Annotated in this window: 35 protein-coding genes (1 of these 35 cut by a window edge); 24 read left to right on the top strand and 11 right to left on the bottom strand. The window is 40.9% G+C overall.

Going from position 1 to position 40,656, the window contains the following annotated elements; all coding sequences use genetic code 11:
- The first annotated feature begins 192 nt into the window (after positions 1-192).
- Positions 193-573 (top strand): hypothetical protein, encoded by a 381-nt coding sequence (locus WHS63_RS03565; RefSeq protein ID WP_445203924.1) that lies wholly within the window; start codon positions 193-195, stop codon positions 571-573.
- Between the two features lie 50 nt (positions 574-623).
- Positions 624-1,331 carry a dipeptidase PepE gene (gene pepE, locus WHS63_RS03560; RefSeq protein ID WP_445203923.1) on the top strand — a complete coding sequence of 236 codons (708 nt, stop codon included), beginning with the start codon at positions 624-626 and terminating at the stop codon, positions 1,329-1,331.
- Between the two features lie 41 nt (positions 1,332-1,372).
- On the opposite strand, the gene WHS63_RS03555 is transcribed toward pepE, so the two are convergent.
- Positions 1,373-1,885: a UpxY family transcription antiterminator gene (locus WHS63_RS03555; protein WP_445203922.1), complete on the bottom strand. Its 513-nt coding sequence runs from the start codon at positions 1,883-1,885 to the stop codon at positions 1,373-1,375.
- A 318-nt stretch (positions 1,886-2,203) separates the two neighbouring features.
- Here WHS63_RS03555 and WHS63_RS03550 point away from each other — a divergent pair, with 318 nt between their 5' ends.
- The 8 genes from WHS63_RS03550 to WHS63_RS03515 all read left to right on the top strand — a co-directional run bounded on the left by WHS63_RS03550 (position 2,204) and on the right by WHS63_RS03515 (position 9,926).
- Positions 2,204-2,731, top strand: a complete 528-nt coding sequence (locus WHS63_RS03550; protein WP_445203921.1) for a hypothetical protein — start codon at positions 2,204-2,206, stop codon at positions 2,729-2,731.
- 34 nt (positions 2,732-2,765) lie between these two features.
- The gene (locus tag WHS63_RS03545; protein ID WP_445203920.1) at positions 2,766-3,515 is read left to right on the top strand and encodes a metallophosphoesterase; all 750 of its coding nucleotides are present in this window, start codon (positions 2,766-2,768) and stop codon (positions 3,513-3,515) included.
- Positions 3,516-3,683: 168 nt separating this feature from the next.
- A complete protein-coding gene (locus WHS63_RS03540; RefSeq protein ID WP_445203919.1) occupies positions 3,684-5,024 on the top strand; it encodes a TolC family protein in 1,341 nt (446 codons plus the stop codon).
- Between the two features lie 90 nt (positions 5,025-5,114).
- Positions 5,115-6,422 carry an efflux RND transporter periplasmic adaptor subunit gene (locus WHS63_RS03535; RefSeq protein ID WP_445203918.1) on the top strand — a complete coding sequence of 436 codons (1,308 nt, stop codon included), beginning with the start codon at positions 5,115-5,117 and terminating at the stop codon, positions 6,420-6,422.
- Between the two features lie 14 nt (positions 6,423-6,436).
- The gene (gene tsaB / locus WHS63_RS03530; protein WP_445203917.1) at positions 6,437-7,141 is read left to right on the top strand and encodes a tRNA (adenosine(37)-N6)-threonylcarbamoyltransferase complex dimerization subunit type 1 TsaB; all 705 of its coding nucleotides are present in this window, start codon (positions 6,437-6,439) and stop codon (positions 7,139-7,141) included.
- A complete protein-coding gene (locus WHS63_RS03525) occupies positions 7,047-7,916 on the top strand; it encodes a DUF3108 domain-containing protein (protein ID WP_445203916.1) in 870 nt (289 codons plus the stop codon). Before tsaB ends, WHS63_RS03525 begins: the two co-directional genes overlap by 95 nt.
- A gap of 122 nt (positions 7,917-8,038) precedes the next feature.
- Positions 8,039-8,605: an elongation factor P gene (gene efp, locus WHS63_RS03520; protein ID WP_445198195.1), complete on the top strand. Its 567-nt coding sequence runs from the start codon at positions 8,039-8,041 to the stop codon at positions 8,603-8,605.
- A 97-nt stretch (positions 8,606-8,702) separates the two neighbouring features.
- On the top strand, positions 8,703-9,926 hold the full coding sequence (locus tag WHS63_RS03515; protein WP_445203915.1) for a PP2C family protein-serine/threonine phosphatase: 1,224 nt from the start codon (positions 8,703-8,705) through the stop codon (positions 9,924-9,926).
- On the opposite strand, the gene WHS63_RS03510 is transcribed toward WHS63_RS03515, so the two are convergent.
- The 5 genes from WHS63_RS03510 to WHS63_RS03490 form a co-directional block, all read right to left on the bottom strand.
- Positions 9,860-11,356 (bottom strand): O-antigen ligase family protein, encoded by a 1,497-nt coding sequence (locus tag WHS63_RS03510; protein ID WP_445203914.1) that lies wholly within the window; start codon positions 11,354-11,356, stop codon positions 9,860-9,862. The two genes, WHS63_RS03515 and WHS63_RS03510, sit on opposite strands and share 67 nt — an antisense overlap.
- A gap of 37 nt (positions 11,357-11,393) precedes the next feature.
- Positions 11,394-12,398: a Wzz/FepE/Etk N-terminal domain-containing protein gene (locus WHS63_RS03505; RefSeq protein WP_445203913.1), complete on the bottom strand. Its 1,005-nt coding sequence runs from the start codon at positions 12,396-12,398 to the stop codon at positions 11,394-11,396.
- Between the two features lie 117 nt (positions 12,399-12,515).
- A complete protein-coding gene (gene tyrS, locus WHS63_RS03500) occupies positions 12,516-13,811 on the bottom strand; it encodes a tyrosine--tRNA ligase (protein WP_445203912.1) in 1,296 nt (431 codons plus the stop codon).
- A gap of 104 nt (positions 13,812-13,915) precedes the next feature.
- Positions 13,916-14,425, bottom strand: a complete 510-nt coding sequence (locus tag WHS63_RS03495; RefSeq protein WP_445198190.1) for a CvpA family protein — start codon at positions 14,423-14,425, stop codon at positions 13,916-13,918.
- Between the two features lie 10 nt (positions 14,426-14,435).
- Complete coding sequence (locus tag WHS63_RS03490; protein ID WP_369490860.1) at positions 14,436-14,735, bottom strand: ArsR/SmtB family transcription factor; 300 nt, start codon at positions 14,733-14,735, stop codon at positions 14,436-14,438.
- Positions 14,736-14,893: 158 nt separating this feature from the next.
- On the opposite strand from WHS63_RS03490, the gene WHS63_RS03485 reads away from it, so the two are divergent.
- Positions 14,894-15,856 (top strand): polyprenyl synthetase family protein, encoded by a 963-nt coding sequence (locus WHS63_RS03485; protein ID WP_445202462.1) that lies wholly within the window; start codon positions 14,894-14,896, stop codon positions 15,854-15,856.
- A gap of 2 nt (positions 15,857-15,858) precedes the next feature.
- On the opposite strand, the gene WHS63_RS03480 is transcribed toward WHS63_RS03485, so the two are convergent.
- The 4 genes from WHS63_RS03480 to WHS63_RS03465 all read right to left on the bottom strand — a co-directional run bounded on the left by WHS63_RS03480 (position 15,859) and on the right by WHS63_RS03465 (position 22,384).
- The gene (locus WHS63_RS03480; RefSeq protein WP_445203911.1) at positions 15,859-17,172 is read right to left on the bottom strand and encodes a deoxyguanosinetriphosphate triphosphohydrolase; all 1,314 of its coding nucleotides are present in this window, start codon (positions 17,170-17,172) and stop codon (positions 15,859-15,861) included.
- Positions 17,173-17,207: 35 nt separating this feature from the next.
- A complete protein-coding gene (locus tag WHS63_RS03475) occupies positions 17,208-19,988 on the bottom strand; it encodes a PAS domain-containing protein (protein WP_445203910.1) in 2,781 nt (926 codons plus the stop codon).
- A 45-nt stretch (positions 19,989-20,033) separates the two neighbouring features.
- Positions 20,034-20,873 (bottom strand): universal stress protein, encoded by an 840-nt coding sequence (locus WHS63_RS03470; protein WP_445203909.1) that lies wholly within the window; start codon positions 20,871-20,873, stop codon positions 20,034-20,036.
- Positions 20,874-20,968: 95 nt separating this feature from the next.
- Positions 20,969-22,384: an adenylate/guanylate cyclase domain-containing protein gene (locus WHS63_RS03465; RefSeq protein WP_445203908.1), complete on the bottom strand. Its 1,416-nt coding sequence runs from the start codon at positions 22,382-22,384 to the stop codon at positions 20,969-20,971.
- 214 nt (positions 22,385-22,598) lie between these two features.
- Between WHS63_RS03465 and WHS63_RS03460 the strand changes: the two genes are divergently transcribed.
- The 5 genes from WHS63_RS03460 (at position 22,599) to WHS63_RS03440 (ending at position 28,315) form a co-directional block, all read left to right on the top strand.
- A complete protein-coding gene (locus WHS63_RS03460) occupies positions 22,599-23,393 on the top strand; it encodes a universal stress protein (RefSeq protein ID WP_445203907.1) in 795 nt (264 codons plus the stop codon).
- Positions 23,394-23,400: 7 nt separating this feature from the next.
- Positions 23,401-23,994, top strand: a complete 594-nt coding sequence (locus tag WHS63_RS03455) for a non-canonical purine NTP diphosphatase (RefSeq protein WP_445203906.1) — start codon at positions 23,401-23,403, stop codon at positions 23,992-23,994.
- 64 nt (positions 23,995-24,058) lie between these two features.
- Positions 24,059-26,359 carry a type IX secretion system anionic LPS delivery protein PorZ gene (porZ, locus tag WHS63_RS03450; protein WP_445203905.1) on the top strand — a complete coding sequence of 767 codons (2,301 nt, stop codon included), beginning with the start codon at positions 24,059-24,061 and terminating at the stop codon, positions 26,357-26,359.
- A 4-nt stretch (positions 26,360-26,363) separates the two neighbouring features.
- Positions 26,364-27,092: a DNA repair protein RecO gene (gene recO, locus WHS63_RS03445; RefSeq protein WP_445203904.1), complete on the top strand. Its 729-nt coding sequence runs from the start codon at positions 26,364-26,366 to the stop codon at positions 27,090-27,092.
- 98 nt (positions 27,093-27,190) lie between these two features.
- Positions 27,191-28,315 carry an aminotransferase class I/II-fold pyridoxal phosphate-dependent enzyme gene (locus tag WHS63_RS03440; protein ID WP_445203903.1) on the top strand — a complete coding sequence of 375 codons (1,125 nt, stop codon included), beginning with the start codon at positions 27,191-27,193 and terminating at the stop codon, positions 28,313-28,315.
- A gap of 93 nt (positions 28,316-28,408) precedes the next feature.
- Here WHS63_RS03440 and WHS63_RS03435 read toward each other — a convergent pair whose 3' ends face one another.
- Positions 28,409-29,257: a cyanophycinase gene (locus WHS63_RS03435; RefSeq protein ID WP_445203902.1), complete on the bottom strand. Its 849-nt coding sequence runs from the start codon at positions 29,255-29,257 to the stop codon at positions 28,409-28,411.
- Between the two features lie 202 nt (positions 29,258-29,459).
- On the opposite strand from WHS63_RS03435, the gene WHS63_RS03430 reads away from it, so the two are divergent.
- The 8 genes from WHS63_RS03430 to WHS63_RS03395 all read left to right on the top strand — a co-directional run.
- Complete coding sequence (locus WHS63_RS03430) at positions 29,460-31,985, top strand: DUF5018 domain-containing protein (protein WP_445203901.1); 2,526 nt, start codon at positions 29,460-29,462, stop codon at positions 31,983-31,985.
- 143 nt (positions 31,986-32,128) lie between these two features.
- Positions 32,129-33,118 (top strand): FecR family protein, encoded by a 990-nt coding sequence (locus WHS63_RS03425; protein WP_445203900.1) that lies wholly within the window; start codon positions 32,129-32,131, stop codon positions 33,116-33,118.
- A 3-nt stretch (positions 33,119-33,121) separates the two neighbouring features.
- The gene (gene iadA / locus WHS63_RS03420) at positions 33,122-34,294 is read left to right on the top strand and encodes a beta-aspartyl-peptidase (protein ID WP_445203899.1); all 1,173 of its coding nucleotides are present in this window, start codon (positions 33,122-33,124) and stop codon (positions 34,292-34,294) included.
- Positions 34,266-34,847 carry an RNA polymerase sigma-70 factor gene (locus WHS63_RS03415; protein WP_445203898.1) on the top strand — a complete coding sequence of 194 codons (582 nt, stop codon included), beginning with the start codon at positions 34,266-34,268 and terminating at the stop codon, positions 34,845-34,847. The genes iadA and WHS63_RS03415 overlap by 29 nt, the downstream gene beginning before the upstream one ends.
- A gap of 67 nt (positions 34,848-34,914) precedes the next feature.
- Complete coding sequence (locus WHS63_RS03410) at positions 34,915-35,691, top strand: hypothetical protein (RefSeq protein WP_445203897.1); 777 nt, start codon at positions 34,915-34,917, stop codon at positions 35,689-35,691.
- A 10-nt stretch (positions 35,692-35,701) separates the two neighbouring features.
- Positions 35,702-37,684: a T9SS type A sorting domain-containing protein gene (locus WHS63_RS03405; RefSeq protein ID WP_445203896.1), complete on the top strand. Its 1,983-nt coding sequence runs from the start codon at positions 35,702-35,704 to the stop codon at positions 37,682-37,684.
- 10 nt (positions 37,685-37,694) lie between these two features.
- Positions 37,695-39,086: a YfcC family protein gene (locus WHS63_RS03400; RefSeq protein ID WP_445203895.1), complete on the top strand. Its 1,392-nt coding sequence runs from the start codon at positions 37,695-37,697 to the stop codon at positions 39,084-39,086.
- Between the two features lie 120 nt (positions 39,087-39,206).
- Positions 39,207-40,656: the 5' end (the start) of a SusC/RagA family TonB-linked outer membrane protein gene (locus WHS63_RS03395; protein ID WP_445203894.1), read on the top strand. The gene runs 1,736 nt beyond the window's last position; 1,450 of the gene's 3,186 nt are visible here — the first part of the coding sequence; the start codon lies at positions 39,207-39,209; its stop codon lies beyond the right edge, outside the window.

The raw sequence follows: 40,656 nt of genomic DNA, 5'->3' as shown, positions 1-40,656 counted from the left end.
TTAGAAAAATATCAACTGATTATCAGGCAGTATGGTGAACAAACAGGTGAAATTACGTTTTAGTCGGACAATAGTGATAAAAATTACACCTTCTGTTATTATGTAATTGCTGCCGAGCCTAATACCTGTTGCGATTTCATTAACTTCAATATATACAACATTGTTATTGAGTACATAAAAAATAATGGAGAATTGAACGAAGGTGTAATTGAACCATTAAATCTCTATCTAAAAGATGATCCAATTGTAAAGTCGTTAGGTAAAAATTCCATCAAACTTTATCCTTTTATTCTCTTTAAAAAGCAGATATTGACACTTTGCCCCGATAATATGGCATTTCGACAATTTGGTTCTTTTATCGTAAGCAGCACTTTAAATTGGTCGAACCTTCGATCCGAAGACATTGTGTACTTATTTGGAACATCGGATGATAAATCGGCCATGAATGAATTGCGCAAAGTGGTAAAAAGCATTGACCTGATGGAGTTTGCAGAGCAAAAGGATATAGCCCTCAATTTTATACAGTCCCTTGAGGTTAAGGAGGATGCTTTTATTGCTGCATTTAAGGTTTGATGGTATTAGTTTTTTTGTATTTTTACCACAAACAAAATGAATTCAAAATCATGGTTCGACTATTACTCATAAGCAACTCAACAAATGCAGGAGAGGCTTACCTGGAGCACCCCAAGAAGGAGATAGAAAAATTTTTAGGTAGCATTAAAAGGGTTCTTTTTATTCCCTGGGCCGCCGTTACGTTCAGCTACGATGAGTATGAGCAAAAGGTTCAGGAACGATTCAGTGAATTTGGGGTTGAGGTTGACTCAATACATCACCATCGGAATGCAAAGCTAGCGGTTCAGGAGGCCGAAGCAATAGTTGTAGGCGGAGGTAATACCTTTAAACTGCTAAAAACTATTCAGCAGACCGATATTATTGAAGCAGTAAGGAATAAAGTATTAAGTGGAACGCCCTACATTGGTTGGAGTGCAGGAGCAAATGTTGCCTGTCCTACCATTTGCACCACTAACGATATGCCAATTACGGAACCCGACAGTTTCAGCGCTTTCAGTTTGGTTCGGTTTCAAATAAACCCCCACTTCCTGGATGCTAACCCCGAGGGACATGCTGGCGAAACCCGTGAGCAAAGAATTATGGAGTTCGTTGAAATGGACCCACATGTATACGTTGTAGGACTCCGCGAGGGAACCATGATAAAGCTGGAAGATGTGCAGTTTAGCCTGATTGGCCCTAAACCTGCTCGAATTTTCAAGAAAGGACAACCACCCCGTGAGGTTTACCCTGGCGATGATTTAGATTTTCTTTTTGAGTAAAATTACTTTGATAGTGAAACAGGGTGCAAACCCTGTTTTTTTTATCTTTTCACTACCACATACTCAGTAGGCAGAGTAACCAGGAGCGAGTGGCTGATATGATCGATTCGGATAACCACCTTCTTTTTACCTGAATGTTCAACCATTTCGCCCTCAATTCCCTGAAGCGAGCCAAATCGGACCTCAACCCTTGTGCCTGGCTCAATTTGACCCTCAACCGCTTCAAGCTCAATATCCTGAACAAGCAGCTGCTTAATCTGATCAATTTGCCTGTCGGGGATAGGGACTGCTTTGCCTTCGAAAGTTATATACCGGACTACCCCTTGGGTATTTAATACATCATAGTAACGTTTCAAGTCAATACGGACAAATATGTATGAGCGGAAAAGGGGCTCATCTACCAATTTTTTTCTATCGCTCCACTGTTTTAGTTTTTTCTGTAAAGGGAGGAAAGTTTCAATCCCCTTTTCTACCAAACGGGCGTAAACCTTTTTCTCGTTTCGCGGCTTGGTGTAAACGGCATACCAACGCTCTAAATCCTTACTTTCCTTCATCTGGTTCTTCCTTTATTGTGCAAAGGTAATTGTTTTATGGCTTTTATTGAGATATAAAGTAAGTACTATCTGGTGTAATAAAAATAAAGCATTGGTTGATGGTTTAAGTGAAAGAAGTTATTTTTGTTTTCAAATCAAACCTAAACCAAATTTTATGAAACACCCATGTAAGGCTGCTTGCACAAACACAGATGAACAACCGAGCGTTTTTTGCGAGCTCGACGAAGTCAAACTATGGGTGTTCAATCCGCTCGATAAAGTTTGTTAAAAGTAAAAGAGTAACGAGTTAGCATTTAATAATATAAATATTTTGTACGGATGAAACGTTTCTTTTCATTTTACGCTGTGGTTGCTTTTCTGATTTATGTTTTAACCATTTTGGTGGTAAAGCTTATTATTAATGGATACCAGGAGTTTAGCGTATCCTTTTCTGGAATATTAATTGAGTCGGCTATAGCTGGGTTTGTTTTTGTCTTTCTCTTTTTTGGAGCACTATGGTTAAACCTATCTAAGACTCTAGGTTATATAGAATCCGACTCATTTGAAGAACCTGCGTACGGTCATAGATTAAGTGAGCAAATAGAAACCCCGATCAAAGAGTTTAGTGAGTTAAAGGAGCGATTTACAAGCAGCTATTCATTCGTTAACGTATCGGATGATAGGGCCGCCATAAAGTTTCATAACGGTATAACCTGGAAAAATTGGGGTGCAGGAGGAGTAGCATTTTTTAATGCCGAAAAAGGAAACATACGCATAGTATTGATTCCCTTCATGGGATACTCCATGCATGCCACCAAGCAATTGGAAAAAGAAATGAAACGGGTTAAGGAGGTGCTTATGGGTTGATTTTTATGCTTAAATTAGCATAAAATTAGTTTAGGTGATAATTCTTGTAATTTCCGATTTGCATATCGACACAGGTAAAAAGCTTGGCACCTTTGGGTGGAAGGCTAAAGCCTTTATGTCCACACTTGATAGGGTAATTGAGCATTATGGTGTTGAGAAGGTAATATTAAACGGCGATATATTTGACCTCTACAAGTATTCCTACACGGAGATTGCGGAGGTAAATGCTAAGATTATTGATTATTTCAAACGAAAAGGTTTTATACAACTCCGTGGCAACCACGACATTTGGGTCCCTCATACACATGATCATTTCCATATTAAGAATTCTGCAGGAAAAACCATACACATTGAGCACGGACACAAAGCCGATTTTTTGAATGGCACACGCTTTGGCCGATTTATTAGCGTTACCATGTACTCGTTTCTTAAGTGGCTAGTCCGTTTCCGTTGGGTTGAACGCAAATTTTATAGCGCGGTTGATTACTTTGATGATGTTAACAGAATACCCCGAAAGTACAATACTATCAAATACCTCATGTATGCCCTTAAGCTACTTAAAAAGTACGATATGGTTATACTTGGGCATACCCATAAGCTTGAATCGCATAAGGTTTACTACCTGAATAGTAAAAAAATATATTTAAACTGTGGTACGTGCTCACTTGGAAGATTTCAAGCGGTTGTAGTAGATACTGAAAGTTTTGATTTTGAAACAATAAAAATTCCTCGTAAAACGGAATTTGATGAGTCGCAATTGCCGATTTTTAAAAGGAAAAGGTAACCAAACGCTATATGAAGCTAGTAGCCAACCTTTTTTAACACTTCTTTTTTACTATGGTAGTTTATAAAGTCCTACTTTCGGGAAAGGAATTTTTTAAGTATTGATTTTTGTTTAAACTAATTCCGCAAATAAACGTCATAAGTATGGTTCTTAAATAACGTTTTAAGTATGAAAAAAACTATTCTCCCCATTTTCATTTTGTTAACCCTAACCTCGGTAGTTTTTTCTCAAGAACCGTGGACACTTGAGCGTTGCATAGAGTATGCACTGGCTAATAATATCCAGGTTAAGCAGCAGGAGCTAAACGTAAAGGTAAATGAAGTAAACCTTTTACAATCCAAAATGGATGCATTGCCAACAATTAATATCAATGGTAATCATTCCTATAGTTTTGGCTTGGTAACAAACTACCTCACCAATACTAAGGAAGCCTTGAATACTCAGGCAACCAGTTTTTCAGTTAGTACGGGTTTGCCCATCTATAATGGTTTTCAGCTAACAAACACCCGGAAGCAGAACCATTTCGACCTAAAGGCATCAGTTGCCGATGTTGAAAAGGTTAAGAATAACATTGCACTAACGATAGCTTCGCTTTACCTTCAAATCCTTTATCAGCAAGAGCTGGTTGAGATTGCTAAAAGACAGGTTGAACTTTCCACAATGCAGCTGGAAAGGACTAAAGTTTTGGTTTCAGCTGGTAGTTTGCCGGAAGGAAACCTTTACGAGGTAGAAGCGCTTGTGGCCTCGGATGAGCTACAGCTTGTAAATGCTCAAAACCAGCTTAACCTGTCCTACCTAAATCTAACCCAGCTGCTTGAGCTAAAAACAACCGAAGGATTTCAGATTGCAAAACCAGTAATACCTCAAATAGATAGCGTAAAGCTGGTATCAGAATCGCCCAGTCAGATATTTGGAGTTGCTGAGGGAATAATGCCTCAAATACAGAGCGCGAGGTATAAGTTACAAAGCTCAGAGCTTGGCCTAAAGATAGCCAAAGGTGGTTTACAACCCCGATTATCGTTAGGGGCAAATTACAATTCTGGCGCACAGTACCGGATTCAGGATAATTACGCATTTGACGGCGACCCATTTATAACTCAGATTAAAAATAATGCGAGCAAATCGGTAGGCTTAAGCTTAAGCATACCCATATTCAATGGTTTAAGCGCTCGTAACAGGGTAACTACCGCCAAAATTGGTCTTATGAATGCACAGCTTGCGCTGGAAAGCGAGCGAAATGCATTATACAAGGACATTCAACAGGCCTATGCCGATGCTATTGCAGCCGAAAAAAAATTGCACGCATCGCAAAAAAGCAAAGCCGCATCGGAGGAATCGTTCAGGTACACCCAGAACCGGTTTAACCTTGGACTAGTAACAGCTCTTGACTTTACATCGGCCAAAAACAAGCTAGCTCAAGCCGAAACCGATTTGCTACAGGCAAAGTATGAGCTGATTTTCAAAACCAAGATACTGGAATTTTACAAGGGATTGCCACTTAAGCTATAGCTAATAGTTTTGGTAAAGCACTGAAAGCAAGTTACTTGCTAAACAAAGAGAATGTTAAACTGAAGTTAATAAACCATAAATACTTAAATAATGAAAAAGGGACTCATTAAATACTTGCTTGGAGCAGTTGTCATCTTGATAGTATTTGCAGTTGTTGCCAAGAAAAAGGGTTGGATAGGTAAGCCTTTAACCACACCCGTTTATGTTGAGAAACCTGAGTACAGAACTATTACTGAAGCTATTACAGCCAATGGTAAGATTCAACCTGAGGTTGAAGTAAAAATCAGCTCAGAGGTTTCCGGCGAAATTATTGAATTACCAGTAAAAGAAGGGAACTGGGTTGAAAAGGGAACCCTGCTTTGCCGCATCAAACCCGATACATATATTTCATTAAAAGAAAGAGCAATTGCTGCTGTTAACTCTGCAAACGCAAGGTTAATTCAGGCTAAGGCCCAACTTGCCCAGTCGGAGTTATCGTTCAATAGAAGCAAACAGCTTTATGAACAAAAGGCAATATCGGAGTCGGAGTATGAAACTGCACGAACCAACTACGAGGTTGCACAAGCTGAGCTAAAAGCTGCCAATTATAGCGTTGAAAGCGCTCAGGCATCGTTGCGCGAAGCCGAGGAAAATCTTCGCAAAACAACCATCTACGCACCAATATCGGGAACAGTCTCAAAGCTGAACGTTGAGCTTGGCGAACGTGTGGTGGGTACTATACAAATGGCCGGTACGGAAATCATGCGGATTGCTAACCTAAACCGAATGGAGGCAAGGGTTAACGTTAACGAGAACGATATAGTAAAGGTAAAGATTGCCGATACTGCATTAATTGAGGTAGATGCCTACCTGGGTCGTAAATTCAAAGGAATAGTAACCCAGATAGCCAATACAGCTAATGTTCAGGGAATTACAACCGATCAGGTTACAAACTTCGAGGTGCGAATATTTATTCTTGAAAAATCATATAAGGATCTTCTCACCAATTCCCAAACCAGTCCTTTCCGTCCCGGAATGTCCACTACTGTTGAAATTCTTACAAACACCAAGGAAAATGTACTAACCATTCCGATACTTGCAGTAACAACCCGAATTGATACTGTAAAGAAAACTGGAGAATGGGAAAAGGTTGAAAATAACACACAACCCGTTGTTGAATCCAAAACAACCAAGGTTGAGAAGCCGAAGGAGATTGTTTTTATCACCAAAGGCGATACCGCTCGAATAGTTGAAGTAAAGACAGGCATTCAGGATAACCAATATATTGAGATTATTGAAGGGCTAAAGGGCGATGAGGAGGTAATTACCGCACCCTATAGCGCAATATCGCGTAAGCTTAAGGACAAGTCGTTAATCAGAAAAGTTAAAAACAAAGACGAACTTTTTAAAACCGAGTAGTCAGTTTTTTTAGAATGGCAAAAATACTGTGTGTTGAAACTGGAACATCTGTTTGTTCAGTTGCAATAGGCGATGAAAATGGAATACTTGGGGTCAGAGAGCTTTCTGACCCCAAGGCTCATTCAACCATGTTGCCAAGCCTTATCAACGATGTGTTAACCGATGCTGGCTTAACGCCAAGCCAAATTAGTGCGGTTGCTGTAAGCAAAGGCCCCGGATCGTATACCGGTTTAAGGATTGGTGTTTCAATGGCAAAGGGAATTTGCTATACATCGGGAATACCGCTTATTGGGGTTTGTAGCTTACAGGCAATGGCGGTAGGTTTATCTCTATCCCAACCCAATTTACCTGCTGATGCAATACTTTGCCCAATGATTGATGCTCGACGCATGGAAGTTTACAGCGCGCTCTATAATCCCCAAGGTGAGCCCGTTTCCGATGTAAGGGCAGTAGTTGTTGAAGAAAACACTTTTGCAGAATTCTTACAAAACCAAAAAATTATTTTCTTTGGAAATGGCTCAACCAAGTGCAAGGATGTAATTAAAAGTAAAAATGCTATTTTTATCGATGGTTTTGAGCCTTCGGCACGCTTTATGCTGCCTATAGCATTAAATGTATACAAAAATGAAGAATTTGAGAATACAGCATATTTTGAACCCTTCTACCTTAAGGATTTTGTGGCAACAACCCCTAAGAATAAGATTATTCCCAATTCTTAATGGTTTTGTATTAGTGTTCATTTCCATTTTGAATATGAATGCTCACGCCCAGAATGGAAAGAGTGCATTTATAGGTGGAGAAAAGTTAAAGTATCAGATTTACTATGGATTTATAAATGGAGGCGAGGCAACCTTGCAGGTAAATGAGCAAGTATTCAATGGTAAGCCAGCCTACCATCTATATTTAAACGGGCGGACAGTTGGAATAGCAAACACGCTCTACAACGTAAACGATACCTACGAAAGCTACACCGACCCAGCCACACATTGGCCATACTTTTCCATCCGAAACATTCATGAGGGTCGTTACAGGCATTACAGCACCCAAACCTGGGATCACTGGAGTCGCCCCGATTCGTCTATTGTTATAAGTTCAAAAACCGGCAAGGTGGTTGTGGTTAAGGGGTGCCAGGATATTCTTTCATCGGTATACTACCTTAGAAACAAGATGTTGACCATTCCACCCCTAAAGCAAGATCAAACCGTTACGGTTGATACCTATTTCACCGATGAGAAATACCCTCTTACCGTCCGTTTTAAAGGATATGAGACTATAAAAACCAAATTTGGCCTGGTAAAGTGCATGAAGTTCATGCCTGTTGTTATAACCGGTAGGGTTTTTAAAACCAAGGACGATATGACCATATGGTTTTCCAACGACTCAAACTTTATCCCAATCAGAATAAAGTTTGATATTTTTGTTGGTTCAGTTTACTGCGATTTAATAGAATACAAGAACCTGGCAAACGAATTTACTGCGCTAGAGAAGAAGTAACCCCCAATTTCATCAATTTTACACATCAACTATCTACCTAAAGTTTATGTTAACAGGTAGTTATTAATTTTTTTATTATTTCAATTTTACTATATTTGCAACCCATTGTAAAATAGAATTATATGGCAACTACAGCGGATTTTAAGAACGGACTGTTCATTTTATTCAACGGAAAAATTTACACCATCGTTCAATTTCAACATGTAAAACCCGGCAAAGGAGGAGCATTTGTTCGCACAAAGCTTAAGAGTCTTGAGAACGGAAAAGTAATTGAGAACACCTTTAATGCAGGGGTAAAAATTGATGTTGTAAGAGTTGAGCGCAGGCCTTATCAATTCCTATATAAGGACGAGTTGGGTTATCATTTCATGCATCAGGAAACCTTTGAGCAAATATCACTTGATGAGTACAAGATTGAGAACCCTGATTTACTCAAAGAGGGACAGTATGTTGAAATGATGGTTGAGGCCGATAATGAGAATATTCTTACCTGCGAACTGCCACCATTTGTAGAAATGGAGGTAACCTATACTGAGCCTGGGCTAAAAGGCGATACCGCCTCGTCAACAGCACTTAAACCTGCTACTGTTGAAACTGGTGCCGTAATTAATGTTCCCCTTTTTATAAACATTGGCGATAAAATTAAAATTGATACCCGTACAAGGGAATACTCGGAAAGGGTAAAGTAATTTCAAAATAATTTAGGCGGATATTGTTTTATTAGTAATTTTGTAGTAACTTATTCCTCTTTTGGAATAAGTTATTTTTTTAGGTTAAAACTATTTTATGTCGATAACTGCCTCGCAAAATAGGTTAAAACTAAGTACGTTTAAGCTAAACGCGCTCCTAGGTATGGCTCAGGCCATAAGCGCTGAGCTGAAAACCGAGGAGCTTATCGACAGGTTTAAGCGTATCCTAAACGATGATTTAGGAATCGACAGGATATTGCTTTACAAGATAGAGGAGGGCAAGTGGCAACTGCTACTTAATAGCAATTGCCCCGAAAGGGTTGTTGAGAATATAAATGTAGAGCGCGATTTACTCCCCTTTAACGAGATCACCTTTGTAGGAGTATCGGAAAATCCCATACTACTTGAGCTTGATGTAATAATACCGGTAATTCAGAATAATCAACCGGTGGGGTATGTGCTGATAGGCGATACCAATGAATACGAGAAAGGGGTAAGTGCAACCATCCGCCATTTGAACTTTGTTCAAACCCTATCAATCATCATTTTTGTTGCCATTGAGAACCTGCGTTTATTCCATAAAAGCTTGGAGCAGGAGGCAATGCGTAAGGAGCTGGAACTTGCATCGCGTATGCAGTCGATGCTTATTCCTTCGCCTGCCGATATGCCCAAATTCCATGGTGTTAGCATTGGATCTTACTATAGCCCACACTTTGAGGTAGGTGGCGATTACTATGATGTTATAGCCCTTAGCCCAAACGATCTGGGTTTCTGTATAGCTGATGTTTCGGGTAAAGGTATTTCGGCTGCATTGCTAATGTCAAACTTCCAGGCAAACCTCAGGGCGTTATTCAGCAAGGATATTAGCCTTTCAGCGTTGGTTGAGAAACTCAATGAGAGGGTAATGGCTACGGCTAAAGGCGAAAAGTTTATTACCATGTTTATTGGCCGCTATAACAACCAAACCCGAAAGCTGGAATATGTTAATGCTGGTCACAATCCTCCCTTCATGTTTGTCCGAAATTCTGGTAAAATAATTCAGCTTTCATCGGGATGTGTTGGGTTGGGAATGATTGATGATATACCAATAATCAATCAGGGCGTTCTAAATATAGATGAGTCAAGCACTTTGCTCTGTTACACCGATGGACTAGTTGAAACCATTGATGGCGATAAGGTGGTTTACAACACAAGGATTTTAGAAAAGAACTTTTCGCGAAACCATAATGTGCAGCAAATAATAAACACCATTGCTCAGGAGAGGGAATCGGATGCGGATGTTTTTGATGATATTTCGATTCTAGGATTCGATTTTGAGTAAAAATGCTCCATGGCCAGGATTAAAGCAGCATAACCCCAGAAAAGAACTGCAACCTTGTCCATATCCAGAAAATTATTCATAAAACCATGCACAACATAGGTTATTAACCCATGTAGCACGCCTATTAGGATTACCCTGTCAGCGCTTTTGGGTTTTAACTTTAGGGCTAATTTAAAACCTCTGTAAAACAGTATGCCAATAATGAGGATGAATGCCAAAGCTGCTGGAAGACCCGCCTCCGATAACAGTCCCAGGTATTCGCTATGTGCATTTCCTTTTAGCCCAAGGTTTGAGCTTTCCCGGGTTTTAAGATACGAAGCCTGGTAGGGGGCATACTGAAACATGTATGTACCGGGGCCCCAACCTAGCAGCGGTTTTTCCTTAAACATTCTAATAGCCGAAGTCCAACGGTTAAGGCGTTCAACATTCGATTCATCGGTTCTAATATTGGCGATAGAGCTAATATGCTTTCGAATATCACCGCTCGATGCGGTTTTGTGCTGGTTTAGCCAAATTAGGATGTTGTCCTGGAAATGGAATATCGACCCAAAAAAAATTATTGCCAGTAGAGCTAAATATCGGAATCGAATTTTAAGCAACCATGCAACCCACACTACACCTGCCACCATTATGCTAAGCCAGGCCGCTCTTGTGTACGATAGCACAAAGGCTAAAGTAAGTACAATTGTTAATGCAAGGAAAAGTATTCTCCGCGTTGCTGTGTTGGATGATATGAGTAGAGCAATGCTAACTGGAATTAGCAAAGCTAAAACTGCTGCATATGATGTATGGTCAGTGAAGAATGGATTACATGAACCGTGGGCTACAAACTTATTGAACAAACCATATTCCCATTGCTTTGATAGAGTTAACAGAATTACTACAAACAAACCTATGGAGTAGAAAGCAATAAATCGTTTGAATGTAATATTCCCCTTAACAAGTAGTATGAAGGGTAAATATAGAAGTACGATGAAGTAAAGTGTTTTGAGAATTAAATACTTTAGGGAAACCAAGGGCATTGAACTGGTAATGGAAGTTAAAACTATCCATCCTAAAAAAAAGTAAATAGCTAGCAGTACAGGATGCCAAGTAAACCAACGGTTTTGATGATTATTTGATAGAAGCATAATTAAGGCAATTGGAGCTAATGCCACAAGCATTAACTCCGATGGTAACCATAAATCAATGGATATTTCCTGGAAAAATTCCGATAGAGGAATGGAGAGCGGGCTTATAAATAAGTAAACCAAGTAGAATTTTAAGGGGAAAGATAGGTAAGCCAGTAAAAAAATAAATATGATGGGTAGAATTACAAAAAAATCGCGCTCAGTTCCTATCAGAATAGCATTTATTAAAATGAAGATTAAGCTGGAAACAATTATCCACTTATCTTTAATATGGCTTAATATCGATTTAATGATATCCATTAGCGGGGTAAGCTGATCCTGCAAAAGGTATCAACAATTATATTTTTAAGCGCTTAAGATACTCCTGAAGGAAAAGCAAAAAAATTGCAAAAATTATTGCCGCTAAGGTTGAGGTTACAACAATTATACTGCGCTTTGGATAGGCTTTCTTGTCGGGTATATCGGCTTTGTCGATAATGAACTGGGTGGGTATCTCCTGATTTGCCTCAATTCTAGCAACAACAATGCTTTTTCGTAACTCGTTTAATTGTGTTGAAAGATCGGATATTTCAAAAGTATAACGTGTATGTTTTGCTCCAAAACCACCAAGCTTTGCAACCTCCTTATTTAAAATTGAAAGTGTAGATTTGTTGCCCTTTGAAAGTGCGTTTAGGTATTCCTTGTAGAATTGGCCTGCCTGGCGCTTGGGATCGATAACGCCATTTGTCATGACTGCAGCAAGTGAATCCTGTAAGCTGTTTAAATCCTGCTCAACCATTAAATATTGTTTCTCCAATGCTTTTAATGCGTTAACGGCCACCTGAGCTTTTATTGAACGCATAAGGCTATCGGAATACTCAACCACAGTATTAGCAATTTTGGCTGCCCATTCAGGGTCACGATCCAAAACCTCAATATTGATGCTTTGATATCGAGTAGGTTTTATTTTGATTTGTTCATCAAATTTTTGGTAACTCCTAAACCTAAATCCCTTTGATGTGGAGTCGATTTCCCAGTGTTGCTGGAGGTTTAACCTTGAAATTACCTTATCCTTTAAGGTACGTGAACTTAAAACCTGAAGGAACTGTTCCATCTCCTCGGTTTCGCCGAAGGTTGTTAAACCTTCCTGTTTATTTTCGGTAATCAGTTCCTTGGACACCTGATTTGCCACCGGAGGGAATATGGTTGCAGTGGCTTTATATTGATTTTTTACTAAAAGCGATGCAAAAGTGGAAATTATAACCGCAATAATTCCTACAGTAATTATCGTTTTTCGGCCATTCCATATGGTTTGAGCAATGGAAAGCATTGATTTGTCCATGCTAATATCGTTATTGTCCATAGCTGATGAATTAGAATACTTGATATCCAAATTTCATAATTTGCCTAATGAAAACCAAAGGCTTGCCGTAAAACAATGCTGCAAGCCTTCAAAAATTTTCCGAAATATATAACGGAATTAATCAACAGCAAGTATAATGCTGTAATTCTTTTTTCCTTTTTGAACAAGTATGTATTTGCCGTTGAGTAGTGTTTCGGCACCAATTGTGATGTCGGGATTGTCAACCTTTTGCTTGTTGATACTTAACCCTCCACCCTGAACCAGGCGACGAAGTTCCCCTTTTGATGGGAATACTTTTGTGATTTCGGCAGCAAGAACTGAAAAGGGAATACCCTTGGCAAGCTCCGATTTTTTAACCTCAAAGGTGGGAACACCCTCAAAAACGGAAAGGAAAGTATCCTCATCCATCCGGTTAAGCATATCGGTGGTGGCATTGCCAAATAGCATTTCCGATGCTTCCACTGCTTTGTTGTAGTCGTCCTCGGAATGTACCATAACAGTTACCTCGCGGGCAAGTGTTTTTTGCAACTTACGTAGGTGTGGCTCCTTTTTATGCTCAGCAATAAGGCTATCGATGGTGGTTTTGTCGAGCAGGGTAAAAATCTTGATATACCTTTCGGCATCCTCATCGGAGGTGTTAAGCCAAAACTGGTAGAACTTGTATGGTGAAGTGAGGCGTGCATCGAGCCACACATTACCACTCTCGGTTTTCCCAAATTTAGTGCCATCGGCTTTGGTGATGAGCGGAATGGTTAAAGCAAAGGCTTCGCCGCTAAGCTTACGGCGAATGAGTTCTGTTCCGGTAGTGATATTCCCCCATTGATCCGAACCACCCATTTGCAGCTTACAGTTCATGTTTTGGTATAGCCAAAGGAAATCGTACCCCTGAACAAGCTGGTATGAGAACTCAGTAAACGACATACCTTCCTTGGACTCCTCGCCAAGTCGTTTTTTAACAGAGTCCTTGGACATCATGTAATTTACAGTGATGTGCTTCCCCACATCGCGGATAAAGCTAAGAAAGTCGTAACCCTTCATCCAGTCATAGTTGTTAACCAGGACAGCCGAGTTGGGTTTACCGCTCTCAAAATCCAAGAACTTTGAAAGTTGACGTTTAATACCCTCCAGGTTGCGCTGTAGGGTTTCCTCATCGAGCAGGTTACGTTCCTGCGATTTTCCACTAGGGTCGCCAATCATACCGGTTGCACCACCAACCAGTGCAATTGGTTTGTGCCCTGCTAGCTGAAACCGCTTTAGAAGCAATATTTGTGCAAAGCTACCAACATGGAGCGACTCCGCTGTGGGGTCAAAGCCAATATATCCGGCAGTCATTTCCTTAGTAAGCTGCTCTTCGGTTCCGGGCATCATGTCGTGTACCATGCCCCGCCATTTTAACTCCTCTACAAAATTCACGGCAAACCATTTTAAGTGATTAAACAAAAAAGGCCAAATGATTTGGCCTTCAAATATAGTTCATTTAAAGTAAATAGCCGAAATGAATCTGACTAAATGGTGCATTATTTCGCTTTTAAGCGCTCAGAAATCGATTCAAAGTGAAGGTAAGGGAAAATGCTAGGGGCAAGCTTTGAAAGGGGCTTAAATAGCATTGATTTATTTTTGGTTTGTTCAGAGTAAAAGTTGAACCGCTGATTGGCTTTTTCAACAAAAACAATAATTACGCTTATTATTAATGCATATTTCAGTACACCGAAAACCAAGCCAAGAATCTTATTAACTATACCCAGTGGGGTTAGGTTAAAAAATTTATCGATTAGTTTTCCGGTAAAGTGAACAGCAATAACAACAACCACAAAGGTAATGGCAAATGAGACTAAAGGAATGTACTGACCTGTTAAACCAGCCTTTTCCATTAAAAGCATAGCAGTAAAATCGGAGAACCGGATTGCTACCCAAATGCCAAGTAAAAGCGCTGCCAGCGATGTGAGTTGCATAATTAGGCCACTAATAAAACCCCTAACTGCACCAACCAATAGTAGTATTACAATTATGATATCAAAAGTGGTCATAATTTAATTATTAAACAGTACACCTTCCTACACAGTCAAGTATCTTACCCAGATTCTCATTCCGAAGGAAGTATACAGTGTTTTTGCCCTCACGCTTGCATGAAAGTACACCCCTATCCTTTAAAATACCCAAATGGTGCGATGCAGTAGATTGCTCTATACCAAGAGTTTCATATATTTGGGTAACGGTCAACTGCCCCGATTTTTCCAACAAGCTAATAATTCCAATTCGGAGTGGATGGGCAATAGCTTTCAACATGCTTGCAGCCTGCTCAAGCTGCTCAATCTTCAATTCTTCAACCTGTACCATTATTGTTCTGAATTTCAATCATATTAAACACATGCAAATATATTAATATTTTGTTTTACCACCAATTGGTATTTATCAATTTTTTAAACATTGTTAGGGTAAACAGTGTTTAGTATGGGCGAAATTTGGTTAATTTGCCCTTTAATAGATAAAGATTTATGCTAAACCAGATAAAGGAGCCAATAAGTAATCATTTGAATGATTTTGAGCCATTTTTCAGAAAAAACATGGGCTCCGATATAAAATTGCTCGATCTGATAACTAACTATATTGTGAGGCGGAAAGGCAAGCAGTTACGGCCAATGCTTGTATTTCTGAGCGCTGGGGCTTGTGGCCAAATAAACCAGTCAACCTACGTGGCTGCAGGGATGATTGAATTGCTTCACACTGCAACACTGGTTCACGATGATGTGGTAGATGAAGCTTATGAACGGCGGGGATTTTTTTCAATAAATGCCCTATGGCGTTCAAAGGTAGCAGTACTTGTGGGGGATTTTATCCTGTCGCGGGGTTTGCTGGTTGCTATTGAAAATGGTCAGGTTGAGATGCTCAGGGTGATTAGTAGTGCTGTAAAGGAAATGAGCGAGGGCGAACTTTTGCAGATTGAACGATCCAGAAAGATGAATATTGATGAGGAAACCTACTACGATATCATTGGAAAGAAAACGGCATCGCTGATAGCCTCGTGCTGCGCCAATGGCGCAATATCAGCCAATGCGACCAAAGATATGGTTGACAGAATTTACCAATTTGGGAAATATCTGGGCATGGCTTTCCAAATCCGCGACGATCTTTTTGACTACCAGCCATCAGGGTTAATAGGCAAGCCTACCGGTAACGATATTAAGGAACACAAGCTTACACTTCCTTTAATTTATGCACTTTCCCAATCCGATACCCATGAAAGGAGACGAATTATCAGACTAATAAATGGTGGGAAGAAAGCAAACATTGCCGAGATTGTTGATTTTGCAAAGGACAAGGGCGGAATTGATTATGCCTCCAAAAAAATGTTTGAGTTTAGGGATAATGCTAAACAAACACTTGAAATATTTCCCGATTCGGAGTATAAGAAATCACTATTGCTCCTAGCAGATTATATGGTAAGCCGCGAGAAGTAAGATTAAAGCGAGGGTAGTTTAATCCCTTTAAAAAGCTGATAGGTTTCAAGGGCATAAATATCGGTCATGCCTGAAATATAATCAACAACAGCCATCACCTTGGAGTAATTATCGGAGCTTTCAGCAAGGTACTGTTCGGGTATCAGCCTGAGGGCTTTTTTTGAAATCGGCTTAGTAGGCTCAAGAACTGCACTTGTGAAAATATCGAGTAGTTCCCCAATAATGGTAAAGCCAGCAATTTCAATTTCAACCACCTTGGAATGGTTGTAAACCTGGTTAACAGAAACCTTCCGAATTTCGTCCATTGCCTTTGCAGATGCTCCTTCCATCTGGTCAATAAGCGGCTTTACGGGCTGGCCAGACATAATTTGGTCATAGCTTTTTGAAAAGTTGGAAGAACATTGCTCAATAAGTTTACTGATGGTAACAGCTCTTAGGTAAGCAATGCGTTCGTTTATATCGTTAACCGATGTAAGGGTTTCATGAATATCTTTCTTCTTACTTGTGGTTTCATCGTCAAAAAAGGAGAGGTAAAGGTTGGTTACAGTACTGGTTGAAAGAATTCCTAGCTTGTGCGCATCCTCAATATCCATCACCTGGTAACAAATATCATCAGCGGCTTCAACCAGGTAAACCAGGGGATGACGGCAATATCTTCCATTGCTAATCTGAATAAGACCCGTTTGACTGGCTATCTCGTTAAAAACATCGGCTTCAGATTTAAAATAACCAAACTTTTTTTCTTTCAATGTTGAAGGGTAAGGATACTTAACAATTGAGGCAAGGGTTGCATAGTTAAGACGGAAACCGCCGGTTCGTCGGCCCCTAAACTGGTGGGTAAGCAAGCGGAGAGCATTTGCGTTTCCTTCGAACCGGAGCAGGTCGCTTGCCTCCCAACTATCAAGTTCAGGAATGTGATGGTTGGAGAAAAAATGCCTAAAGGCATCCTCGCCGCTATGGCCAAAGGGAGGGTTTCCCAAATCGTGAGCAAGGCAAGCCGCCGAAACAATAGTAGGAATATCGGCAATTAGCTGTGCTGGGCACTCAAACCTTTCGGTTGATAAAAGGTTTAGTATGCTCCGCCCCAGCGATCGGCCAACACTGGAGACCTCAAGGCTATGGGTTAACCTGTTATGCACAAAAACGCTACCCGGGAGAGGAAAAACCTGGGTTTTATTCTGTAAACGCCGGAACGGGGAGGAAAAGATCAGCCTATCGTAGTCGCGCTGAAAGTTGGTTCGGGTATAGTCAATAGTCGATTTTGATGGCGATTCGCCCGTTCTTATTGGGCTTAAAAGTTTTTTCCAGCTTAACATAGATTACAGGATAAAAAAACCGGGTAAACCCGGTCTTATATTTGATTCTCGGATAGCAAATGGCTAACGTTGAAAGCGATTTTCATGATCTTGACCACATTCCCTTCAGCATCCCTTATTGGGGTGTAGGTTTCGTAGAACAGGTAGGTTTTATCGTTAATGCTGAACTTTGAAGTTTCCTTTCTAACAATGCCATTATTAAGATCGTCCCAGAACTGTTTGTAGTTTCTACGCTGTTCATCAGTAAATTCCATTTGGTAGGAGTGGTGCTTTCCAATAACATCATCGGCGTTAAGGTTAAGCAGCTGAAGGTAAGCCTCGTTAATGAAGATAACGTTCCCTTCAGGGCTATACTCAATAACGTAGGCGGAATCGTTTATGGCTTTATAGAGGTTTTCAAGTTCAATCACTTTTTTCTCAAGGTCGCGCTGAAAGGCTTCTTCCTTTTCGGATTTCTTTGAAATTTCCTCTTCCATCATTTTTGAAGCGGTAATGTCGCGGGTTATGCCAAAAGTACCAATGGTTTCGCCATGGGAATTTTTTAGAGGGAGTTTTGAGGTCTCAGCCCAGGTTACCCTACCGTCGTTCATTACCTCCTTTTCAACAATACCGATAATGGGCGTATCGGTTCTAATAATTCGTTGCTCATCTTCATAAGCAGGGCGGGCGTGTTCCTCAGTAAAGAAGTCGAAGTCGGATTTACCGATAAGCTCTTCTTGCTTTGACATTCCAAAGAATTCGAGGGTTGATTTGCTTACCTTAATGAATCGACTTTTTAGATCCTTAAAGTAGATTTTATCGGGAAGGTAGTTAAGCAGGGAGTCCAACAGCGATTTTTCCCATTCCAGCTGTTTTTGGTTTTCCTCCATTTCGGCAGTACGCTTCTCTAGCTCCTCCTTAATGGTCTCCAGCTCCTCAAGATTTTGCCTAACCTCTTCCTCCTGAGCCTTCATCTCCTCGGCCTGTTGCTGTGTTTTAGCCAGGAGTTCCGCTGTACGAATATTAGTTCGTACGGACTGGAGAGTTTGCCCAATACTCTGAGCAACCTTTTCAACAAACTCTATCTGGTAGTCCTCAAACTCATTGAACGATGCCAGCTCAAGTACGCCAAATATTTTATCCTCAACCTTTAGGGGTACAATAAGCAGGTTGCGTGGTTTTGCCTCTCCAAGCCCTGAGGATATTGCTATGTAGTTTTCAGGAATATCTTTTAAATAAATTGTTTGCTTCTCAAGAGCACAGGTGCCAACTAGCCCCTCCCCAAGAAGGATGTGTTTTTTTATAAATTTTTGTCGGTTATAGGCGTAAGCGGCAGTTAGCTCAAAGTAGGGCTCATCGGTGTTCTCATCGTTGTAAATGAAAAGTCCGCCCTGATTGGCGTTAAGAATACCAACCAAATTTTTTACAATGCTAGCGCTTAAGGCCTCAATGTCATTATTATTTTGTCGGAGAATATCGCCAAACCTGGCTAAACCCTCATTAACCCAACGTCGTTTTTCCTCGTCACGCTGCCTGATTAGCGCCTCTTCCCTTGCCTTGCGGAGATTCTCATTCATTTCAATCAGCGACTTACCCAAAACATCCTCATCGCTGAGGAGTTCAAGTGAGGTGTCGTAATTACCCATGCCAACCTGTTTAGCAAACTCGGTTTTTTTGTAAAGGCCCTCAACGGTTTTGTTCAGGTGGGTAATCATGGTGCCTATTTCGTCTTTGTTGTCAACATCAACAATCATGCTGTTGTCAACATGACCTTTAGAGAGGCGCTCTAAATTTTGGGTAACTTTAGATATTGGATTGATAAGGAATTTAAGGGTCATAAGGTAAATAAAGCCAGAAAGCAACAAAATGCCTATTAAACCAAAAGTAAGGGTTGTCCAAAAAACATGGCGAGCCTCTGCTAAAATGGTTTCGCGCGGTGTAATCAGTACAAAAGACCAGTGTTGTGGGCACTTACCAACTGAAATGGGGCGGAAAGTAAAGAATGACAACTTTCCGTTGATATCTGTTGCTTCAAATTCAATGGGTTCGCCATTTATAACCTTGTCCTGAACGCCATGTGGAGTAAATATGGACTCGTAGGAAAACAGGGCATCGTCGCCAATCAAATCCTTATCGGGATGGGCAATAAACTTTAGCTGAGGAGAAATGATAAAAGCGTAGCTATCCTTGAAGGGTACGATGCTCTTAACAACCTGATGGTAGTTTGAAAGGGGAATGTCGAGCCCGGCCACCCCGGCAAAATTACCATCGATAATGCAGGGAGCAATAACGCTGGTCATCAGAATATTTTCGGTTTGTCCCTCGTAGTTGTCAAAGTAGGGTTCCTCCAAACTTTCCGCTTTGTTTGTTTTTAGAGTAATATACTCCGCTGACGATTCATTTTTTTCAGTTCTTATGGTATTTGCCAGTATCTTACCGCCTTCGCGCCACGCGTAATTTTTAATGCGGCCGTGTTCGTAGGTATATCCGGGTTCAACAAATTTAAGTTCCCAGCTATCCCATACGGAAAGTACATCGGGGTATTGCTCAAGTATGTTGGTGTAGAGATTGTTGTATTCCTGGATATTTGATGTTTTCCCCTCTTTTATGGTTACTGCCATTGACGAGGCAATGGTGCGTGCAACAGACATATCCCTTTCCAGTGTTGCCTCAAATTTTTTTACCTCCTTATCGGCTAAAAGGGAAATGCGCGATTTGGCTGTTTCAATGGATAGACGGTTAAACCTAGCGCTATTTAGGAAAAGAAGGAAAAAAAGAATAAGAAACGATGTTCCGGTGAATAGAAAAATAATTTTTTCTTTTAACGACAACTTCATGATTGAAGTTAAAAGCATCGTTCTTGGTAGTTTCATAAAAACCTATTAATAAAAACTTTGATACTTTCTAATACGAGGATTAACACACATTACAGGGATATCAAGTTTAGCCTCCTGCTTGCTATCGAGGAAATCGTCATACTTGTCGGACATGATAAGAACAAGGTCTGCTTCAATTGTGCGGGCAAAGCGGAAAACTTCCTCCTCAAAAGTTCCCTTTTTCTTGGCGGTTTTAATACCGTAAACAATATTAACCCCATCGAGCATTTTTTTGGTGAAGTAGATATTGTTGGCCAGCTGTTTCTTTTTGCCATCGTCGGTTAGGAAAGGCTTAATGAGGTTAACGTTACACTTGTAGTACTTGGCAAGGTAAATAATCCAGTGAACTGCTTCCTTAAACTTCCGGTCGTAATCTACGGGAATTACAATTTCAATATAGTGTGAGTGGATTGGGGCTTTGCTGACTACAATGAAGGGGAGGGTTGTATCCTTGAAAAATAGATTTTTAAGGTATCGTGATATGCGATGCTCTTTACTGCCAAATTTATAGGCATAGTAGGCTACAATAAGGTTAACATGGGCTGTAAGAATTAACTCTCTGATAATACGTTTGGGGTATCCTTCCAGGACAAGGGTTTGTGGTTTAAAACCATACTTATGTTCAAGCTCCGAAGCAGCCTTTTCAATTTTGGCATTATAGGTTTCTATCTTCTTGAAATTTACCTTACGGTATATGGAGTCAATAATCCAGGCACGTGGGATGATGTTTAGCAACATGATCTCATTACCTCCGGCTTTTGCGAGCTGAAGGGCATGTTGAAAGGCAATTTCGGAACCTTCGGTAAAATCCCAGGGAACCAGAATGATTTTTTTAATATTATCCATAACCGGAACTTTTGGTCAGTATTTCAACTTTAACTATGCAAAATAGCAAATATTTAACAAAATAGTAAAAGTAATACAAAAAAATGTAAAAATCACTACAAAGATGTATCATTTTCTAATTCGTTCATCCATCGCTTAAGATTTTTGAGCTGAACATCCTTGTTTACATTCCTTAATCTACGGGCTGTTTTAGTAAAATACTGGTGTTTCTGGATGAAATCAATCTGTATCAAATTCCAATCGTGTAAGGAACCCACCATGCCATGCTCATGGAGTTCCTTGTAAAGGGCATTCGATACGGGTATAAAATCGGTTCGGCCAAGGTAATCCAAGTCGGCATCGCAAATTATTTCCTCCAGGATGTTTTTGGGTTTTGGGGGTAACTTGGTAGCCATAATGATTTCAGCAACCCGAGCAATTTGTTCGGGAGTATAGCCATAGCGGGGCAATATTTCATGCGCCATTTTCACGCTCATTTCCTCGTGCGTTGCATAGTCAATTAAGTGGCCCATATCGTGAAACAAGGCAGCTGTTCTAACTAAAAGCAAATCTTCATTAGTTATATTTTCGGCCCGGCCAATAAGTTCAACTTGTGTATAAACGTCGACAGTGTGTTTTAAATTGTGGTAGTAAAGATTTTTTGGGAGTCCTTTTTCCAACTTCTCAAGAACAAATTCTTCCAGATCGGCTAATCTTACAAGCTGAAGTTCAACCCTAAAATCATTGTTTGGGATATACCTGCTGGACTCGGAAAATTTTGGAAGGAATCCTTCCACAAAGTACATGTTAACATCGCCCTTGTTCTTGATTGGAATTTTTCCCCGGAATTTGCATTCGAATAGATCGCGAACAACCAGATAGGTGTTTTCTGAAATATTGATTTTTCCGGGCTCACTTGCCGATTCCATTCGGCTAGCAATATTTACTGTGGTTCCCCAGATGTCATAGGTCAACTTATTACGACCAACAATCCCGGCAATAACAGGCCCGGTATCGATGCCAATTCTTAGCTCCCAGATTTCTTTACCGTTATTGAGTTGCTGGTTTAACTTTTGCATGCAACCCATCATTTCCACTGCTGCTGCAACCACCTCAAAAGGATTGGTTCTGTTTGGATGGGGAATGCCGCCTGCACACATATAGGCATCGCCTATGGTTTTAATTTTTTCAATACCGTACTTTTCAACTATACTATCGAATTCAAAGAAAAGCCTGTCGAGCTGGTCAATGAGTGAATCGGCATTAATTTCATCGGTTATTCTGGTAAAGCCCTGAATATCGGCAAAGAGAACTGTAACCATCTGAAATTTTTGTGCATCAACCTTTCCCTGGTCAATTAGTTCTTTAGCCTTTTCGCGGGGCAAAACCCGTGAAAGCAGGTTTTCGGTTTTCTGTCTTTCCCTGAGTAATTCCTCAGTTCTAACAAAGAGCTTCTGCTGTAGGGCAAAACTCTTTTTGGTGTAGTAGTAACGCACATAGAGCAACATTGCAGCAAGAGTTGCAACTGCCAATAAAGAAAACGCTATTAGGGTTGAAAGGAAAGCCATTTGGTAAAACGCAAAAAATTTCACATACTAAGATAGAGCGATTGCGAATCTTTATCAAATATTTTAACAATTTGTTTAAACAAATTTCTTTTGAACTCAATAAAAATAATAATTTGATTAAATTTGAAGGTGATTTATGAACGTAATGTTTTAGGGGAAAAGCCAAATAACGACAATTATGACTGCTAAAAAATCAATTTTGGTTCCAACTGATTTTACGGAAGTTGCATGGTTTGCCCTGCAGCATGCCATAAGGGTTTCTGAAGTTGTTAAGGAGCCAATTCACATCTTACACTGTGTTTCGGAGCCAGAAAAACTTGCTGAAGCCGAAAGTAAAATGGCTTCACTTATCGAATCGGTAAAGAGCAAGTACGCTGTTACTCCAAAATCGATAGTCAAAGTAGGTAACTACATGACCGACATAGCTTCAACAGCCGATGAAATAAATGCAAGTATGGTAATTATGGGCTCATCAACCGTAAAGGAGATGGATGAGAATAAGGTTTCGTGGGTGCTGAAGCTAATTACCAGCTGCAAGGTTCCCTTTATAACCATACAGGAACCACCGGTTAACAAGCGTTACGATGATATAGTATTCCCTGTGGATTTTACCATTGAAAACAGAGAGAAACATGAGTGGATATCGTATTTCTGTGATTACTACCTATCCCGTTTCCATATTATTAAGCCCAATACATCGGATCCCAAACTGATGGCACAGATTGATATAAACCTGGCTTCGGCCAAGAAATTTTTAGATGAAAGGGGCGCCAAGTACGTGGAGTATACCGTTCCCGGCATTAAGAAGTATGAGGAGGAAGTGCTGGACATGGCCGTTAATATTAGAGCTGACCTAATAATAATTATGACCACTCCAACCAGTAAGGATGGTAAATATATTGTTGAACCCGAGGAGCAATATATTCTGGCCAATGCAAGGCATATACCAGTAATGAGTATTAATCCCCGATAATTCACTTATGGCCGGTAGCAGTTTTTCGCTTGTGTTTGCCACCAACAATCCACACAAGCTTAAAGAGGTACAGCATGCCCTTGGGGATAGGTTTACCCTGGTTACTTTAAGCGCTGTTGGTATTACCGACGAAATACCCGAGGAATATGATACCCTTCAGGATAATGCACTGCAAAAGGCACGCTATGTTTACAACAAAACAGGTCAAAACTGTTTTGCCGATGATACCGGTCTTGAGGTTGAGGCGTTAAACTGGGAGCCAGGTGTATACAGTGCACGCTATGCTGGCGAGGCAAAAAAACCGAAGGATAACATACGTAAATTGCTTAGTAATCTTAAAGGGGTTGAAAACCGTAAGGCCCGATTTAGAACTGTTATCGCATTAATACTTAACGGCGAAGAGTATCTTTTTGAGGGAGTAGTTTGGGGGAAAATCATTGACCAGGAACGGGGAGCCGATGGATTTGGCTACGACCCTATTTTTGTACCCGATGGCTTTACCGAAACGTTTGCCGAAATGCCTTTATCGCTCAAAAATCAAATAAGCCATAGGGGAAAAGCCGTTGAGGAGTTATGTAAATTCCTAAAAAGCAGGTTTTAGCAATATTAATCAATCATTAACCGTTTATTCTTTAGTTACACCGGGTAAAATAAATCCTTTAGCTATGGTAAAGAGGATATATATCCTTTTATCCTTCATATTTGTAGGCATTTGCAAGGTTCACACCCAACCTGCCATAGGGCAGTGGCGCGATTACTATGCCTTTAACGATGCCCGTGAGCTTAGCTTTAGCGGTTCAAAGCTTTACTGTGCAGTGGCAAATGGCTACTTTACCTACGATACCGAAAACGGCGAGCTCATCAAGTACACAACTGTTTCCGGATTAAGCGAGGTTGATATTACTGCATTATCAGCAATACCACAAAAGCAGATAACGTTAGTTGGGTATAAATCTGGCAACATTGATTTAGTGTATGAAAACACCAAGCGGGTTGTCAGCTTGCCATTCATTAAGGATAAGCCCATGTTGGGCAGCAAGTGCATTAACCATTTTTACTATTTCAACTCATTGGTTTACGTTTCAACCGATTTTGGCTTAGTGGTAATTGATCCCGATAGGCTTGAGGTAAAGGATACCTACTTTATTGTTGAAAACGCTGGTACCCTAAAGGTCAACAGGTTGGTTGCCTGGAATGGAAAGTTTTGGGCAGCTACAAGCCAGGGTGTTTACAGCGCAAGTACAAATGATCCTTTGCTAATAAGCTATGAACGATGGAGCAGGGAACAATTCTTTACTGACCCTGCAGCGGAGTGCATCGGGGTTTCAGCTGATGAAACCCAATTGTTGGCTTTGGAAAAAGTTAGCGGTAACGATATTCTATGGATGAATTCTGGTTCTGGATGGGTTGAGGTTGATAGGCCTTTTGACGAAACCCTTGGTGTATCCATAGGCTTTCAGAAAATAGCTGCCTTTAGCAGTAATTCTATTCAGAAATATAGCTTGCAGGGCGAGAAGTTAGAACTTGTTAGCAGTTACCTTTTTGGTGGCACTCCAAAAGTTGCCGATTGTATACCGCTTGAAAACAATGCATTGGCTGTTGCCGATGAATTCAATGGTTTAGTGATTATATCCCCTACAGATCAAAGCGTTCATACTCCTACAGGCCCGTTTAGTAACAAATTTTTTCACATTGATGCAAGTGCAAATATGGTTGTGGCGGCATCGGGTGCATACGATGCAGCTTTTGGGAATTTTTGGAACCCGTTTATTGCACATACTTTTTCCGATGGCCGATGGTCGTACTATGCTGATTGGTTTAATCATGATGCGGTTAGGGTGAAGGCTGATCCCCGTAACCCAAATGTTTTTTTTGTTGCAAGCTGGGGTGGAGGTCTGTATAAACTTAATAGTGGAACCCTGGCGGAGCATTATAATCCCGATAACAGCACCCTGCAAAGTGTATTTCCAGGACAACCATACTGCAGAATAGCTGGTATGGACATTGATATCAAGGGAAACCTTTGGGTAGCAAATTCTGAGGTTCCCAATCCCATATCGGTGCTTACGGCACAGGGGGTATGGAAGTCGTTCCCCTATAACACAGCAATTGGAACTTCAAGGATTATTTCACTTACCGTTTCGCCATCAGGGATAATCTGGTTGGCTTTAGCCCGCGATAACGGTTTGTTTGTCCTTAGCCCCGGTAACGACGTAGAGGCCGCAAGTGACGATATCTACCTTAAATTCCGACCGCGCGACGCCAATGGCAATTTATTTTCCAACGAGGTTACAGCACTTGCTTTTGACAGGGATGGTTATTTATGGTTAGGAACTAACCAGGGAGTTTTGGTAAGTTACAACCCGCATAGGGTATTACAGGGCGAAACCAGTTTCCAAAAAATCAAGATACCCGATGTAGTGGAAGGTCTGGCTGTTTACCTCTTGGAAACCGAAGAGGTTACGTGTATTGATGTTGATGGTGGCAACCGTAAATGGTTTGGAACCGCTAAATCGGGGGTTTACCTTTTTTCGACCGATGGGACAAAACAGGTACATCATTTTAACACCAAGAATAGCCCCTTGCCATCAAATACGATACTAAGCATTAAAGCGCATCCGGTTACCGGTGAGGTGTTTATTGCCACCGATAAGGGCTTGATTGCCTACCGTAGCGATGCCAGTGAGCCAGCTAATACGTTTGATAAGGTTTACGCTTTTCCCAATCCGGTTCGCCCTAACTATAGTGGGGTTATTACCATAGCCGGGCTTATGGACAATAGCGTGGTTAAAATAACCGATATTGCTGGAAACATTGTTTATGAGACTCGCTCAAATGGAGGTTTAGCTACATGGGATGGGAAAAATAGGAACGGGCAGAGGGTTGCTACTGGCGTTTACCTAATATTTTGCTCCGACTCAAAAGGCGAGCAGGCTGCTGTTACTAAACTTCTTTTTGTAAAATAGGCCCATGTTACAGCACAATAGGGTAATTGTACTTAGGACTGTTAGGTTTAAGGAGAATAGCCTGATTGTAAGCTGTTACGCACGTGAGCATGGGCGGATTGCTCTGTTAGTAAATAACGCTTTCCCAAAGGGAAAAAAAGCGGGATTGAATGTTTACTTCCAGCCCCTATCCATTCTCGATGTGGTTTACTACTATCGTCCAAACGCTGAGATGTACAGGGTAAAAGAGGTTACCCCTACTTACGCATTCACCAGCCTACACCTAAATCCTATTAAGCTCACAATTACTATTTTTCTCAGTGAGTTAATTTACAGAACGGTACGAGAACAGGAGACAAACCAGCACCTCTTTGCCTTTATAGAGAGTTCAGTTCAAATGCTCGATAACCTCAATACCGGTGTAGCAAACTTTCATCTGATTTTCATGGTGCAGCTTTCGCGGTATTTAGGGTTTTACCCCTTAAACCGATGGAGTCCAGAAGAGCCTTACTTTGACATAAAGAACGGTGTTTTTTGTGGGGTAGAACCCGCTCACGGCTTTGTGCTTGAGAAACAAACCAGCAATCTGCTTAGCAATTTGATTGATACACCCATGCTCAACCCTGAAATGCTGAGTTTAAATCAAAATCAGCGACAAATACTCATTGAAGCCATTGCCTCGTTTTACCGCTTTCACCTTGGTTCTGGAATACGTTTCAGAACCCTACCAATTCTTATCCAGCTATTCGAATAGCTGCTTTCATCAAATAAACCCTGCATTCCATCAAAATTGATATGATAATTGAAATACAATTTGTAATTTTAAACTACAATCATTGTTTTTAATTCACTATGACCCAGAAGGTAGGCGAAATAACAGTTTTAAGCGACGACAGCTTGCAAAAGCTAATCAGGGAGTACAGGGCCATTGACATGACTTCTTTAACACCCAATGAGAAGGGATTTCAGGAGTTTATTGATAGAAATATTGTAGATTACAATTTTGATATGGATCGTGAAGAAAGCATGAATCCATACCAAAAACTCTCAAAGTACATACTAAAAAAATACTTTAGGGCGATAAACCCTGAAACCGAGATAGCCTTTGTTAGTGGTGTTAACCTGGCGGTTTTTTTAGCAATTGCTTCAACCGTAAAGGATGGCGATAGCGTGATTGTGTTTGAGCCATTTACTTCAAACCTAAAAACAGCAGTAGAGCTTTGTGGTGCCCGTCCTGTTTACATACCTTTAAGAGCTCCCGATTTCCGCATTGATTGGTGCGAGGTTCAGCGAGCCATTAATGCTACAACCAAGTTAATGGTTATATCATCGCCTCATCTATTAACCGGACAAACACTAACAGCTGAGGATTTTGAGGAGCTGCAAAGGTTGATAAATGGAACCAAAATCAAGCTAATCCTAAACGAATCTATGGCAGAGCTGGGCTATAGTAGTTCTGAGGGAACAAGCGTTAACTTTTACCCAAGACTTTGTCAGGTTGCTTACCGTATAGGTTCGCTCAATATTCCTGTTGCACTTAACGATAGTGAAATTGCTTACTGTATTGCACCCGAACCACTAATGGGTGCCTATAAAAATATCCATTCGGCTATTACCTCGAACCCCAACCTAAACCGAGCTGAAGATTTTATCAATATTCTGAGCGCCGAGATAGAAGGGCACATGCTAGCCGATTTTCTGGATGAGAACTACAAGCTTTTACAGGAGACACTTAAGGATAGTAAATTTATTCCCGTAAAGCAATCGGCGGGGTACATGGTAATGCTTGGATATAAAGGCTACGCCGATATCCGTGATGTTGAAATGGTTGAAAAGTTAATAGTTGAGAAGGGCGTTGGTTTACTGCCGCTTTCAGGATTTTACCACGATAGGCAGTGTCATAGGTATTTGGCTATGAATATCACATTACCGCGAGATGAATTTAAAGAGGCCTTAAGCCGATTGGCTAGCCTATAAGAAGAGCTAAAAGTTAATACTATACGAATAGTATTTAAAAATGGCGAAGATAAACTTCTTCGCCATTTTTTATTATATCATATTTAGTACCAATTAAGGTAGCTTAAACCTTTCGCCGGGTAAAAGAACGTCAATTTTAAGCCCTTTAGCCCCAAGGAGCGAATCGTTGGGATTGGGTTTAGATTTTGATGCATCTACCAAAACCACCTGACCTATACCGCAAACAGTTGCACTATCGCCTGAAATGAGCAGTGCGGTAGATTCGTCAATGCCAGCACAGAGATAATCGGGGTTTTCAATGCTAACGGCAATGAGCCTATTAAGCCGTTCACGTTTAACAAAGTGTTGGTCAACAATAATATTTTTTACTAAACCAAGCCCTTCGGTTATCTCAATATTATTTGGAACTAAATGGCCATACCTTTCATCATCGGGAAATTTAAGTTGTCGGCCAGTAATCATTAGTTTACTCATTACAGCTGCACCAGCGCTGGTTCCGGCAATAACTGCTCCGTTATGGTAAGCGCATACCAGTGCTTCATGTATGGGAGTGCCGCCTACAATATCCATAAACTTTTTTTGATCGCCTCCGGAGATATAAATAAGCGAGGCCTTTTTAAGGGTATCAACCCACCACTGTTTTATTGTATCGCCCTTTTGAAAAATGATTGAAAGGGCACTGTTAATACCCCGGTCAGTAAACTGTTTTGTGGCGTAGTAAGCCGCGCTATCGGGTTCTTCGCTTGCCATGGGCAGCACAACCAGGTAACCCTTTTCCTTAATTTTTGAAAGATTTATGATTTGCTGTACCATGGCATCGGGGCGTTTCCCACCTCCAATAATATAAAGCTTGCCTTTGCTAGCGCTTTGCTGCGTGCATTTCAGGAACGAAAGCGAAACTATACCAAGTAGTAGGTATAAAAGGATGTTTTTCCCTGTCATATTCAAAGTTTTATAGTAATACAATTAATCAGGGGCATGCACTTAATCGCAAAAAAATTATTTCTCTAAATGTTGTTAGACTAGGAATAATAAGATGATTCAAAATTCAAGTAGACATCCAGGCTAAAAAAGAATCAACCCATTAAGTGATAGCTTAAAGTTGGGTGTATGTATAGTAACCAAACTTTAAAATTCAATGCCTATGAAGTCGAAAATTTTACTCACCACTCTGTTTGTAGCCATAGTAGCGGCAACTTTTGCTCAGCCGCTTTACTGGCGCGAGGATCTGCCCGATCCCACAAAAACTTCAACCATAACTCGCGATAATTCTGTTAAAAGCGAGGGTGATTATTCACTCAAGTATGTTTTTACCGACGACGGAACACCCTACTTTATATGCGACACCTTTGCAGTGACAGGAGGGGCAAATTATGAGTTTAAAATAGATTACCTTGATAACGATCCGGCATGTAAAATATCAGCAAGGTTGTGGTTCTTCTCAGCACCAAATACCTCATACCTTGAGCGCCAAACCAGCGGAGCAACAACCGATTCGGGCGATTGGCAGACCATAACCATATCGGGAACTGCCCCTGCAGGTGCAACCCTGGCCTATGTGGCTATACGCATGGGGACCGATGCAGCCTGGGCGGGTAGTGGTACTTTCTGGGCCGACAATGCCCGTTACTTTGAGAATGGTGGAACTACCAACTTAATTAAGAATGGAGGTTTTGAGGGTTGGAAAGTGGTTGAAAATTCAACTATTAAGAATTGGCGTGAGGATTTGTACGATCCCTCCAAAACATCAACTATTACGCCTGAGTTAGCCAAGAGCACCCATGGGTTCTACTCGGTTAAGTATACCTTTACCGACGATGGAACACCTTACTTCATTTGCGATACCTTTGCTGTAACCGGTGGAGCCACCTATGAGTTCAACATTGATTACCTGGATAACGATCCAGCCTGTAAAATTTCAGCAAGGTTATGGTTCTTCTCAGCTCCAAATACCTCATACCTTGAGCGTAAAACAAGTAGCGCAACAACCGATAATGCCGATTGGCAAACCATAACCATATCGGGAACTGCCCCTGCAGGTGCAACCCTAGCCTATGTGGCCATACGAATGCAAACCGATGCTGCCTGGGCGGGTAGTGGTACATTCTGGGCCGATAATGCCCGTTACTTTGAGAATGGTGGTACCACAAACCTGATAAAGAATGGTAGTTTTGAGGAGTGGGAAGCCCCAACCGAACCAGAATTCTTAACCTATAAGTTTGAAGGATTAAACCCTGTGGTTAATGGGGCTATTGATAAAACAGCCAAGACTGTAACTGCTACAGTTCCTTTTGCAACCGATTTAACCAACCTTGTAGCTTCGTTTACTACCAATGGAGCCACCGCTAAGGTAAACGATGTGGTTCAGGAAAGCGGCGTTACACCAAACGACTTTACAAATCCCATAACATACAAGCTGGAGTTAGGAAGTGTAAACGCCAACTGGGTTGTAACGGTTAGCAAGGCTGCACCTGCTACCGGTAAGGATATCCTTTCGTTCCGCTTCGAAGGTCTTACACCACCTGTTACAGGTATTATAAATGCTGCTGAGCATAAGGTTACCGCAGAGGTTCCTTTCTCAACTGATTTAACAGCACTTGTGCCAACCATTACCATTTCACAGTACGCTACCATTTCACCTGCAAGTGGTGTGGCTCAAAACTTCACCAACCCTGTAACCTACACTGTTACCGCTCAGGATGGCACAACGCAAGCATGGGAAGTAACAGTAACCAAGGCTGCAGAGGGAAGAACAACGCTGCTGTTCGAAGATTTTGAGAATAAGATTTTAATACCCAGTGGGTGGGTGTTAATCAATGGCGATGGTTACACACAAGCACCAGGGGAAGAGCGTTGGCAGGATAGCGCATGGGTGGTTGCAACAACCAATCGTCAGGAGCTAAAAGGAACCCAGGTTGCAATGGCTTCATCGTATACCAGTAATATGCCTATGGATGGCAAGGCATACGACTGGATGATTTTACCTAAGGTTGATTTAGGTAATAATACCACCATTGCATGGCAGGCTATGTCAACTACAACCTCAGGCAATTATCCCGATGATTACATGGTAGTAATTGCTCCTGCAGTGGATGGTGTTACTCCTACCATTTCATACTTTGAAACAGAAGGCAATATATTGCTTGAGGTTAAGCCGGAGAGCTGGTCGCAGTACGTTGGGCGTCCTGGCCAGGGTTTGGCTACCCGCTCTATTAACTTGCGTAATGCAAAAACAGTAAGCGCTCCCGATGGTTGGTTCAACCGTCCGGTTTGGATTGCGTTTGTACTGATTACCGACCTTTACGTTAATCCTGATACCGGAATTCCAAACAGTTCCCCCGGTGGTTCAAACCTTGCTGTTGATAATATCCACATCTACAACGATGTTCTAAGCGGGATTAGCGATAATGCCAAGAACCTGCTTAATACACTTGTTTACCCCAACCCTGCTTCCGAAAAAGCAACCATTCTTGTCCCCACCCAACTGGGAGGTAAGGTTGATGTTGTAGTAACCGATATTCTAGGGCGAATGGTTTACAGCACTTCCATAAACGCAACCGAAAACCAAACCCGAGTAAATCTTGAAACAAAAGATTGGGGTAATGGCATTTATATGGTTAGAACCACTTACCGTGGTACAACCGGTATTAATAAGCTAGTTGTAAGGTAGACCTTTACTTTGACCCAAATAAAAGGGCTACCAATCAGGTAGCCCTTTTTATTTAATACTTATTAACCAATTCCGCTTAAGGGGAATGCAATGTATACACGTATTACGATAAATGACTAATTTTACCAATAAAATTAAAATCAATGAGCTTAAGGCTAAAAGCGAAACAGTTGAAGCGGATGATGCTGGGGATTGCTTCCGAAAAGGAAAAGCAAGAAATTTACAACTCGCACGAATCAAATAGTATGCTTGAGCAGGTTTGGAATAATACCAATTCTGAACTTTCACAACCATCTTTTGATAAGCAAAAGCTATTCCAAAAAATTAGTAATCAGATTGATAATAATAATGTACCAACTATTCGATGGTACCAAAAGCCATCCTTTAGGGTTGCTGCATCAATTGCTGTGCTGGTTACAATATCGCTTTCAGCAATTTACTTCGTTTGGAACAATAGAAATTTTGCTGAGAAACAAATGTTAACTGTTTTTAGCGGAAGCAATTCGATGCAGCAAGTTGTTCTTCCCGATGGATCGAAGGTGTTGCTTAATAAGCAAACAACCATCAAGTACCCCAAAGTATTCAGTAAAAAGGTTCGACGAGTTGAGCTTTCGGGCGAAGCAATTTTTGAGGTAACCCATAATCCAAATCAAGCCTTTATTGTGGCTGCCAACAATGTTGAAGTTGAGGTTTTGGGTACAGTTTTTAACGTTATGGCTTATCCTGCCGATGGAATGGTTACTGCAACCTTAATTTCCGGTAAGGTTAAATTGAAATACATTGACCCAAGTACAAAGAAGGAGCAAAGTGTAACCCTTGCCCCAAACCATTCGGCCACATACTATTTTAACCAGAATCGCTTTGAGGTTTCAATGGTTGATGTTAGTAAAGTAACCGCTTGGGAGCAGGGTAAACTAATTTTCAGCGATGAGCCAATTGAAAGTGTTGTTAATAAGCTTAGCCGTTGGTATGGGGTTGAAATCTCGCTTAGCAATGACCTTAAAGGAAAATATAGGTTAACCATGACTGTTGATAACGAAACTATCGATGAAGTTCTGCTTATTATTTCCAAAACTATTCCTATTGGATATTCAAAATCTGATAAGCAGGTATCAATTTACCCAAAACAGTAAAATATGTCCATGTTTACTCTTATAGCTAACGCTGAAGTGTATGCCCCTGATTACATGGGGAAAAAGGATGTCCTGGTTTGTAACGAGACAATCATAGCTATTGATGATAGCATAAACCCCAAAATGCTGCCCGGTAGTGAAGTCGATATAATAGATGCCACCGCATTGAAATTGATACCTGGTTTAATTGATGCCCATGTTCACATTGCAGGAGCAGGAGGCGAAGGTGGTCCATCGACCCGAACGCCAGAGCTACAGCTCAGCCAGCTTATTGCCGGGGGGATTACAACCGTTATAGGCTGCCTGGGTACTGATGGAATAACCCGCTCCCCTGAGGCCGTTCTCATGAAAGCAAAATCGCTAAGGGCTGAAGGGGTATCGGCTTGGATGTACACAGGATCGTATCAGGTACCCACACCAACCATTACTGGCTCTATTGCACGTGATTTGGCACTTATTGATGAAGTTATTGGTGCAGGCGAGATAGCCCTTTCGGACCATCGCAGTTCGTGGCCTACAACTGCAGAGCTAATCAGGTTGGCCGAGGAAGCCCGGGTAGGAGGTATGCTCGGAGGTAAGGCTGGCATTGTGAACATTCACATGGGCGATGCCAAAAACCCTTTTCAACCCATTCACGATGCGGTTTCGCAGAGCGAACTTAGCTACAGGCAATTCCATCCAACCCATTGCAACCGAAACGATTACATCTTTGAGGATGCTAAAAAATACGGCAAGGAAGGGTATATTGATATTACAGCCAGCTCTTACCCTTACTTCCCGGAATATGAGGTTAAGCCATCCAGAGCAATAGTGGAACTGGTGAGGGCAGGTGTTCCCCTTGAGCACATTACAATGACCTCCGATGCAAACGGATCACTCCCTTTATTTGATAAAAATGGTGAACTGGTTAGGCTTGAAATGGGTCAACCCAAATCTATTTATAACGAAATGATAGATACCCATTTAAAGGAGGGTTTACCCCTTGAAAAGGCATTGACTGTGGTAACATCAAATGTTGCGCGAATACTGAAGTTGAAAAGTAAAGGGAAGGTGCAGGTTGGCACCGATGCCGATTTGGTTTGTATTAATAACGATTTTGAGATTGTTCACATAATAGCCAAAGGAAAAATTTTGTTAAGGGAGGGAGTTGCAAGAGCCAAGGGAACATACGAGTAACCAAGAGGTTACTGTTGAGCTGAGTAGGGAAAAGCAAATTGCCCTTAAGGTTATTGAGGGCAACCATGACGCTTTTGCCCAGCTCTACGATTTATATGCCGAAAGGATTTACTACTTTGCCCTCCGCTTTATGATTTCCAAAGAGGATGCCGAAAATGTAACCCAGGAAGTGTTTGTAAAGCTTTGGGAAACCCGCGACCGTATTGATGTGAACCTTTCCCTAAGTTCATACCTTTTCACCATAGCCAGAAACACCATTTTTAATATCCACCGTAAGCGGGTAAATGAGATAGCTTACCTTGAGCATTTGAGCAACTACCTTGAATCAAATCAGGTCCGCTTGGAGAATGAAATTATTTTCCGTGATATTCAGGAACAGCTTGAAAGAATAATAAACGATTTACCACCTCAGCGGAAAAAAGTATTTGAGCTTAGCCGAAAACAAGGACTAAGCCATAAGGAAATAGCGGAACAGCTTAACATCTCCGAAAAAACAATAGAAACGCATATTAGACTTGCCCTTAAAACACTTAGGGAGGGACTAGACCAATAATATTTATTCAAAAGTTGTAGTTAAGGGTATCACAATTATTATTTGTATTATCTATAAAGTAATTTTGATGCCTAGGTTTTGGTTTATATCACTCCTACTACTTTTATTTTCATGTAGTCAAAACATTGAACCCCAAAATGGTTCAATAACTCTTTACTATTTAGGCTCAAATCAATTCCAAAATATTGATATACCTCAAAAGAATATCAACTTAGATAATAGCATAATTCTATATAGTGATTCAAAAAAACAAAAAGCAGAAATATTATACAGTAATCTTAACTTGAAAAATTGGAAAGTAAAAAAATATAGTATAAACCAAACTATTAATTCAGATTTTTCCTTAAATCAATTAATTTTTCTTTTAATTGATGCGAGCAAACGTAATGACATTTTATATATTTCCAATTTATTACAAAAAAAATCAGTTAAAGGAAAAATTGTTATAGCTGATGGTTGTGCCGACGAAATATTTTTCAGAAAAATTGCTCATCCATCAAGCAATTCAGTGTTATTGACCGAAAAAGTAGGAGTAAATGATATTATAATTTCAAATGGATTTGACTTGTTGGAATTACCAATCGCTTTAGTAAAGTCAAATTCGCCTAATAGATTTTCCGAAATGTTATCGGTGGCTATGCAAAATCCATTGGATTATATAGTCAGTGTTGACGATTCTGCTTATATAACCATCCAAAGAAATGTTATCAAGGTTTATGGCAAAGGCCAAATGTTTATGGTTAAGCATCCTGAAGCCATTACAAAAGTTGACAACGGGCTTTTTGGTGGTGAAAATCTTCAGGTGAGCGTTTTTTTGCCCGGCGATAGTTTAGTTATCAAATAGATTTTTAACCATGAAAACAATTACCAAATCGTTATCATTTGTTTTTTTGATGTTGGCAACCCTGAATTATGCAAAAGGTCAAGGTTTTTTGATGCTTGCGGGCGGCGGTGGAGAAAGTAGCGGGGGGTGGAGCGATTTACCTTACTCCTGGGTGGTAACCCAGTCGGCTAACAAAAAGGTTGCCATTATTAGCGTTAACGACGAAACCGATTGGCTACCCAATTACTTCAAGTCGTTTGGGGCTAAGTGGGCAAAAAATTTTAAGATCGATAGCAAATCGCTTGCCAATTCCCAATGGCTTTACGATAGCCTGATTACCTATGGCGCTATTTTTTTGAAAGGTGGTGACCAAAGTAAGTATTACGAGTACTACAAGGGTACAAAAACCCAACAGGCATTACAGCAAGTTTTCAGCAGCGGAGGAGTACTTGCTGGCACTTCAGCTGGAGCAATGATACTTTCCCCCATTGTGTTTACCGCACAGGTAGCATCGGTTGATCCATCAACCGCTTTAATGAGCGCTTACTCATCCCAAATTACCCTTGCAAATGACTTTTTAAATACCATTCAAGGGAATTTCATATTTGATACTCACGTTGCCGAGCGGGGGCGATTAGGCCGCATACCGGCCTTTATGGCCAGCTGGTATAAGCAGACCGGGCAATTGGCAGTGGGTGTTGGAATAGATGATCATACCGCAATCTGCATTTCGCCTAACGGTATAGCTACTGTTTACGGAACCGGTGCCGTGGGAATTTATAGAGCTAATAGTGCTACTAATCCGTTCGACACCCAGGTTTCAATGCTAAAATCGGACTACATTGAACTAACCCAATTGCTTCATGGAACCACAATAAACCTGAATACTTTTGAGGTGTCAGGCTACAGCAACACAATCAATCCGCTGGTAAACGAAATTAATTCTCGAATTACTGTGTTCTTTAGCGGGACCGATTATCCTAGCGATGACGCTTGCGCATACTTTGTGAACCAAGCAGGCGGTAGTGCCGATCCAATTCTTATAGTAACCGGAACCGATCAGACGAGAGCAAACTCCCTTAAATCAACATTTACGGCAAAAGGAGCAGCTAAAGTCGATATCATTCAGGGCCTTACTGCTAACTCATCGAATACGGAGCATCAGGCATTGATAAATGCCGCAAAGAAATTTGTTTTTGTGTCGAACGATCGTGTTGAACTTTTTAGCTACCTGAATGCAGCGGGTAATGGGTTGTTGCTTAAAACCAAGCTAAAAGCGCCCGAAATGGTTTCATTCTTTGTGGGCGATAATGCCCGTTTTGCAGGAGCATCAGTAGTAAACAACTACACCACATCGGGAGCATCGTATAATGGTCAACTTCAGTTCAGCAGTGGTATAGGTTTACTAGAAAATTTATGCATTATTCCTAATGCATTTATCAATAGCCAATACTACGAGAATTGCGTTACCGGTGTATCGTATTTAATGCTACGCGATAAGCTGAAGAATGGCCTTTTAATCACGGGTTCAACCTTTGCCTGTTACACTTTCGACTCCCAGCAAAAATCGTTTCTAAGAAACGTAATGGGCAGTTTCCCGCTGGTGTATTTCAGTAATACAGGGACTAGTGGTGCATTTGCCAATCAGGGGCCTTATAGTCAATCGAGAAATATTGCTGGGTTTGAACAGGTTATGTTGCGCTTTTTGGGAACGGCCGATACGGTTATACTAGGGAATAATGTGCCTACATATACCCCAGAAAACCAATACTTAGGCAAGTTGATAAAGGTTTATCCCAATCCGGCTATCGATTATGTGAGTATTGAGGTATTGAACCCTGGAATACTTGAAATTTTTGATGTAACCGGTAAAAAAGTAATGGAATCCAGGTTAACTGAAACATCAACACTTTCAATATCAAATTTGCACGATGGGATTTACTTTTTAAGATTTAGAGACGATAGGAACGTCCTGGTAACTACTCAGAAACTGTTAAAACTGTCAAAGAACTAAACCTTCACCCATGAGTAAAAAAATTGTTTTTCCCCACACCATTGTAATCATCATTTTTATAATGATAGGTCTTATTCTGTTAACCTGGATTTTACCGGCAGGTGAGTTTGAGAAGCAGCTAGTAAACGGACGAAAGGTAATTGTTCCCGGAACATACCATCAGGTTAGCGCTTCGCCGCAAGGTTTAGGATCGATGCTTACAGCGCCAATAAAGGGATTTATTGAGGCTGCCCAAGTAATAGGCTTTTGTTTGATTGTTGGGGGTGCTTTTGGGATGCTAGCACGTACTAAGGCCATTCCGGCTGCACTGAATAGACTTTTGGAGCGAGGTAAGGATAATCCCCGGCTGAACAGCATAATAGTTCCCATTGTAATGGTATTTTTTTCGCTAGCCGGGGCAACCTTTGGTATGAGTGAGTCCACTCTTGTTTTTGTAATGATAACTATACCCTTGGCTATTGCCCTTGGTTACGATTCTATTGTGGGAATATCAATGTCATTTATGGCTGCAGGCGTTGGATTTGCAGCAGCAATTACTAATCCGTTTAACATTGGAGTTGCCCACGGAATTGCTGAGTTGCCTTTATTTAGCGGCTGGGAGTTCAGGGTGCTGATATGGACAGTGCTAACATCAATAGCCATTTTGTTTGTAATGCGCTATGCAAACCGGATTAAAAGAAACATACAGATCAGTTCGGTTTATGAAATTGATAGAGACCGAAGTGTTGAGATCTCTGAAGACTCGTCGATAAAAATATTTGATATAAGGCAAAAAATCATTATTGGTTTGCTATTCATATCGCTAATCCTTTTGGTTTATGGGGCAAACCAATGGAAATGGTTTATTAATGAGATTTCGGCGCTATTTATTGCTTTGGGTGTACTTTCAGCAATAGTTTACAGATTAAAAACCCGCGATGCAGTTGATGCTTTCATTACTGGTGCAAAGGACATGGTTACTGCAGGCCTCATAATTGGTATGTCCAGAGGATTGCTTGTAATTGCATCACAGGGAAAAATAATCGACACTATACTTTATAGCGTTTCCGGGTTAGGTAAGAGCTTGCCTCCTGAACTTTCCGTGCAGGTTATTTTCATTTTTCAATCAATGTTTACTTTCCTGGTTCCTTCAGGTTCAGGACAGGCTGCACTTACCGTTCCAATTGTAGCTCCCCTGAGCGATTTACTTGAAGTGGGACGTCAAACCGCTGTTACCGCTTTTCACCTTGGCGATGGGCTATTCAGCATGTTGGTCCCAACTAGCGGTGTTACTATGGGAGTCCTTTCAATTGCCAAAATCCCCTACACTACATGGGTTAAATGGTTTATAAGGTTACTTCTGATTCTTTTTGGGGTTTCCATGATTTTATTAGTTTTTGCATTGTACTATTTTGGGAAATAAATGTTTTGGATAATGGATTGTACACCGCCTCCATTGGGGCGGTTTTTTTGTTTAGTGTTGTTTAGATTCTTTTTTTTTGATACATTTCATGGAATTTTTTCGGTAAACTAATCCTGTAGCATGAGGCCAATTCTATCGACTTTAGCAATTTTGTTATTTTTTTACACACTTTGCGCTCAGGATGTAGCGGTATATAGTTTTTCATTTAAAGACCAGAAGCTGGGCGACATTTTAAAGGATATATCATCTCAAACCGGTTATAAGTTTGCATTCTCTTCATCGGACTTAAATGTCGATACAATAGTTACTTTCTCGGCACGCAAAAAAGCAGCAGCCGATGTATTTAATTTGCTTGGGAAAACCATTGAGTGTAGTGTTGAAATAATTAACAATACAGTTGTACTAAAACCTTTACGGCTAATGCCCCCATTTACGCTAAGGGGAACAGTTGTAGATTTTTCCACAGGCGATTTTATTGCTGGAGCAAATGTTATTACCAGCGATATGAAAGGAACCTATACCGATTCGGCAGGTCAATTCTCCCTAGCCGTTAAGTATGGGCAAACGTTAAACTTTTCGTGTATAGGATACCATCCTTTGAATTACCAGGTAACCACTGATACCCTTGTAAAGCTATGGTTAAAACCAATGCTAAACCCAATTGGAGAAATTGTGGTTGTGGCTTTTGGAAGTGAACAACGAAACCTTTTAACGGGATCAGTATCGGTAGTTGATCCCCAACGTTTTTCACAGGTAAACGATGCCTCGGTAATGGGTGCATTCCAAACAAATCTAACCGGAGTACTAATTCAAAATAATGCAGGAACACCCGGCTCATCGGTAAAAATGAATATTCGGGGAATTACATCCATTTCAGCAGGCAACTCGCCTCTTTTTGTGATTGATGGGGTTCCCGTAATTACTGGAAACTACTCGCAGCTCGATTTTAGCGGGCAAACCATTGATGCCATTTCCGATATTCCGGTTAACGACATTGAATCGATTACAGTTTTAAAAGATGCATCATCGAGCGCGCTATATGGCACCCGAGCTTCAAATGGGGTAGTGCTGGTTGCTACAAAAAGGGGGCAAGCAAGTGCCAACAGCATATCAGTTGATTCCTACTTTGGGCTTCAACAGGCCAACCGGAAGCTCAACATGCTAAATGCCACCCAGTGGATGAATATGATTAACGAGGAAGCCATTCAACGGGGCGAGCCCCCAGTTTATTCCGATGATTTTATACAAAACAATAAGATTGATACCCGATGGCTCGATGAAGTATTTCGCGTTGCTCCAACATACAGCCTTCAGCTATCGTTCAGGGGAGGCGACAACAACTCGTCATACTACGTGAGCGGTAACTACTATAACCAGGATGGAATTGTTTTAGGTAGTGACTTTAGTCGCTACGGGTTCAGGGTTAACTACGACTATAGCATAAACCAAAAGTTAAAGCTGCAGGTGGGTAATGGTTTCAGCTTTTCAACTAACAATAGGGTTGAGGGCGACCAATCGCTTAATGGGCCCTTGCCCAACGCCATATCAATGCCACCCATTTACCCCGTTT

This window comes from Tenuifilum sp., assembly GCF_037481895.1.
GTDB classification, from domain to species: Bacteria; Bacteroidota; Bacteroidia; order Bacteroidales; family Tenuifilaceae; genus Tenuifilum; species Tenuifilum osseticum.
This window is presented reverse-complemented; position numbering and strand designations above follow the sequence as displayed.

Bases quoted from the DNA above. Each gene is read 5' to 3' on its own strand.
- WHS63_RS03550 (WP_445203921.1), top strand. From the start codon at position 2,204: ATGAAACGTTTCTTTTCATTTTACGCTGTGGTTGCTTTTCTGATTTAT.
- WHS63_RS03480 (WP_445203911.1), bottom strand. From the start codon at position 17,172: ATGTTAAGCTGGAAAAAACTTTTAAGCCCAATAAGAACGGGCGAATCG.
- WHS63_RS03470 (WP_445203909.1), bottom strand. From the start codon at position 20,873: ATGGATAATATTAAAAAAATCATTCTGGTTCCCTGGGATTTTACCGAA.
- WHS63_RS03400 (WP_445203895.1), top strand. From the start codon at position 37,695: ATGAGTAAAAAAATTGTTTTTCCCCACACCATTGTAATCATCATTTTT.
- WHS63_RS03540 (WP_445203919.1), top strand. From the start codon at position 3,684: ATGAAAAAAACTATTCTCCCCATTTTCATTTTGTTAACCCTAACCTCG.
- WHS63_RS03495 (WP_445198190.1), bottom strand. From the start codon at position 14,425: ATGACCACTTTTGATATCATAATTGTAATACTACTATTGGTTGGTGCA.
- WHS63_RS03425 (WP_445203900.1), top strand. From the start codon at position 32,129: ATGAGCTTAAGGCTAAAAGCGAAACAGTTGAAGCGGATGATGCTGGGG.
- tsaB (WP_445203917.1), top strand. From the start codon at position 6,437: ATGGCAAAAATACTGTGTGTTGAAACTGGAACATCTGTTTGTTCAGTT.
- WHS63_RS03515 (WP_445203915.1), top strand. From the start codon at position 8,703: ATGTCGATAACTGCCTCGCAAAATAGGTTAAAACTAAGTACGTTTAAG.
- WHS63_RS03535 (WP_445203918.1), top strand. From the start codon at position 5,115: ATGAAAAAGGGACTCATTAAATACTTGCTTGGAGCAGTTGTCATCTTG.
- efp (WP_445198195.1), top strand. From the start codon at position 8,039: ATGGCAACTACAGCGGATTTTAAGAACGGACTGTTCATTTTATTCAAC.
- WHS63_RS03485 (WP_445202462.1), top strand. From the start codon at position 14,894: ATGCTAAACCAGATAAAGGAGCCAATAAGTAATCATTTGAATGATTTT.
- WHS63_RS03405 (WP_445203896.1), top strand. From the start codon at position 35,702: ATGAAAACAATTACCAAATCGTTATCATTTGTTTTTTTGATGTTGGCA.
- pepE (WP_445203923.1), top strand. From the start codon at position 624: ATGGTTCGACTATTACTCATAAGCAACTCAACAAATGCAGGAGAGGCT.
- WHS63_RS03475 (WP_445203910.1), bottom strand. From the start codon at position 19,988: ATGAAGTTGTCGTTAAAAGAAAAAATTATTTTTCTATTCACCGGAACA.
- WHS63_RS03410 (WP_445203897.1), top strand. From the start codon at position 34,915: ATGCCTAGGTTTTGGTTTATATCACTCCTACTACTTTTATTTTCATGT.
- iadA (WP_445203899.1), top strand. From the start codon at position 33,122: ATGTCCATGTTTACTCTTATAGCTAACGCTGAAGTGTATGCCCCTGAT.
- porZ (WP_445203905.1), top strand. From the start codon at position 24,059: ATGGTAAAGAGGATATATATCCTTTTATCCTTCATATTTGTAGGCATT.
- WHS63_RS03455 (WP_445203906.1), top strand. From the start codon at position 23,401: ATGGCCGGTAGCAGTTTTTCGCTTGTGTTTGCCACCAACAATCCACAC.
- WHS63_RS03430 (WP_445203901.1), top strand. From the start codon at position 29,460: ATGAAGTCGAAAATTTTACTCACCACTCTGTTTGTAGCCATAGTAGCG.
- WHS63_RS03490 (WP_369490860.1), bottom strand. From the start codon at position 14,735: ATGGTACAGGTTGAAGAATTGAAGATTGAGCAGCTTGAGCAGGCTGCA.
- WHS63_RS03440 (WP_445203903.1), top strand. From the start codon at position 27,191: ATGACCCAGAAGGTAGGCGAAATAACAGTTTTAAGCGACGACAGCTTG.
- WHS63_RS03435 (WP_445203902.1), bottom strand. From the start codon at position 29,257: ATGACAGGGAAAAACATCCTTTTATACCTACTACTTGGTATAGTTTCG.
- WHS63_RS03505 (WP_445203913.1), bottom strand. From the start codon at position 12,398: ATGGACAATAACGATATTAGCATGGACAAATCAATGCTTTCCATTGCT.
- recO (WP_445203904.1), top strand. From the start codon at position 26,364: ATGTTACAGCACAATAGGGTAATTGTACTTAGGACTGTTAGGTTTAAG.
- WHS63_RS03510 (WP_445203914.1), bottom strand. From the start codon at position 11,356: ATGGATATCATTAAATCGATATTAAGCCATATTAAAGATAAGTGGATA.
- WHS63_RS03555 (WP_445203922.1), bottom strand. From the start codon at position 1,885: ATGAAGGAAAGTAAGGATTTAGAGCGTTGGTATGCCGTTTACACCAAG.
- WHS63_RS03460 (WP_445203907.1), top strand. From the start codon at position 22,599: ATGACTGCTAAAAAATCAATTTTGGTTCCAACTGATTTTACGGAAGTT.
- WHS63_RS03525 (WP_445203916.1), top strand. From the start codon at position 7,047: ATGAAGAATTTGAGAATACAGCATATTTTGAACCCTTCTACCTTAAGG.